At 64.6% G+C, this 53,968-nt stretch carries 61 protein-coding genes and 1 tRNA gene (1 of these 62 cut by a window edge); 33 read left to right on the top strand and 29 right to left on the bottom strand.

Annotated elements, in window-relative coordinates; genetic code table 11:
* Positions 1-500: 500 nt before the first annotated feature.
* Positions 501-576 (bottom strand) — tRNA-Thr (locus B5X69_RS06155).
* 18 nt (positions 577-594) lie between these two features.
* Positions 595-1,467: a hypothetical protein gene (locus tag B5X69_RS06160; RefSeq protein WP_176141524.1), complete on the bottom strand. Its 873-nt coding sequence runs from the start codon at positions 1,465-1,467 to the stop codon at positions 595-597.
* A 63-nt stretch (positions 1,468-1,530) separates the two neighbouring features.
* Between B5X69_RS06160 and B5X69_RS06165 the strand changes: the two genes are divergently transcribed.
* The 9 genes from B5X69_RS06165 to B5X69_RS06205 all read left to right on the top strand — a co-directional run bounded on the left by B5X69_RS06165 (position 1,531) and on the right by B5X69_RS06205 (position 8,057).
* Positions 1,531-2,109 carry a NifU family protein gene (locus B5X69_RS06165; RefSeq protein ID WP_079637830.1) on the top strand — a complete coding sequence of 193 codons (579 nt, stop codon included), beginning with the start codon at positions 1,531-1,533 and terminating at the stop codon, positions 2,107-2,109.
* A 24-nt stretch (positions 2,110-2,133) separates the two neighbouring features.
* Entirely contained in the window at positions 2,134-2,727 is a 594-nt protein-coding gene (locus B5X69_RS06170; RefSeq protein WP_079637831.1) for a malonic semialdehyde reductase, read from the top strand.
* A gap of 18 nt (positions 2,728-2,745) precedes the next feature.
* Entirely contained in the window at positions 2,746-3,363 is a 618-nt protein-coding gene (gene tsaB, locus B5X69_RS06175; RefSeq protein WP_139375686.1) for a tRNA (adenosine(37)-N6)-threonylcarbamoyltransferase complex dimerization subunit type 1 TsaB, read from the top strand.
* Positions 3,360-3,821, top strand: coding sequence for a GNAT family N-acetyltransferase (locus B5X69_RS06180; RefSeq protein ID WP_245798649.1), 462 nt, complete (start codon positions 3,360-3,362; stop codon positions 3,819-3,821). The genes tsaB and B5X69_RS06180 overlap by 4 nt, the downstream gene beginning before the upstream one ends.
* Positions 3,822-3,949: 128 nt before the next feature.
* Positions 3,950-4,381, top strand: coding sequence for a Ros/MucR family transcriptional regulator (locus tag B5X69_RS06185; RefSeq protein WP_079637832.1), 432 nt, complete (start codon positions 3,950-3,952; stop codon positions 4,379-4,381).
* Between the two features lie 135 nt (positions 4,382-4,516).
* On the top strand, positions 4,517-4,942 hold the full coding sequence (locus B5X69_RS06190) for a Fur family transcriptional regulator (RefSeq protein ID WP_079637833.1): 426 nt from the start codon (positions 4,517-4,519) through the stop codon (positions 4,940-4,942).
* Positions 4,911-5,708, top strand: a complete 798-nt coding sequence (locus tag B5X69_RS06195; protein WP_245798650.1) for a lysophospholipid acyltransferase family protein — start codon at positions 4,911-4,913, stop codon at positions 5,706-5,708. The genes B5X69_RS06190 and B5X69_RS06195 overlap by 32 nt, the downstream gene beginning before the upstream one ends.
* A 7-nt stretch (positions 5,709-5,715) precedes the next feature.
* Positions 5,716-7,053 (top strand): tRNA (N6-isopentenyl adenosine(37)-C2)-methylthiotransferase MiaB, encoded by a 1,338-nt coding sequence (gene miaB, locus B5X69_RS06200; protein ID WP_079637834.1) that lies wholly within the window; start codon positions 5,716-5,718, stop codon positions 7,051-7,053.
* Positions 7,053-8,057 (top strand): PhoH family protein, encoded by a 1,005-nt coding sequence (locus tag B5X69_RS06205; protein WP_079637835.1) that lies wholly within the window; start codon positions 7,053-7,055, stop codon positions 8,055-8,057. The genes miaB and B5X69_RS06205 overlap by 1 nt, the downstream gene beginning before the upstream one ends.
* 561 nt (positions 8,058-8,618) lie before the next feature.
* Here B5X69_RS06205 and B5X69_RS06215 read toward each other — a convergent pair.
* On the bottom strand, positions 8,619-8,999 hold the full coding sequence (locus tag B5X69_RS06215; protein ID WP_079637837.1) for a DoxX family protein: 381 nt from the start codon (positions 8,997-8,999) through the stop codon (positions 8,619-8,621).
* 207 nt (positions 9,000-9,206) lie between these two features.
* Here B5X69_RS06215 and B5X69_RS06220 point away from each other — a divergent pair, with 207 nt between their 5' ends.
* Together B5X69_RS06220 and B5X69_RS06225 are read left to right on the top strand one after the other, a co-directional pair.
* Positions 9,207-9,668 (top strand): carboxymuconolactone decarboxylase family protein, encoded by a 462-nt coding sequence (locus tag B5X69_RS06220; protein WP_079637838.1) that lies wholly within the window; start codon positions 9,207-9,209, stop codon positions 9,666-9,668.
* On the top strand, positions 9,668-10,534 hold the full coding sequence (locus B5X69_RS06225) for a sigma-70 family RNA polymerase sigma factor (RefSeq protein ID WP_079637839.1): 867 nt from the start codon (positions 9,668-9,670) through the stop codon (positions 10,532-10,534). Before B5X69_RS06220 ends, B5X69_RS06225 begins: the two co-directional genes overlap by 1 nt.
* A gap of 28 nt (positions 10,535-10,562) precedes the next feature.
* Here the strand turns inward: B5X69_RS06225 and B5X69_RS06230 are convergent, their stop codons facing one another.
* The 8 genes from B5X69_RS06230 to hslV all read right to left on the bottom strand — a co-directional run bounded on the left by B5X69_RS06230 (position 10,563) and on the right by hslV (position 18,486).
* Entirely contained in the window at positions 10,563-11,168 is a 606-nt protein-coding gene (locus tag B5X69_RS06230) for a DUF3800 domain-containing protein (protein WP_079637840.1), read from the bottom strand.
* 18 nt (positions 11,169-11,186) lie between these two features.
* A complete protein-coding gene (locus tag B5X69_RS06235; protein WP_245798651.1) occupies positions 11,187-11,495 on the bottom strand; it encodes a hypothetical protein in 309 nt (102 codons plus the stop codon).
* A gap of 94 nt (positions 11,496-11,589) precedes the next feature.
* Complete coding sequence (gene ftsH, locus B5X69_RS06240) at positions 11,590-13,533, bottom strand: ATP-dependent zinc metalloprotease FtsH (protein ID WP_079637842.1); 1,944 nt, start codon at positions 13,531-13,533, stop codon at positions 11,590-11,592.
* A gap of 89 nt (positions 13,534-13,622) precedes the next feature.
* The gene (tilS, locus tag B5X69_RS06245; protein ID WP_079637843.1) at positions 13,623-14,609 is read right to left on the bottom strand and encodes a tRNA lysidine(34) synthetase TilS; all 987 of its coding nucleotides are present in this window, start codon (positions 14,607-14,609) and stop codon (positions 13,623-13,625) included.
* A complete protein-coding gene (locus tag B5X69_RS06250; RefSeq protein ID WP_176141525.1) occupies positions 14,575-15,498 on the bottom strand; it encodes a tol-pal system YbgF family protein in 924 nt (307 codons plus the stop codon). The genes tilS and B5X69_RS06250 overlap by 35 nt, the downstream gene beginning before the upstream one ends.
* A gap of 113 nt (positions 15,499-15,611) precedes the next feature.
* Positions 15,612-16,466, bottom strand: coding sequence for a helix-turn-helix domain-containing protein (locus tag B5X69_RS06255; protein WP_079637844.1), 855 nt, complete (start codon positions 16,464-16,466; stop codon positions 15,612-15,614).
* A 145-nt stretch (positions 16,467-16,611) separates the two neighbouring features.
* Positions 16,612-17,913 carry an ATP-dependent protease ATPase subunit HslU gene (hslU, locus tag B5X69_RS06260; protein ID WP_079637845.1) on the bottom strand — a complete coding sequence of 434 codons (1,302 nt, stop codon included), beginning with the start codon at positions 17,911-17,913 and terminating at the stop codon, positions 16,612-16,614.
* Positions 17,914-17,919: 6 nt separating this feature from the next.
* The gene (hslV, locus tag B5X69_RS06265; RefSeq protein ID WP_079637846.1) at positions 17,920-18,486 is read right to left on the bottom strand and encodes an ATP-dependent protease subunit HslV; all 567 of its coding nucleotides are present in this window, start codon (positions 18,484-18,486) and stop codon (positions 17,920-17,922) included.
* Between the two features lie 91 nt (positions 18,487-18,577).
* Here hslV and B5X69_RS06270 point away from each other — a divergent pair, with 91 nt between their 5' ends.
* Entirely contained in the window at positions 18,578-19,240 is a 663-nt protein-coding gene (locus tag B5X69_RS06270; RefSeq protein ID WP_079637847.1) for an MBL fold metallo-hydrolase, read from the top strand.
* Between the two features lie 104 nt (positions 19,241-19,344).
* On the opposite strand, the gene B5X69_RS06275 is transcribed toward B5X69_RS06270, so the two are convergent.
* Positions 19,345-19,785, bottom strand: coding sequence for an MAPEG family protein (locus B5X69_RS06275; protein WP_079637848.1), 441 nt, complete (start codon positions 19,783-19,785; stop codon positions 19,345-19,347).
* Positions 19,786-20,073: 288 nt separating this feature from the next.
* On the opposite strand from B5X69_RS06275, the gene rpmF reads away from it, so the two are divergent.
* From rpmF to B5X69_RS06300, 5 genes are all read left to right on the top strand, one after another.
* Positions 20,074-20,250, top strand: a complete 177-nt coding sequence (gene rpmF / locus B5X69_RS06280; protein WP_053553947.1) for a 50S ribosomal protein L32 — start codon at positions 20,074-20,076, stop codon at positions 20,248-20,250.
* Positions 20,251-20,271: 21 nt separating this feature from the next.
* Positions 20,272-21,306, top strand: a complete 1,035-nt coding sequence (gene plsX, locus B5X69_RS06285; RefSeq protein ID WP_079637849.1) for a phosphate acyltransferase PlsX — start codon at positions 20,272-20,274, stop codon at positions 21,304-21,306.
* Entirely contained in the window at positions 21,303-22,268 is a 966-nt protein-coding gene (locus tag B5X69_RS06290; protein WP_079637850.1) for a beta-ketoacyl-ACP synthase III, read from the top strand. Before plsX ends, B5X69_RS06290 begins: the two co-directional genes overlap by 4 nt.
* Before the next feature lie 172 nt (positions 22,269-22,440).
* The gene (locus tag B5X69_RS06295; protein WP_079637851.1) at positions 22,441-22,734 is read left to right on the top strand and encodes an integration host factor subunit alpha; all 294 of its coding nucleotides are present in this window, start codon (positions 22,441-22,443) and stop codon (positions 22,732-22,734) included.
* A gap of 15 nt (positions 22,735-22,749) precedes the next feature.
* Positions 22,750-23,151 carry a MerR family transcriptional regulator gene (locus tag B5X69_RS06300; RefSeq protein WP_079637852.1) on the top strand — a complete coding sequence of 134 codons (402 nt, stop codon included), beginning with the start codon at positions 22,750-22,752 and terminating at the stop codon, positions 23,149-23,151.
* A gap of 3 nt (positions 23,152-23,154) precedes the next feature.
* On the opposite strand, the gene B5X69_RS06305 is transcribed toward B5X69_RS06300, so the two are convergent.
* The 3 genes from B5X69_RS06305 to B5X69_RS06315 form a co-directional block, all read right to left on the bottom strand.
* Entirely contained in the window at positions 23,155-23,700 is a 546-nt protein-coding gene (locus tag B5X69_RS06305) for a SixA phosphatase family protein (RefSeq protein ID WP_079638000.1), read from the bottom strand.
* Positions 23,701-23,754: 54 nt separating this feature from the next.
* Positions 23,755-26,487 (bottom strand): ATP-dependent DNA helicase, encoded by a 2,733-nt coding sequence (locus B5X69_RS06310; RefSeq protein ID WP_079637853.1) that lies wholly within the window; start codon positions 26,485-26,487, stop codon positions 23,755-23,757.
* A gap of 104 nt (positions 26,488-26,591) precedes the next feature.
* A complete protein-coding gene (locus B5X69_RS06315; RefSeq protein WP_079637854.1) occupies positions 26,592-26,960 on the bottom strand; it encodes a PilZ domain-containing protein in 369 nt (122 codons plus the stop codon).
* 186 nt (positions 26,961-27,146) lie between these two features.
* On the opposite strand from B5X69_RS06315, the gene B5X69_RS06320 reads away from it, so the two are divergent.
* On the top strand, positions 27,147-28,763 hold the full coding sequence (locus tag B5X69_RS06320) for a lysine--tRNA ligase (RefSeq protein WP_079638002.1): 1,617 nt from the start codon (positions 27,147-27,149) through the stop codon (positions 28,761-28,763).
* 106 nt (positions 28,764-28,869) lie between these two features.
* Positions 28,870-29,349, top strand: a complete 480-nt coding sequence (locus tag B5X69_RS06325) for an asparaginase domain-containing protein (protein WP_079638003.1) — start codon at positions 28,870-28,872, stop codon at positions 29,347-29,349.
* A gap of 3 nt (positions 29,350-29,352) precedes the next feature.
* Here B5X69_RS06325 and B5X69_RS06330 read toward each other — a convergent pair whose 3' ends face one another.
* Positions 29,353-30,384, bottom strand: a complete 1,032-nt coding sequence (locus tag B5X69_RS06330) for a fatty acid desaturase family protein (protein ID WP_079637855.1) — start codon at positions 30,382-30,384, stop codon at positions 29,353-29,355.
* A 169-nt stretch (positions 30,385-30,553) separates the two neighbouring features.
* Here B5X69_RS06330 and B5X69_RS06335 point away from each other — a divergent pair, with 169 nt between their 5' ends.
* Positions 30,554-33,181, top strand: coding sequence for an EAL domain-containing protein (locus B5X69_RS06335; protein ID WP_245798652.1), 2,628 nt, complete (start codon positions 30,554-30,556; stop codon positions 33,179-33,181).
* Between the two features lie 66 nt (positions 33,182-33,247).
* Here B5X69_RS06335 and B5X69_RS06340 read toward each other — a convergent pair whose 3' ends face one another.
* From B5X69_RS06340 to B5X69_RS06350, 3 genes are all read right to left on the bottom strand, one after another.
* Entirely contained in the window at positions 33,248-34,087 is an 840-nt protein-coding gene (locus B5X69_RS06340; RefSeq protein WP_245798653.1) for an RcnB family protein, read from the bottom strand.
* A gap of 109 nt (positions 34,088-34,196) precedes the next feature.
* Positions 34,197-34,742: a (2Fe-2S)-binding protein gene (locus tag B5X69_RS06345; protein ID WP_079637857.1), complete on the bottom strand. Its 546-nt coding sequence runs from the start codon at positions 34,740-34,742 to the stop codon at positions 34,197-34,199.
* A gap of 27 nt (positions 34,743-34,769) precedes the next feature.
* Positions 34,770-35,534 carry a class II aldolase/adducin family protein gene (locus B5X69_RS06350; protein ID WP_079637858.1) on the bottom strand — a complete coding sequence of 255 codons (765 nt, stop codon included), beginning with the start codon at positions 35,532-35,534 and terminating at the stop codon, positions 34,770-34,772.
* Positions 35,535-35,871: 337 nt separating this feature from the next.
* Between B5X69_RS06350 and rpsU the strand changes: the two genes are divergently transcribed.
* The 3 genes from rpsU to B5X69_RS06360 all read left to right on the top strand — a co-directional run bounded on the left by rpsU (position 35,872) and on the right by B5X69_RS06360 (position 37,148).
* Positions 35,872-36,078, top strand: coding sequence for a 30S ribosomal protein S21 (gene rpsU, locus B5X69_RS06355; protein ID WP_003047635.1), 207 nt, complete (start codon positions 35,872-35,874; stop codon positions 36,076-36,078).
* A gap of 233 nt (positions 36,079-36,311) precedes the next feature.
* On the top strand, positions 36,312-36,488 hold the full coding sequence (locus B5X69_RS21350; RefSeq protein WP_176141526.1) for a hypothetical protein: 177 nt from the start codon (positions 36,312-36,314) through the stop codon (positions 36,486-36,488).
* Between the two features lie 141 nt (positions 36,489-36,629).
* Positions 36,630-37,148, top strand: coding sequence for an FKBP-type peptidyl-prolyl cis-trans isomerase (locus B5X69_RS06360; protein ID WP_079637859.1), 519 nt, complete (start codon positions 36,630-36,632; stop codon positions 37,146-37,148).
* An 83-nt stretch (positions 37,149-37,231) separates the two neighbouring features.
* Here B5X69_RS06360 and B5X69_RS06365 read toward each other — a convergent pair whose 3' ends face one another.
* The 5 genes from B5X69_RS06365 to pyrE form a co-directional block, all read right to left on the bottom strand.
* Positions 37,232-38,323: an AI-2E family transporter gene (locus B5X69_RS06365; RefSeq protein ID WP_079637860.1), complete on the bottom strand. Its 1,092-nt coding sequence runs from the start codon at positions 38,321-38,323 to the stop codon at positions 37,232-37,234.
* Between the two features lie 5 nt (positions 38,324-38,328).
* Positions 38,329-39,177 carry a signal peptidase I gene (gene lepB, locus B5X69_RS06370; protein ID WP_079637861.1) on the bottom strand — a complete coding sequence of 283 codons (849 nt, stop codon included), beginning with the start codon at positions 39,175-39,177 and terminating at the stop codon, positions 38,329-38,331.
* Positions 39,177-39,581, bottom strand: a complete 405-nt coding sequence (gene acpS / locus B5X69_RS06375) for a holo-ACP synthase (protein ID WP_079638005.1) — start codon at positions 39,579-39,581, stop codon at positions 39,177-39,179. Before acpS ends, lepB begins: the two co-directional genes overlap by 1 nt.
* A 157-nt stretch (positions 39,582-39,738) precedes the next feature.
* Positions 39,739-40,488, bottom strand: a complete 750-nt coding sequence (locus B5X69_RS06380; protein WP_079637862.1) for a pyridoxine 5'-phosphate synthase — start codon at positions 40,486-40,488, stop codon at positions 39,739-39,741.
* Positions 40,485-41,069 carry an orotate phosphoribosyltransferase gene (gene pyrE / locus B5X69_RS06385; protein WP_079638006.1) on the bottom strand — a complete coding sequence of 195 codons (585 nt, stop codon included), beginning with the start codon at positions 41,067-41,069 and terminating at the stop codon, positions 40,485-40,487. Before pyrE ends, B5X69_RS06380 begins: the two co-directional genes overlap by 4 nt.
* A 229-nt stretch (positions 41,070-41,298) precedes the next feature.
* On the opposite strand from pyrE, the gene coxB reads away from it, so the two are divergent.
* The 10 genes from coxB (at position 41,299) to B5X69_RS06430 (ending at position 50,023) form a co-directional block, all read left to right on the top strand.
* The gene (gene coxB / locus B5X69_RS06390) at positions 41,299-42,369 is read left to right on the top strand and encodes a cytochrome c oxidase subunit II (RefSeq protein ID WP_079637863.1); all 1,071 of its coding nucleotides are present in this window, start codon (positions 41,299-41,301) and stop codon (positions 42,367-42,369) included.
* Positions 42,370-42,389: 20 nt separating this feature from the next.
* Complete coding sequence (gene ctaD, locus B5X69_RS06395) at positions 42,390-44,057, top strand: cytochrome c oxidase subunit I (RefSeq protein WP_079637864.1); 1,668 nt, start codon at positions 42,390-42,392, stop codon at positions 44,055-44,057.
* 85 nt (positions 44,058-44,142) lie between these two features.
* On the top strand, positions 44,143-45,027 hold the full coding sequence (locus tag B5X69_RS06400; protein WP_079637865.1) for a heme o synthase: 885 nt from the start codon (positions 44,143-44,145) through the stop codon (positions 45,025-45,027).
* Positions 45,024-45,167, top strand: a complete 144-nt coding sequence (locus B5X69_RS21355; protein WP_176141527.1) for a hypothetical protein — start codon at positions 45,024-45,026, stop codon at positions 45,165-45,167. Before B5X69_RS06400 ends, B5X69_RS21355 begins: the two co-directional genes overlap by 4 nt.
* Complete coding sequence (locus B5X69_RS06405) at positions 45,167-45,733, top strand: cytochrome c oxidase assembly protein (RefSeq protein WP_079637866.1); 567 nt, start codon at positions 45,167-45,169, stop codon at positions 45,731-45,733. The genes B5X69_RS21355 and B5X69_RS06405 overlap by 1 nt, the downstream gene beginning before the upstream one ends.
* Positions 45,734-45,811: 78 nt before the next feature.
* Positions 45,812-46,687: a cytochrome c oxidase subunit 3 gene (locus tag B5X69_RS06410; protein WP_079637867.1), complete on the top strand. Its 876-nt coding sequence runs from the start codon at positions 45,812-45,814 to the stop codon at positions 46,685-46,687.
* A 1-nt stretch (position 46,688) separates the two neighbouring features.
* Positions 46,689-47,087 carry a DUF983 domain-containing protein gene (locus B5X69_RS06415; protein WP_079638007.1) on the top strand — a complete coding sequence of 133 codons (399 nt, stop codon included), beginning with the start codon at positions 46,689-46,691 and terminating at the stop codon, positions 47,085-47,087.
* Positions 47,080-47,715, top strand: coding sequence for an SURF1 family protein (locus B5X69_RS06420; protein WP_139375690.1), 636 nt, complete (start codon positions 47,080-47,082; stop codon positions 47,713-47,715). The genes B5X69_RS06415 and B5X69_RS06420 overlap by 8 nt, the downstream gene beginning before the upstream one ends.
* A 27-nt stretch (positions 47,716-47,742) precedes the next feature.
* Positions 47,743-49,140: a threonine synthase gene (gene thrC, locus B5X69_RS06425; protein ID WP_079637868.1), complete on the top strand. Its 1,398-nt coding sequence runs from the start codon at positions 47,743-47,745 to the stop codon at positions 49,138-49,140.
* The gene (locus tag B5X69_RS06430; RefSeq protein ID WP_079637869.1) at positions 49,133-50,023 is read left to right on the top strand and encodes a class I SAM-dependent methyltransferase; all 891 of its coding nucleotides are present in this window, start codon (positions 49,133-49,135) and stop codon (positions 50,021-50,023) included. The genes thrC and B5X69_RS06430 overlap by 8 nt, the downstream gene beginning before the upstream one ends.
* A 7-nt stretch (positions 50,024-50,030) precedes the next feature.
* Here the strand turns inward: B5X69_RS06430 and phoB are convergent, their stop codons facing one another.
* The 5 genes in view from phoB to pstC are tightly spaced (at most 36 nt apart) and all read right to left on the bottom strand, a layout consistent with a single transcriptional unit that may run on beyond the window.
* Positions 50,031-50,729 (bottom strand): phosphate regulon transcriptional regulator PhoB, encoded by a 699-nt coding sequence (phoB, locus tag B5X69_RS06435; protein WP_079637870.1) that lies wholly within the window; start codon positions 50,727-50,729, stop codon positions 50,031-50,033.
* A gap of 5 nt (positions 50,730-50,734) precedes the next feature.
* Positions 50,735-51,439, bottom strand: a complete 705-nt coding sequence (phoU, locus tag B5X69_RS06440) for a phosphate signaling complex protein PhoU (protein ID WP_079638009.1) — start codon at positions 51,437-51,439, stop codon at positions 50,735-50,737.
* A 36-nt stretch (positions 51,440-51,475) separates the two neighbouring features.
* A complete protein-coding gene (gene pstB, locus B5X69_RS06445; RefSeq protein ID WP_079637871.1) occupies positions 51,476-52,258 on the bottom strand; it encodes a phosphate ABC transporter ATP-binding protein PstB in 783 nt (260 codons plus the stop codon).
* Positions 52,259-52,260: 2 nt separating this feature from the next.
* Positions 52,261-53,517, bottom strand: coding sequence for a phosphate ABC transporter permease PstA (gene pstA, locus B5X69_RS06450; protein WP_079637872.1), 1,257 nt, complete (start codon positions 53,515-53,517; stop codon positions 52,261-52,263).
* Positions 53,510-53,968, bottom strand: the final stretch of a protein-coding gene (gene pstC / locus B5X69_RS06455; RefSeq protein WP_079637873.1) for a phosphate ABC transporter permease subunit PstC. Its footprint extends 918 nt past the window's final position; the window shows 459 of its 1,377 coding nt (coding positions 919-1,377); the start codon falls outside the window, past its right edge — the gene reads right to left on this strand; the stop codon is at positions 53,510-53,512. Before pstC ends, pstA begins: the two co-directional genes overlap by 8 nt.

Raw genomic sequence — 53,968 nt, forward strand, 5'->3', positions numbered from 1 at the left:
TCGATCCCACGCGATGAAATAGACGCAGCGGAGGCACTCGGCCTGCTCAAACGCCCGCTGCCGCCAACGATTGATCTTCCCCAAGAACAACATCGCCACGAATAAGAGCGGTTAGGTTATTATGATGTGCAAGATTTAGGTTATTACGCGAGATGATTTTTTAGGTTGTCGCACCCGACCGGGGCAGCCCACCGGCTTGGCTCGGCCACTTGGCGCCCCACCCCTCAATTCCTGAACACTGATTCCTATCGCCATCGCGCGATAGGACGACTTATAGATGGGGTATTCGGGCGTTCCAAACTGCAGCTTCGAGCCAGTTCCTGTCGTTCTCCCGGCGCCCCAGGAACAACCGCTGTGGGCCCTCATTTCAGCTGAGGCCTGCGTCTTTCTAAGCTTCCGATGCGGACATTTTGAGAGACGATATCGGGTAATCCGCCCTCGATTTTGCCAGCTCTTCCACGGGCTTGCGAGTCTTTTCGGCGACCCGAATCGGGATGCAGTGGTGCCGGCTGTCAGACTCGAACTGACGACCTACCGCTTACAAGGCGGTTGCTCTACCAACTGAGCTAAGCCGGCTTCCGATGGCCCTTTGCTTCAAATGATGCCGAAGGTCCAGCCTTCCGTTGCAGCGAGTGCATCGGTGAGGGGCGAGGGCGACCAGGGCGCCTCGGCGCTGGCGATCGTGCGAAGCCAGGCAGCGGTGAGGAGCGCATCGCTTGCATGGTCGCTGATTGGCCCGCAAAGACCCAGAGGCGGCGATCCTATCGCGGTGAGCGCTTTATCGAGCGCTTGGCCCTCGCGAATCTTGCTGCGTCCCGGCGGAAGCCCGGCTGCACGCGCTGCGAGACTGGTGTAAATTTCGACCAGGACCGGGCCCCTCGCCGGAACCGGGTCGAGCGGCCAGAGCGGAATCCGGCCGCCGAGGCGGTGGAGGAGGCGCATTCCCGAGAGGCTCGCCTTGCCGACTTGCGCTGCACCGACGAGATTGAAATTGCTGACGCTCGCCGCCTGCTTCGTTGCGCGCTGATGCATTTCGACAACGCGCAGCCTTCCGCCCCCTTTGCCGAAGAGATCGCCGACTACGCCCCCGCCATGGCGAAAATGACGCTGGGCTTCAGGGTGCGCCAAAAAGGCGGCGGCTTCAAAATGAGGATCGTTCGCCGCGATCCCGTCGACGAGCGCCCATAGCGCGCGAATGTTCGCGGGGCTCTCGCGCCATTCGGGGAAATAGGCGGCGCGGTCGGCAAAGGCGAAGGCCGCAGAGAAGTCAAAGCCGATCAGCATGTCGGTGCCCGATGCCGCGATATCCTCGATCCAATCCCTGATCTCGGCGCGCGACCATATATGTCCTGGCTTCACAAGCGCGGGCGCCGCTGCGCCGCTCGCCACCGCAAGCGCAATGCCGCGCTGGCGCTCGCCGCGCGCGCCCGACCAGTCGAGAGCGGCAAAATGGGTAAAGCGGCGCATCGCCAAGTCCTAGCGCATCTGTGTCACCTTGCACAAAGCGCGATTGAGCCCCACATGCACCCCATGCTGATCGAAACCGAATCGACGCCCAATCCCGCGACGCTCAAATTCCTGCCCGGCGAGGTGGTGATGGAGGCGGGAACCCGCGATTTTGCGACGCCCGAAGAGGCTGAAGCCTCGCCGCTGGCGACGGCGCTCTTTTCGCTTGGCGACGTGACCGGCGTCTTCTTCGGCCGCGACTTCATTTCGGTGACGATCGCGCCGGGTGCCCAATGGGCTGATGTGAAGCCCGACGTTCTTGGCGTCATCATGGACCATTTTGTCGCGCGGATGCCGCTGTTTCATCCTGCCAGCGCTGCAGGGATCGGGGTTCCGGCAGAAGAGGAGGGCGGTTTCGCCGACGATCCCGCCGACGCCGACATCATCGAGCAGATCAAGGAACTCATCGAAACGCGCGTCCGTCCCGCGGTCGCCAATGATGGCGGCGACATCATCTATCGCGGCTTCGACAAGGGCAATGTCTATCTCAAGATGCAAGGGGCCTGCTCGGGCTGCCCATCGTCGACGGCGACGCTGAAGAATGGCATCGAATCGCTGCTCAAACACTATGTTCCCGAAGTAACGGCGGTCCACGCCGTTTGATTTCATCCCGACAGGAGAAAGCCCATGAGCGAGCCGCTTTCCGATAGCGCCCTCGACCAGCTGTTTCGCACAGCGCGCACCTATAACGGCTATTTCGACCGGCCCGTTTCGGAAGAGCAGCTTCACGCGATCTGGGACCTTGTGAAATATGGCCCGACGAGCGCCAACAGCCTGCCGGCGAGGATCGTGTGGTGCGTGTCCGACGAGGCAAAGGCAAAGCTTGCCGCGCTGGCCTTGCCTGCGAACGGCGAGAAGATACTGAAGGCGCCGGTCACCGCCATCATCGCGATGGATACCGAATTCTACGAGCTTCTGCCCGAATTCTTTCCGCATACCGACGCGCGGAGCTGGTTTGCGGGCAATGCGCAGCATGCCGAGGCAACGGCCTTTCGCAACTCGAGCCTGCAGGGCGCTTATTTCATCCTCGCCGCGCGCGCGCTGGGACTCGATACGGGGCCGATGTCGGGCTTCGACAATGCCGGGGTCGACGCAGCCTTTTTCGGCGATGAGCCCAATGTGAAGAGCAATTTCATTTCGACGCTCGGATATGGTGACCCTGCAACTATCTTCGAGCGCAGCCCGCGACCCGATTTCGCCCGCTTCAACCGCATCGCCTGATTGGCGGGAGGCGCGTGGGTGCTGCGACTGGTCATCGATTCGGCGAGCGAGGCCTGCTCAGCGGCGCTGTTCGGCGACGCGGGGCTTCTCGATTTTCGTCACGAAGTGATCGGTCGCGGGCACGCTGAGCGGCTGGTGCCGCTGATTGCAGAACTGAAGGACGGCGGGCGCGCTGATGCGATCGCCGTCGGTTGCGGCCCCGGCAGCTTCGCGGGCGTTCGGATCGGCGTCGCTGCCGCGCGGGCGCTCGCGCTCGGATGGGGCGTGCCTGCAAAAGGCTTTTCGAGCCTTGCGCTTGTTGCGGCAGGAGCGGCAAAGGAACTCGCCGAAGCCGATGGCGGCCTCGTCGTGATGGAAGGGGGGCATGGACAATGGTTCGTCCAACCGTTCGCGGCGAACCTCAAGCCCGCCGCCGACGTTCGCTCACTCCTCCCCGATGAGGCGGCCGCGCTCCCGCAAGCGCTCATTGTCGGAAACCGCGCCGAGGCCTTTGTTGCCCGGCGCGGTCATGGCCGCGCCGTACCAGCGCTTCCCGACGCGCGCGCCTTCGCCTTGCTCCCGCGCGAGGCGCTCTTCGGCGACCCGAGCCCGATCTACGGCCGCGCGCCCGACGCCAAGCCGATGGCCCTATCGTGAGCGGCACGATCGTCCTTGCGACCGCGCGCGTCAGCGATGTCGGCGCGCTGATGGAGATCATGGGGGCCGCCTTTGATCCAGCCTATGGCGAGGCATGGAGCGCGGCGCAGCTGCTCACGCTCTTCGCGCTACCCTCAGCACGTGTCTGTCTCGCGCGCGATGGCGAGCAGCCATGCGGCTTTTCGGCCGCACGCGTCGCTGGCCCTGAAAGCGAGTTGCTGCTGCTTGCCGTCAATCCGCGGTGGCGCGGCCGCGGGATCGGGCGGCGACTGATCGAGGATTGGCAGGCATGGGCGGCAGGCGAAGGCGCGGAGGAATATTTTCTTGAAATGCGCGCCGACAATTCAGCCGTTCGCCTATACCGGGAAGCAGGATTTACCGAATGCGGGCGCCGCACGGCTTATTATCGCGGCGGTGACGGGGTTGTTCGCGACGCGATTACCATGCGGCGTCGATAAATTCCTTCGTAACTGAATCATCTTAGATTGCAGCATTGTCGCCAAAATGGCATAAATAGCTGTGGACGAAGAAAACTCGACCTATTCGCCGTCCATTCTTCTGGGATGAATAGATAGGAACTGCCCCCATGTCGGAACAAGCCGATACCAGTGAAATGCTCGTCACCCTGACGGCCGATATCGTCGCTGCGCATGTCAGCAACAATAGTGTTGCGATTTCTGATCTTGCGATGCTGATCAATAATGTTCACGCCGCGCTGTCGGGATTGGGCAAAGAAACTGCGCCCGAAGAAAAGCCGGTTCCCGCGGTTTCCATTCGCGCGTCGGTCAAACCCGACTACATCGTGTGCCTCGAGGACGGCAAAAAGCTGAAGATGCTGCGCCGCCACCTCATGACGCATTATGAAATGACCCCGGAGGATTATCGCGCGAAGTGGGGCCTTCCCGCTGACTATCCGATGGTCGCACCGAATTACGCTGCCAAGCGCCGCGCGCTTGCGAAGGAAATCGGTCTTGGCACCAAGGGTCGGGGCGGCGGGCGCAAGCGCCGCAAGGCTTAAAGCCTTCGCCGATAACCCGCATGCGGGAAAAGTGGGGGCGGCGCCCGCCGGGGGCCGCCCTTGTTCTATTCCCGGCACCACCCTATACAATGGGTGAAGGAAGAAAGACGACTGCGTCTTGCAGGAAAGGCCCGCATGTCCGGTACCATCGATGTTGAAGCGCTGTGCCACGAAAAGGGGCTGCGCATCACCGAGCAGCGCCGGATCATCGCGCGCGTCATTTCGGATTCAGAGGATCATCCCGACGTCGAGACGCTCTATGAACGCGCGTCCAAGATCGACAGCGGCATTTCGATCGCCACCGTCTATCGCACCGTTCGCCTGTTCGAAGAGGCGGGCATTCTCGACCGTCATGATTTCGGCGATGGCCGCTCGCGTTACGAAGCGGCGCCTGAGGCGCATCATGATCATCTGATCGACGTCGAGACGGGGAAAGTGATCGAATTCGTCGATCCTGAACTGGAAGCGCTGCAGAAGGTGATTGCCGAACGTCTGGGTTTTCGTCTCGTCGACCACCGCATGGAACTTTATGGTGTCTCCCTCGATCGCAAGCGCGACTGATCGCGCTCCGATCACCTGGCGCCTGGTGCTGCGCCTCGCCTTGATGGTGCTGGCGCTCCTCTTCCTCATCGTCCCGCATCTGTGCTACCGCGCCGTCGGCAGACCCTCGCCGATGGTCATGGCCTTCCTCAATGCCGCCGGCTGGATAGGAGGGCTGCGTATCCGCACCACCGGGACGCGGCTGCGGCGCGACGTATTGTTCGTCGCCAATCATGTGAGCTGGCTGGATATTCTCGCGCTCGGCGGCGCCGCGCGCTCGGCCTTCGTCTCGAAGGCCGAGGTCGAAACGACCCCGCTCGTCGGCTGGCTCGCCGACCAGAACCACACTATCTACGTCCAGCGCGAGGCGAAGCGCGAAATCCACAATCAGGCAAGCGAACTTCGCAGCGCGCTCGCGCGCGGCCGCCCGGTGACCTTGTTTCCCGAAGGAACGACGGGGCCCGGCGATGGACTGCTGCCCTTTCGCGCCTCGCTCCTTCAGGCGGTCATTCCAACCCCCCCGCGGCTCCAGGTCCAGCCGGTATTCCTCGATTATGGCGAAGAGGCCCCCGATATTGCGTGGCTCGACCCTGAGTCCGGCCTCGACAATTTCAAGCGGCTCCTCGCGCGCAGGCGGCCGATCTTGCTCACCATCCACTATCTCGATCCGCTGCCCGACGAAGTCGAGGCTGACCGCAAGGCGCTTGCTGACGCGGCCCGCGCTGCAATCGCTGCTCGGATGGAAGAGGCGGCGCGCTCTTCCGCGACCGCGCGCGATCGCCTATAGCGCGCCGATGAAATCCGACTCTCCAAAGACATTTCACGTCAAATCCTTCGGCTGCCAGATGAACGTCTATGACGGCGAACGCATGGCGGAGATGCTGGGCGCTGAGGGTTATGCGCCCGCAGCCGAAGGCGCAGACGCCGATCTTGTCATCCTCAACACCTGTCATATTCGCGAGAAGGCTGCAGAGAAGGTCTATTCGGACATCGGCCGCCTGAAGCGCGAGGACGGCACGAGCCCGACGATCGCGGTCGCGGGCTGCGTCGCGCAGGCCGAGGGCGCCGAGATCGCGCGCCGCGCGCCGAGCGTCGGGGTCGTCGTCGGACCGCAGGCCTATCACCGCCTCCCCGAGCTCATCGCGCGCGCCGAGCGCGGCGAAAAGGCGATCGATCTCGACATGCCGCTTGAAAGCAAGTTTGGCGCACTTCCGCGCCGCAGCGGCCTTCAGCGCCCCACCGCCTTCCTCACCGTGCAGGAAGGCTGCGACAAATTTTGCACCTATTGCGTTGTTCCCTATACGCGCGGCGCTGAGACGAGCCGGCCCTTTGGCGATCTGATCGCCGAGGCGCGCGCCCTCGTGGCAGGCGGGGTGCGCGAGATCACGCTGCTCGGTCAGAATGTGAACGCGTGGGACGGCGAAGATGAGCGGGGAAGGGCGATCGGTCTCGACGGGCTGATCCGTGCACTCGCCGAAGAGGAGGGGCTCGAGCGCATCCGCTACACGACCAGCCACCCCAATGACATGAGCGACGGCTTGATCGCGGCGCATGGCGAGGTCGACAAGCTGATGCCATTTCTCCATCTGCCGGTGCAGGCGGGCAGCGACCGCATTCTTGCCGCGATGAACCGCAGCCACAACGTCGAGAGCTATTTGCGCGTCATCGAGCGCGTTCGGAAAGCACGCCCCGACATCGCAATCTCGGGCGATTTCATCGTCGGCTTCCCCGGCGAAACCGAAGCGGATTTCGAGGCGACGCTCGATATCGTTCGCGCGACGGGCTATGCGATGGCGTATAGCTTCAAATATTCGCGTCGGCCCGGCACGCCCGCAGCCTCGATGGAGGGTCAGGTCGACGAAGCAGTGATGAACGACCGGCTCCAGCGGCTCCAGTCGCTTCTCAACGCACAGCAGCACGCGTTCAACGAAGCAACCGTCGGCCGAACGACGCGTCTTCTGCTTGAGCGCAAGGGCAAGCACGAGGGTCAGCTCATTGGCAAATCGCCCTGGCTTCAGTCGGTCCATGTCACAGCGCCAGGGCTGGCGATCGGCGATATGGTCGACGTCGAAATCATCTCGGCGGGTCCGAACAGTCTGGGCGCAGCTGTGCGCCAATTGCAGGAGGCTTGATGTCCAAACGTCCGCTCGCAGCTTCTCCTGCCGAACCCGGCGACCGCGTTCGGCTGACCGCGGAATTCGAGCGAACGCAATTATTGGGCATTCTCTTTGGCGAGTTCGACCGCAATCTCGTCGCGATCGAAAACCGTCTCGGCGTCTATATCTCGGCGCGCGGCAATCGCGTGCAGATCGAGGGTGAGGCTGAGGCCGCGGCGCGCGCGCGCGACGTGCTAACCGAACTCTACAATCGCATCGAACAGGGGCAGGAGGTCGACGCAGGGCTCGTCGACGGGGTGATCGCGATGTCGGCGCAGCCGACGCTCGCCGGTATTATCCGCCACGACGCGAGCGAAGCGCCGACGGTGATGATCCGGACGCGCAAGAAGACGATCGTTCCCCGGGCGCCTTCGCAGGTCCCCTACATGCAGGCGCTCGCGCGCGATGACGTAATATTTGCGCTCGGCCCTGCGGGGACCGGCAAGACCTATCTTGCGGTCGCGCAGGCGGTCGCGCAGCTCATCACCGGCAGCGTACAGCGCCTCATTCTTTCGCGTCCCGCGGTCGAGGCAGGTGAAAAGCTCGGCTTCCTTCCTGGCGACATGAAGGAAAAGGTCGACCCCTATCTTCGCCCACTCTACGACGCCCTGCACGACTGTCTGCCCGCTGAGCAGGTCGAGCGCCGTATCGCATCGGGCGAGATCGAAATCGCGCCGCTCGCCTTCATGCGCGGCCGCACGCTCGCCGATGCCTTCATCATCCTCGACGAAGCGCAGAACACGACGATCCCGCAGATGAAGATGTTTCTGACCCGCTTTGGCATGAACAGCCGCATGGTCATTTGCGGCGACCCCAAGCAGGTCGACTTGCCCGCACCTGCGACCTCGGGGCTCGCCGACGCCGTCGCGCGGCTCGAGGGGATCGAGGGCATAAACGTCAGCCGCTTTACCGCCGCCGATGTCGTCCGTCACCCGATCGTCGGGCGGATTGTCGAGGCCTATGAGGGGCCAGGAGCTTAGATACCCTCGATCAGCCACAGCCCTCACCGGGCAAGCCGCTCTCACCTGATCCGCTGACTGGTCTTCACGGCCGTGATGCGCCTGCGGCGGGACGTCGGGTGCGAGGGAATATCTCATTTGGCCGGCCGTGGGGACAAAATTGATATTCCGCCGCGTCAAGCTCCCGGAATCGGGACGGCCAGCCTGGCAGGCACTCGAAAGCCGCGGTATCGAGGCCTCTGACGACGGCCAAAGATAATCCGTGGATGCGGGCTTCACCGATGAGGCAATTGAGCCTTGGTCGCGGCGTTGAATCGATCTCGACGAATGCGGATCCCGCATGATCCGGGATTGCCAAATCGAGCGAAAATTTTTCAACGCCGCAAGCCCGGATCAATCTCGCGCTCGTCGGGCCATCCTCAGCTTTGCGATCCGACAGCGAAAGATCATCATAATCGTCGTCAGCGATCCGAAGATACAGTGGCTCCTCTCTGCTCGCGGACCAGGCTTGCGCGCCTAAGGCGCTGGCAAGCGCCAGGGCCGAACCCAGCAGCATTCCCGCGAGGAACGAACGGCGCATGGCTAGCTCGAGCGCGCGCTGTCGACGCTCCAGATCCCGGCGCCGCGCGCCGCGATGAACAGGAAGATGAAGCAATAAAGCGCGATCGTTTCACCGCCGTTGGCGATGGGGTAAAGGCCCTGGCTCCCGTGTACCATCCAGTAACCGACAGCCGCCATGCCGCTTGCAACGAAAGCAGCGGGACGGGTGAAGAGGCCAAGGATGATGAGGCCGCCCGCGATGAGTTCGATAACGCCCGCAGCCTGCAGCAGGGGGCTGAGGGGCATCGGAAAGTCGGTTGGAAAATTGAAGAATTTCTGCACGCCGTGCGCGAGGAACAGCAGGCCCGCAACGATCCGCAGCAGCGCATAGGCCTGTTCGCCAAAACCATCGAGAAACTTCATGATCCTTCCCCTCCTGTCAAACGACGGGGCGATGCTAATCCAGCTTTGGAATCCGGCAAAGCGACTTGTTCAAAAGGATTGATTTTCAAAGATTAAGCCCCGCATTTCGGGCCCGTTGCGGCGGGCATCTCAATTTTTTCGGGCCGTATGTCACATCCGCCGCTGCTGGCTCGTCATGTCTGTACAACCAAACCAAGGAGACACGACATGACCAAGGTTACCGATCCTTTCGCCGCATCGCCTCAGCTGATGAAGCAGTGGATGGCGGTGAGCCTCGCTGCCGAAAAGAGCCTCGAGAAGAGCCTCATCGAGCTGGTGAAGATCCGCGCGTCGATCCTCAACGGCTGCGCCAACTGCATCAACATGCACACCGCTGATGCCCGGGCAGCGGGCGAAACCGAGCAGCGCATCTATCTGCTCGCCGCGTGGCGCGATGCGCCCGTTTTCACCCCCCGCGAACGCGCCGCGCTCGCCTGGACCGATGCCTTGACCCGCTTGTCACAAGGACACACACAAGATGAGGCGCGCGCGGCGCTCGATGCGCATTTTACCGCGGAGGAGCAGATGAACCTCACCGTCATGATCAACGTCATCAATGGCTGGAACCGTATCGCTGTTGGCTTCGGCCTCTGGTACGAAGGCGGCGCGCCGGCGGCGAAGGCGGCCTGATGACGCCGAAAGGCGCCCCTCATCTGGCGGACGCAGCGGCGAGTTTCGATCCGCTGCGTCCCCTCTTGACCCGCGTTGCCTATCGCATGCTCGGCTCGGTTGCGGATGCGGAAGATGTCGTCCAGGACGCCTTTCTCCGCTGGCTGGCGGCCGAGCGCGCCGAGGTGCGCGAACCGGCCGCATTTCTGCGGCGCACGGTGACGCGGCTTTGCCTTGATCAACTGAAATCGGCGCGGCGCACCCGCGAAACTTATATCGGTCCCTGGCTCCCCGACCCGCTCGTCGAGGATGATGATGATGATGATGTCACGTTACCGCTGATGCTTGCGCTCGAGCGGCTCTCTCCCCTCGAGCGCGCGGCCTTTCTGCTGCACGACGTCTTCGGCGTCGCCTTCGACGAGGTGGCGGCGACGATCGGCCGCGATGCTGCCGCTGCGCGGCAGCTGGCCGCACGTGCCCGCATGCACGTCCGCGAGGCGCGGCCGCGCTACAAGCTTGAAAAGGAGCGGGGTCTGGAAATCGCCAGCGCTTTCTTCGCGGCCTCGCGCAGCGGCGACATGAGCAGGCTCGGCGCCCTGCTTGCCGCGGACGTCGGCATGTGGTCCGATGGCGGCGGCAAGCGCCCCGCGGCAACCGAGCCGGTGATTGGCTTCGACATCGTGATGAAGCTTCATCGAAGCCTCGCCGTGCTGTTCGGCAAATATGGCTCGAGCCTCGTCCACACCGGGATGATCAACGGCCTTCCCGGCTTCGTCACCCGCGAAGCGGACGGCGAGCTTCAGACCACCGCGCTCGAGATCGAGGATGGCAAGGTCACCGGCATCTATGTGATGCGCAACCCCGACAAGCTGCGTCACATGCATTGACCTTCCGGCTCATCCGGCTCGCATGCGCTCAGGGCAGGGCGGTGAGTTCAGCAACGCGGATCGCCTTCGAGGCGAGCATGGGTTCCAGAATGATGCCGATGCGGCGCGCCCGCGCCGAGTGCGCCGTGATATTGTAGAGGCTGTTGGCAATAACGTCGGCGATCTGGATCCCGTCGCTCCGGCGGCTATCGGCGAGCGAGGCGCGGCCCCATCCTGAAAGACCTGCCTGGATCGTGTCGCGGACGCGCGCGAGAATCGCAGGGTCGTAGCGCCCATCGTCGATCACGACGTCGCTACACACACCGCCCGTTTCGGGCAGCCAGCGCGCGACCGCGGTGTCGAGGAGCGCGGCATAAAGCTCAAGGTCGGTCGGGGCCTGGCCGTTTGGCTTCGGGGCGAGTTTTGCGCTTTGGGCGACCGCGACCCAGGCGCGCCCGCCCGCGCGATCGAAAAGCTCGAGCAGATAGGCGCGCTCGGTCAGGCTGATGCGGCTCCCCTTGAGTTCGCCGCGAAGGCCGGTGACGGCACGAAAGCGCGCGTGGATCGACGCCGCCGCCTCAGGGGTGAGCATCACCGCGGAAAAGGTCATCGCCCCCGCGCTGAGCCCGCCCGATTCATCGCAATAGATCGTCATGACCCCAGCGTTGGCCGATTATGCGGGACAGGGGTAGCGCTTTTTCATGAGCGCATCGAAGGCCGAATAGATCGAGACCGATGGACGCCGGGGCGCGGGATAGCTGCGCAGATGCGCGAGCCATTGCTGAGGGGTAAGTGTGCCGGTTTCAGGCGGGCAGCTCGTCGTCTTGCGGCCCGCGCGGCGCTCGGCGTCGACCCGCGCCTTGTAGCGTCTGGCGGCGGCGATGACCTCACCCTTTAGCCGGCTCGCCTCCGGCGTCGCCATTGCGAGCGGCCCCAGGCGCAAGATGGCATCCGATCGCGCGAGAAATGCGGCAACGCTCATCTCGCCGGGCGCCATAGCGCAAAACAGACACCCGGCCATGAGGGCAGGGCCAATGCGGGCGATGTCCCCCCGGATCATGCGGACGCGCTGTCGCTCAGGCGCCTTGCGGGTTGGCGTCGCCGAACGGCCGCGGCTTGCGCTTGATCTGCGGCAGACCGCCCACATGCCCCTGGACAGGGCTCGTCTGCTTGCCCTGATCATCCTCGCGGCCGATGTCCTCGCCGCGGATCGCGCGCTTGGCTTCCTCGCCCGACAGCGTCTCATATTCGAGCAGGGCAGCGGCGAGGAGATGCAGCTCGTCGATATGATCGGTGAGCACCTTGCGCGCGGTCTTTTCGCCTTCCTCGACAAGGCGGCGGACCTCGGCGTCGATCAGCCGGGCGGTTTCTTCGGACATGTTCTGCGCGCGCGACACGCTGTGGCCAAGGAAGACCTCGTCCTGATTGTCGCGATAGCGAAGCCAGCCGAGCTTTTCGGACATGCCATATTCCATCACCATCGCGCGCGCCATGTCGGTCGCCTGCTGAATATCGTTCGACGCGCCCGTGTTGAGCTCGTCGTTGCCATAGATCAGCTGCTCGGCGATGCGGCCGCCGAAGCAGAGCGCGAGGCGCGCCTTCATCTGCTTCATATTCTGCGAGTAACGGTCGCGCTCGGGCAGGTTCCACGTCACGCCCAGCGCGCGCCCGCGCGGAATGATCGTCACCTTGTGGAGCGGGTCATTGCCCTCGACATGCAGCGAGACAAGCGCATGCCCGGCCTCGTGATAGGCGGTCGCCTTCTTCTCGTCCTCGGTCATGACCATCGAGCGGCGCTCCGCGCCCATCATGACCTTGTCCTTGGCTTCCTCGAACTCGTTCGAGGCAATCAGGCGCTTGCCCTTGCGCGCGGCGAGGAGCGCCGCCTCATTTGCCAGATTTGCAAGATCGGCGCCCGAAAAGCCGGGGGTGCCGCGCGCGATGCGGCGAAGGTCGACATCGGGTGCGAGCGGCTTCTTGCGCGTGTGGACCTCGAGGATCTTCTGACGGCCCTCGATGTCGGGGCGCGGCACGACGACCTGGCGGTCGAAGCGTCCGGGGCGCAAGAGGGCGGGGTCGAGCACGTCGGGGCGGTTGGTCGCTGCGACGATGATGATGCCTTCATTTGCCTCGAAGCCGTCCATTTCGACGAGCAGCTGATTGAGCGTCTGCTCGCGCTCATCATTGCCATTGCCGAGCCCGGCGCCGCGGTGGCGGCCCACCGCGTCGATCTCGTCGATGAAGACGATGCAGGGCGCGTTGCGCTTCGCCTGCTCGAACATGTCGCGCACGCGCGAGGCGCCGACGCCGACGAACATCTCGACGAAATCGGAACCTGAAATGGTGAAGAAGGGCACGCCCGCTTCCCCGGCGATCGCGCGGGCGAGGAGCGTCTTGCCGGTGCCGGGCGAGCCGACGAGCAGCGCCCCCTTCGGAATCTGGCCGCCGAGCTTTGAGAATTTCGTGGGGTCTTTCAGGAACTCGACGATTTCTTCGAGCTCCTCGCGCGCCTCGTCGATGCCGGCAACATCGTCGAAGGTCACGCGGCCCTGCTTTTCGGTCAGCATCTTGGCGCGCGATTTGCCGAAGCCCATTGCGCCTGAGCCATTGTTCTTCTGCACCTGGCGGAAGACGAAGAAGGCGATGCCGATGATCAGGAGGAAAGGCAGCGACTGGACCAGAAGATACATCCAGAAGTTCGGAACCTCGGTCGGCTTGCCCTCATATTTGACATTTTTCTCGTTGAGCAGCTTCAAAAGCTCTGGATCTCGCACAAGATTGGTCGAGAAGCGCTCGCCGCTGGAAAGTTCGCCTGTGACGCGGTCTTCGGAAAGGACGACCGATTTGACGCTTCCCTCTTCGACCTTCTGCCGGAAATCGGAATAGGCAAGGGCATTGCCCGCAGGCTGGTTGGCACCGCCGAACATCGAGGCGACAAGAAGCATGGCAAGCAAGATGCCGCTCCAGATCATCACACTCTTCATCCAGGGGTTGCCCTGCGGTTCCTTGTCGTCCTGCATGCGGAAATCTTTCCAGATGGTCGCGAAACGCCGCGACTCTTGGGCTCAAGATAGGAAGTTCAGGTTAAATGACAATGAGCCAATATGCCTCAGGCGCGGCCTTTTCGGCGGGGCGCGGCGGAAATGCGCCAGAAACCGGCGCCGGAGCCTTTGCCCGCATCGATCAGCAATTCGCCCACCATCGCCCGCCGCCCGGCACGCATCGCCGCGATAAGGCCGCCAAGCGTCTCGCCGCGCAGGCTGATCCGCGGGTCGTTCGCGCGAAGCCGCCGCTCGACGATGCGGCGGAAAATTTCGTCGGGATAGGCCTCGTCGCGGATCACCGACGGGTCGCTCGCATCGGGCCAGGCCGCGATCGCGGTCTCGACTGCCCAATCGAGCGCGGCATCCGCCTCTCCCAGCCACTGCGCCGACCGCGATGCTGCCTGGGGGTCGAGAAATTCCTGCGATTGGAGCGCATGGCGCAGCCGCGCCCGGTCGAAGCGCCGATCGGCATTCGAGGGATCCTCAACGATCGGAAGATCGGCATCGAGCGCGAGCGCTGCAAGTTCGCTTCGCCGCCAATGGAGGAGCGGCCTCAGCACCGCGCCATTGGCGGCGCGCACGCCCGCCAGCCCGCCGACGCCGCTCGAGCGGTTGAGGCGCATGATCATCGTTTCGAGCTGATCATCGGCATGATGCGCGGTCAGTATATGATCGAGCGCCAGCGCCTCGCGCCATTGTTCGAGCAAGCGGTAGCGTTCACTCCGCGCGGCTGCCTGCAAGGAGCCCGAAATAGGACAAGCGGGATGCAGGATCGCGTGCGGAATATGCTCGCGCGCGCAATAGCCCGCGACCATGCGCGCCTCCTCGGCAGACGCGTCGCGGAGCCTGTGATCGACCGTCGCCGCCGCGATCTGGCCTGGGAGCAGGGAAGCCATGAGCCACAAGAGCGCCATGCTGTCGGGTCCGCCCGACACGGCAACGCCGTATCTTTTGCCGTTCCAGTCCGGCCCCGCGAGCGCGGCAAGGTCGGCGGCAAAGCGCTCGACGCTGCCCGCGTCAGCAGCCGGCTTTTGCTTTTGCGGCAGCGGCATCGTCGCGGACGTCCTTCGGCGCCTTGTCTCCATAGACTTCATCAAGCTCGCGAAAAGCCTTGCAGGCGTCGCTCTTGCGGCCAAGCTTCGTGAGCGCAACTCCCATGTACATGAGACTATGGGGGGCGCGCGGGCCGCTAGGCTGGGCCTTGTAATTATTGTAGAAGGCGACCGCGGCGAGACTCGGCTTGCCCTCGTCGAGATAGGCACGCCCGAGGAGGTTCTGCGCAAAGCTTGCATAGCTGTTCTTCGGCCATTTCTCGGCCACCTGCTTCAGCTGCGCCTGCGCCTCGGGGTAGAGCTTTGCTTCCCAGAGGCGGTATCCATAGGTGTAGGCATCGGCGACCTCATTGCCCGTCGCGGGAATCTCGACCTTCTTCACGAGCGCAAGCCGCGCTGCGTCGCCGCCGCTGGCCGCGGGCTTTTCCTCGGGCTTTTTGGCAGGAGCGGGCGATGCAGAGCTCGCCGTCGGCCGCACCGCGGGAGCAAGGCTCGCGGTTGCGGTTTCCGCGGGCGATGCGATGCGCTTTTCCATTTCGGCCTTGTAGGCGGCGAACTGCTTTTCCAGTTCGCGCAGCTGATAGGCATTCTGCTCGGTCTGGCCGGTCAGCGTCTGGAGCTGCGCTTCCAGCGCATCGACGCGCGCGATAAGGTCGATCACCGGCGCGGTGCTCTTCACCCGCTCCCCGGGCGTCTTGTCGGGCGCGATCTCGCCTTCGAAGAAGGCCGGGCTGCCGCCGGGAAAGACCGTGCGCTGGACCGCGCGCATTTCCTTCTCCAGCCGCTCGACGCGCTTGTCGATGGTCCCGTCCTGCGCTGAGGCAGCCGGCGCCATCATGGTCAGAGCGGCGCTCGCTGCGCCGAAATACAGGATGTTTCGCATCTTCATCTTTCGATCAGCCCCCACAGGTTAACCATTTGCGCACCCATAACGCGGCAAGGGACGGCCGCGCAAACCCATTTCGGACAGCGGCCATGCGCCGGGACGGAAAGCGCGGCGCGTCAGCGCTTGGGAGCGGGGGCGGCGGGGGCGCCGCCGCTGCTTCCTTCGGCGCGCGCGATGAGGTCGGCGGGCTTTAACGAGACGCCCTTGACCAGCGTATCGGCAGGGCCGATGGCCCCGACATCGCGGCCGCCTACGGTCACTTTGAGCGCCTGCGGAATGCTGGTGCGCAGCGTGAACTGCTCGATATAGGCGGGCGGAACCTGATAAACCTCGCCCGGGTCGAGCGTGCGCCAATTTTCGGTCTTGCCGGTCGCATCGTCGAAGCCGATCCAGACTTCGGACAGGCCGGTGAGCACGACGGGGGCATCTTGCGCAACCTGCGCCGTGCCCGCGGCGCCTGCCGTGGCGGATTGAGCCGACGTGGCATCGGCTGCGGGGGCTTCCGAGGCATCGGCGTCGGCATTTTGGGCGGCAATCAGGGCCTCGTCGGGTTCGACCGACAGGAAACGCCACACACCATAGGCCGACGCGAGGAGCGCGGTGATGATCACCAGCGTCCAGGTCAGCCGCGCCGTGGGGAGGCGCGCAGGATCCGTCGGCTCATAGGCCTCGTAAGCCGGTCGGGCTACATATTCGTCTTCCTCGAGCTCGCGGCGCACCGCAGCGCCGATCTCGGCTTCGGGAAGATCGACCGCGCGGGCGTAGGCGCGGGCAAAGCCGGTGACGTAGGTGCGGCCGGGCAGACCGGAAAAATCGGATTTCTCGATCGCATCCAGGTGGCGCTGGGTGATCCGCGTCCGGGTCGCGATATCGGCGAGCGAGAGCCCCGCCGCCTCGCGCGCAAGCCGGAGCCTGTCGCCGGTGCGCGTAATCGCCAGTTCGCCCTGCTCGGCGACCTCTTCGTCTGCCATTACTGTCTCCGTGCCAGCCGTTTGCGACCCCATGTCGGCCGTGTCGGGGCACGTTCTCGCATCGACAATGCCGCAAAGTCAAATGAAGTTCGGCAAATAGCCAACCGAAATGACCTGCGCTTGGCGTGATCGGCCGCGAAGGCCGTCAGAGCACATATTTGCTAAGGTCGGTATCGCCCACGACATCGGCGAGCTGGCGGTCGACATAGGCCGCATCGACGGTCAGCGCTGTGCCTGCCATATCTTCGGCATTGAAGCTTACCTCCTCGACAAGCCGTTCCATGATCGTCTGGAGCCGGCGGGCGCCGATATTCTCGACCTTCTCATTGACCTCGGCGGCGAGTTTCGCAACGCGCGCGATTGCATCGTCGGTAAAGGAGAGCGTCACGCCTTCGGTGCTGATGAGCGCGGCATATTGTTCAGGCAGCCCCGCCTTCGTTTCCGAGAGGATGCGCACGAAGTCAGCTTCGCTGAGCGCGCCGAGTTCGACACGGATCGGCAAGCGGCCCTGAAGTTCGGGCAAGAGGTCGGAGGGCTTGGCGACATGAAAGGCGCCCGAGGCAATGAAGAGGACATGGTCGGTCTTCATCGGGCCATATTTGGTCGCGACCGTCGTGCCCTCGATGAGGGGGAGGAGGTCGCGCTGCACGCCTTCGCGGCTGATCGAACCGCCGCGCACGTCGCTGACGGCGATCTTGTCGATCTCATCGAGGAAAACGATCCCGTTCGCCTCGGCGTCGGCGAGGGCGACCCGCGCGACATCATCCTGGTCGAGGCGCTTGTCCTGCTCTTCCTCGATCAGCCGTGTCGCGGCATCGATAACCTTCAATTTGCGGCGCTTCTTCGGCGGACCGCCCATGGCCTTGCCGAGCATATCGGAGAGGTTGATCATGCTCATCTGTCCCGGCTGGCCGGGAAGCTCGAAGGTCATGCCGGGAGTGTCGGCCACCTCGATCTCGACTTCGCTCTCGTCGAGATGCCCTTCACGAATACGCTGGCGGAAACTCTGGCGCGTCGCCTCGCTCGCGCCCTTGCCGGTGAGTGCATCGAGCAATCGCTCCATCGCGGCTTCTTCGGCGGCGGCGCGCACCGCCTCGCGGCGCCGCTCCTTTTCGAGCCGCACGGCTTCCTCGACGAGATCGCGCGCGATCTGCTCGACATCGCGGCCGACATAGCCAACCTCGGTGAACTTGGTCGCCTCGACCTTGATGAAGGGAGCATCGGCAAGCTTTGCGAGGCGCCGCGAAATCTCAGTCTTGCCGCAGCCTGTGGGCCCGATCATCAGGATATTCTTGGGGCTCACCTCGTCGCGCAGGTCAGGCGCAAGTTGCTGGCGGCGCCAGCGATTGCGCAGCGCGACCGCGACCGCGCGCTTCGCGGCGTCCTGGCCGATGATATGCGTGTCCAATGCGGCGACGATCGCCTTCGGCGTCAAATCCTTGTTCATGTTCGCTTATGCCTGGATTTCGATGATTTCCTGGGTGAACTGGTCGTTGGTATAGACGCAGATGTCAGCTGCGACTTCCATCGCCTTTCGGGCCAGGGTCTCAGGATCTTTTTCATAGTCGGCAAGCGCGCGGGCGGCCGAGAGCGCAAAATTGCCGCCCGATCCGATCGCTGCGATGCCGCCCTTGGGTTCGAGCACATCGCCATTGCCGGTGATCACCAGCGTGATCTCCTTGTCCGCGACGATCATCATCGCCTCGAGGTTGCGCAGAAATTTGTCGGTGCGCCAGTCCTTCGCGAGTTCGACAGCGGCGCGAAGCAATTGCCCGTTATGGCGTTCAAGCTTGGCTTCCAATCGTTCGAACAGCGTGAAGGCATCGGCGGTGGCGCCGGCAAAACCGCCGATGACGCTGCCGTCGTGAAGGCGGCGTACCTTTCTCGCATTGGGCTTCATCACCGTCTGGCCCATCGACACCTGGCCATCGCCGATGATGACGACCTTGTCAGCTGTGCGAGCGGAAAGAATGGTGGTTCCGTGCCAGGGCGCGGCACGGTGCGCGGTCGGTTCGCTCATGGCCCGCGATATGGGAGATGCACAGCTGAGCTGCAAGGGGAGGGGAAAGCCGGCCTTGCCATCGCGGCGACTTTTCCCCACATCACGCGCCATGAACGCTCCCAATCCGCCGCTCCGCGCCGCCGTCGTGCCCGTCACTGCCTTTCAGCAGAATTGCACGCTGCTTTGGTGCACCGAAACGAACAAGGCGGCCTTCGTCGACCCCGGCGGGGATCTCGACAAGCTCAAGGATGCGGTGCGCCAGACAGGCGTCGAGATCGAGAAGATCCTCATCACCCATGGCCATATGGACCATTGCGGGCAGGCGGGCGTACTCGCAAAGGAACTCGGCGTGCCGGTCGAGGGCCCGCATGAGGACGATCGTTTCTGGATCGAGCGATTGGGCGAAGATGGCGCGCGCTTCGGCATGTCGGGCGAGCCGTTCGAGCCCGACCGCTGGCTCGTCGATGGCGATAGCGTGACGGTCGGCAATCTGACGATCGAGGTCATCCACACCCCGGGGCATACGCCGGGGCACGTCGTCTTCTACCATCGCCCCTCGAAGCTCGCGATCGTCGGCGACGTCCTCTTTCAGGGCTCGATCGGCCGCACCGATTTCCCGCGCGGCGACCACCGGCAGTTGATCGATTCGATCACGCAAAAGCTCTGGCCGCTCGGCGACGACACGGTTTTCCTGCCCGGACACGGTCCGCACAGCAATTTTGCGCAGGAACGGCGGACAAATCCCTTCGTGAGCGATGCGGCGCTGACTTAGAGTGCGTTCGGTTTTGATTGAATCAAAACCGGCACTCTTGAGGCTTGATTTACTGTGTTTTCCAGGCCGTCAGGCAAATCCGCCTGACTTGAAAACATTTTCGCTCAGTCTGCCGCGACCGTTTCGGTTTCGGCAACCTCGGTCGCCAGGATCGTGGTCGGGGTCATATAGACCGCTGCGAGCGCCGTGATCGCGAGCCCGAGCTGGGTGAGCATGGTGATGATCGTCCCCGCCATGCGGCCCCACATCATTCCGTCCATCCCGATGGCGTGAAGCACGCGTCCAACGAGGTAAAGCGCGCCTGCGGCCCAGAGCCAGATCGACGAACCGAGCCCGAGTTCGACGAGAATGAGGAGGATCAGGACGAAGGCGGTGTTTTCGACATAATTGCTGTGCGCGCGCATCCGGCGGATCACCGCCTCGTTGCCGCCGTCGCCCACGAAGATCTTCTCCTTCGTGCGCATTCGTCCGACGCGCATCGCGAGCCAGATGTTGAGCAGCGCCGCCCCCGCGGCGATCGTCAGGCTGATCGGCAACATCGTCATCGGCTTTCCCCTCACTTCTGAATCTTGCACGGGATGTGGCATTGTCGCGCTTCGCGGGCAAGTATTCCTCGGGGGCTTGCCTTTGCGGGCAAAAACGCTATAGCCGCGCCCGATCCGGCACCCGACACCATCAGGCGTTGAGGCACCTTCCGGCGGAAGATTTTCCTGTCCTTTTTGGAGTGGGAACAGCCTTCGGCACGGCGGGCGGGCCAGTCGTTTCCGGAAACGGGGCCGACAAATCCGGGTTTGCCGATTCGCACCGAACAGTTTGAGAATACAGGATATATCATGGCCGTCCCCAAGCGAAAAACATCGCCCTCGAAGCGCGGCATGCGTCGCAGCCACGACAGTCTGAAGGTTGAAGCCTTTCAGGAATGCCCGAACTGCGGCGAGCTGAAGCGTCCGCACAACCTCTGCAACGCCTGTGGCCATTACAACGGCCGCGAAGTGGTGGCCGGCGCGTAAGCCAAGCCGGAGACTGTCCCGATGAGCCTCACACCGCGAATCGCGATTGATGCGATGGGCGGTGACGTCGGCGTCCGCGTCATGTGCGCGGGCGCGGCGATGGCGCGTCACCAGCACGAGGGGCTTCGCTTCCTGCTTGTTGGCGACGAGACGCGGATCAAGGCCGCGCTTGAAAATCATCCCAATCTGCGGGCCGCCTCGGAGATCATCCACACCGACAAGCTTGTCTCGGGCGAGGACAAGCCGAGCCAGGCGCTGCGCAACGGCCGCGGAAGCTCCATGGGGCTCGCGATCGACGCGGTAAAGCGCGGCGACGCCGGCGGTGCGGTATCGGCAGGGAACACCGGCGCGCTGATGGCGATGGCGAAGCTTGCGCTGCGCACGATGCCGGGAATCGACCGGCCCGCCCTTGCAGCCTTGCTCCCTTCGCTCGGCGACAATGACGTCGTGATGCTCGATCTTGGCGCCAATACCGAATGCGATGCGACGAACCTTGTCCAGTTCGCCGTGATGGGCGCCGCCTATGCGCGCACGGCGCTGGGGCTCGAGCGTCCGCGCGTCGCGCTCCTCAACATCGGAACCGAGGAGCTTAAGGGAACCGATGAGATTCGCGACGCGGCCGCCATGCTGCGCGGCGCGGAGCATCTGCCTATGGAGTTCGCCGGCTTCATCGAAGGCGATAAATTGTCGCGCGGCCATGTCGATGTCGTCGTCCATGACGGCTTTTCAGGCAATATCGCGCTGAAGACGATCGAGGGGACCGCGCGTTTCGTCACCGATCTCCTGCGCCGCGCTTTCACCTCATCGGTGCGCTCGAAGATCGGCTTTCTCATCTCGCGGCCGGCGACCGAATTGCTGCGCCACCATCTTGACCCCAATAATCACAATGGCGCTGTGTTCCTTGGCCTCAACGGCGTCGTGCTCAAGAGCCACGGCAGCGCCGATGCGAAGGGCGTTGCCAATGCGGTGCATCTGTGCGCCGAACTCATCGAGAAGGACATCACGCGTCAAGTGACCGACGATCTGGCCAATTTCCGCGGGAGCGCTGCGGCATGACTCTTCGCGCTGTCCTCGCCGGCACCGGCTCGGCGCTGCCGCGCACACGCGTCTCGAACGCCGAGCTTGCCGAGCGCGTCGACACCAGCGACGAATGGATCGTCGAGCGTACCGGCATCCGTTTTCGCCATGTCGCCGAACCCGACGAGACGACCGCGACGCTCGGCGCCGCGGCTGCGAGGGAAGCGCTCGCCGCGGCGGGGCTCGAGCCCTCGGACATCGGGCTGATCATCCTCGCGACGGCGACCCCCGACAATACATTCCCGGCGAGCGCGACCAAGGTCCAGGCGCTGCTCGGTGCGCCCGACTGCATCGCCTTTGACGTCGCCGCCGTCTGCTCGGGCTTTCTCTATGCGCTCTCGGTCGCCGATTCGATGCTGCGCACCGGCGCTGCCAAGCATGCGCTCGTTATCGGCTCGGAAACCTTCAGCCGCATCCTCGACTGGGAGGACCGTGCGACCTGCGTCCTCTTCGGCGACGGCGCGGGCGCCGTCGTGCTCTCGGCCGAGGATGTCGCCGACGATCGCGGCATTCTGGCAACGCGGCTCCACGCCGAAGGCCAATATTGCGACATGCTCTATGTCGACGGCGGGCCGTCGACGACGGGCACCGTCGGCCATGTGCGCATGCAGGGGCGCGAGGTCTTCCGCCACGCAGTCACCAACCTTGCTGCCGTTCTCGGCGAGGTTCTCGCCGACGTCGGCCTTTCGGCATCCGATGTCGACTGGGTGGTCCCGCATCAGGCGAACAAGCGCATCATCGACGCAACAGCGAAGAAGCTCGGCCTTCCCGCCGAGCGTGTGGTCCTCACCGTCGACCAGCACGCCAACACATCGGCGGCCTCGGTCCCCCTGGCGCTTGATCTTGCGGTACGCGACGGACGGATTCGGCGCGGCGATCTTGTCGTCCTCGAGGCGATGGGCGGTGGTTTCACCTGGGGCGCTGCGATCCTGCGGATCTGAACCGGCGCCCCGCTCGCGCGCGCAAGCGTTCATCGCATCAACTTCTCCACCCATCCGTTTCAGATTTGCGGATTTATTCGCTTTTGATACACTCGCGCCCGGGACTCGAGATGGGAGGGGGCCTTCTGCGAGAACCGTCTTCGGCTACGCCTCAGGAGGGGAAGGGACTAACATGGCTGCAGGAACGCTTACCCGTGCTGACATCGCGGCGCGGATCAATCAGATGGTGGGACTCTCGCGCAATGAATCTGCCGCGATTGTCGAAAGTATCTTGTCGCACATGTCCGACGCTCTGTCCGACGGCCATAATGTGAAAATTTCAGGGTTCGGCACCTTCGTGCTGCGCGATAAGGCGCAGCGCATCGGCCGCAATCCCAAGACGGGCATTGAAGTGCCCATTCTTCCCCGCCGCGTGATGACCTTTCGTGCCAGCCAGGCGATGCGGGCCCGCGTCGCGGGCAGCTAAGGCCGGGGGTCGGCGATGCCCGATTTCGACGAGCGCGGCGCGAGCAGCAAGGCGGCGGGCGCAATGCTGTCGATCGGCGAACTTGCCGAGCGGATCGGAGTTCCGACCCATGTGCTGCGCTATTGGGAGACGCGCTTTCCCGAGCTTCGGCCGCTGCAACGTTCAGGCCGCCGCCGCTACTACCGCCCGGCCGACGTCGCGCTCGCCGAGCGCATCCATCATTTGCTCCACGTAAAGGGCTTCACCGTCGAGGGCGCGCGCAAGGCCTTGTCGGGCACGGAGGGGGCCCTGAGCGCCGCTGTGCCGGCGCCGCCGCTCGATACGGCCTCGCCGCCCGTACCGAGCGCAGGAGGCGTGTCGCTCGCAGCGCTTATCGCGCTTCGCCAGCGGCTCGCCGCGGCGCTCGACGCCGCCTGAGCGTCAGTCGATCGCCGGCGAGAGCGCCGGGTCGAGGTCGCGCGGACGGATGAAGAGCGTGAAGCGCGCCGCGCCCGCGTCGAGGGCGTGCCAGTCGTCGATATCGAGTTCGAGCCGCGCCATTGCGCAGGTGGGCAGCTTTTCCTCGACTTCGGCGCGCAGCGCATCGCCACCCGATTCTGAAACGAGCATCAGAATGAGATCCTCCAGCCCCGGATTATGCCCGACGATCAGAACATGATCGGCATCGCCGCCGGTGTCGCGGATCACGTCCATCAGCGTTGCCGCCGAGGCGAGATAGATGCGCCGGTCCCAGTGGGGTTCAAGGTCAGCGATCCCCGCGGCGGGCTGAAAAATGTCGAGCGTTTCGGTCACACGCACCGCGGGCGAGGCGACGATGCGCTCGACGGGCAGGCTTTGCCGCTTCAGATACTGGCCGATCAGTTCGGCGCCGCGGCGGCCCCGCGCATTGATCGGACGGTCGAAATCGCGCTCGACGGGGGCGTCCCAGCCCGATTTGGCGTGGCGCAGGATCGTCAACGTCTTCAAAATCACTCCCCACCTGTCGGCGCTGTCCCCGAATCGCTGCCTTGTGCCGCAAACTCAGGACGGTGGGAAGGCATATGCGCTCTCCCGCTGCGCGACATTGGCCGCAGCAACGCGGTTCACCGCCTCGTCGAGCGGCAGGCGGCGGACCGGTGTCCCCTCGGGAAAGGCACGCAGGAGCCGCGAGGGAAAGGAAGGGGAGAGCATCACGAACTGTCCAAAATCGTCGGCCCGGCGGATGAGGCGGCCGAAGGCCTGCGCGATCCGGCCGCGGATCACCATATCGTCATAGGCGGCGCCTCCCTGCGCGGCGCGCCGCGCTGCGTGAAGGATCGTCGGGCGCGGCCAGGGCACCCCCTCCATGACGACGAGGCGCAGCGAGTCTCCTGGAACGTCGACGCCGTCGCGCAGCGCATCGGTACCGAGGAGCGAGGCATGCGGGTCGGCGCGGAAAATGTCGACGAGGGTTCCGGTGTCGAGCGGGTCGACATGCTGGGCATAGAGCGGCAGTCCCGCGCGGGCGAGGCGGTCAGCGATGCGCGCATGGACGATGCGCAGGCGCCGGATCGCGCTAAACAGCCCGAGCGCCCCGCCGCCCGACGCCTCGATGAGCCGGCTATAGGCGCCTGCGAGCGCGGGCAGGTCGCCGCGCGCGATGTCGGTCACGATCAGCACCTCGGACTGGCGCGCATAGTCGAAGGGGCTTGCGACGGCAAAATGGCCGACATAGCTCTCCATGTGCCGCGCGCCTGTGCGAATGTCGGCGTCACGCCAGCCTGCATCCCCGTCGTGCCCGCCGCGCAGCGTTGCCGAGGTCACGAGCACGCCTTGCGCGGGGCGATAGACGATCTCGGCAACCGGGCGCGCCGGGTCGAGCCAGTGACGGTGGAGCCCGCAATCATATTCGCGCCCATCGAAGCGATCGACGGCAAGCCAATCGACAAAATCGGGGTTTGCGGGCCCGCCGACGCGCCCGAGCAGCGACAGCCACGCGCCGAGCGTGTCGATCCGCGTGCCGAGGCTCGCACGCGCGCCGTCGACGCGCGCCCGCGCCTGACCGTCGAGCCAGTCGGGCGGATCCTCGATCAGCGCGTCGAGCCGCTTGCCGAGCGCGAGAAGAGGCCGCAGCAGCGCCTCGATCGCGTCGCTCGCGCCCGCAGCGGCGCTCACCAGCGCAGCGTCAGGGTCGGCAAGTTCGGTCTCGAGGCCGTAGCCGCTGTCGGCGCCCTTCGCCTCGATGCTGCGCGCATAGACCTGCGCGCGAACCGCGGCGAGCAGCCGCTCGGTCGCGCCCCAGGGATCATTCTCGGCAAGCCGCGCAAGCCAGCCGTCACCTGGCAGTTCGGCGGCGGCCGTGATCGCCATCTGGATCGCCTCTTCGCCTGCCTCGTCATAGCTTGCGACATCGGCGAGCCGCGCGGCAAGCCCGCGCCGCCGCCCGCGCGACTTGCCCTCGGGGCCGAGGATCCAGCGACGGATCTCGACCGCCTCCTGGCCGGTGAGCGCGGCGGCAAACATCGAATCGGCCGCGTCCCAGAGATGATGACCCTCGTCGAAGATCAGCCGGCTGGCAGGAGCGCCGCCGTCACGCGGCCGCGCTGCCTGCACCATCGTGAGCGCGTGGTTGGCGATGATGATATCGGCCTGCGTTGCGGCGCGCGCCGAGCGTTCGATGAAGCATTTCCTGAAATGCGGGCACCCTGCATAAATGCACTCGCCGCGCCGGTCGGTGAGCGCGGTGGTGCCGTTGCGGCGGAACAGCGCGGGAAGCCAGCCGGGCAGGTCGCCCCCGATCATGTCGCCGTCGCGCGTATAGGCGGCCCAGCGCGCGACAAGCTGCGCAAGGATTGCAGCGCGCCCTGAAAAACCGCCCTGCAGCGCGTCCTCAAGGTTCAGAAGACACAGATAATTTTCGCGTCCCTTGCGCACCACGACCTTTTCGCGGTGCGTCTCGGGGTCGGGATAGAGTTTCTCGGTTTCGCGCGCCAATTGGCGCTGGAGCGCCTTCGTAAAGGTCGAAATGCAGATCGCGCCCGCCGAGGCGTCGATCCACTGTTTCGCCGGCGCGAGATAGCCCAGCGTCTTGCCGATTCCGGTGCCCGCCTCGGCCACGAGCATATGCGGCGCGTCCTTGCGCTCGCGCGGCGCAAAGATCGCAGCGACCGCGCGCGCATAATCCTGTTGGCCCGAGCGGCGCTCGGCGCCATCCCCGGTCAGCCGGTCGAGCCCCGCCGCGACGCCGGCAGAATCGAGGCGGACCTGCCGCGGAGCCGCGCGCGGCGGCGTTTCTTCCCATTCGGGAAGGCGCGCGAAGAGCCAGCGATCGCTCTGCTCGGGCGCGCTGAAGCGCGGCTTGAGCAGCGGCGCCAACGGCCAGCGCTGCCTTTCAAGCGCCGCAAGACTATGCCACGCGCCCTCGCGCTCGGGCCAGTCCGGATCATCGATGCTCTCCAGCATCGCGGCGGCAGCGCGCGGCAGGAAGGCCGCAATGTCGGCTTCGGCCCTGGGGGGCGCAAGCCCAAGCGCGGCGGCGAGGCCAGCAGGCGTCGGGACCGCGAAGCGCGCGGGATAGAGAAAGGCGAAGAGTTCAAGCAGATCGAGGCCCGAAAGCTCGGGATAACCCAATCGGTCGCCGGTGAGCGGCGCACCGAGAAGAAGATGCGGGGTCGTTGCGACCGCCGCGATCGCTTCGCCGCGCCCGACCCGCTGTACGCGTCCGTGAGCGTCGGCGATCCAGATGCCAACATGGCTTGCGTGGATCGCGGGGAGGGGAAGGGGAGCCGGCGCCATCGCCCCACGCTAGGGACAAAAGGCGAACGCGGCAAGTCGCCCGGCCGCCCGTCTCGGCCCGGCATGTCAATCTTGGGTCGCTGCCGGGTGGACCGGGCAGAACGTCAGCTCAGACCGCGGCGCCCGAATCCAGCTGAGCGCTGGCTGTGAAATATCCGCACAGGCTCGATCATCGCGGCGCTACGCGCACGCTGGAGCGCGCGGTAGAGCGGGCCGTGGGAGAGCTCATAGGGAAAGCGCACCCCCATGCGGTCGATTTCACTCCACATAACAACGGCATAGACGGTCTGTCCGCCATAATGGATTTCGCAGCGCGAGCGCGCCGGCAGGCTCGCCCCGTCGATCCGCGCTCCCCCTTCGGAAAGGTCGCTGATCCGGGCCTCGACGCGGTTGAGAACCCCGTCGATGATGACGTCGAGGTCGAGAGACGTGCGCTTGTGATGGCGCGGTGCGCGCAGAAAGGAGCTGGTCATGGAGGCCTCTTACCCCGACATGGTAAATTTGGGGTAACCATGCACCGCCGTGCCGATCCGCCGCGCCGCTGAGGCGGGGCCCTCCCGCCGCGCGCGCAAAGCTCGCGCTCCCTTCCGTTTGCGCGCGATCCTGCTTCCTTTTCCCGCTTCTTTCCATAGCGCAAACTAGCCGCTATGGGCGCTGCCATGACTGATCTGCACCTTCATCCTTCGCTGCGCGAGGCTGCGCAAACGTCCAAGGCCTGGCCGTTCGAGGAAGCGCGCAAATTGGTCAAGCGCTATCCTGACGGCAAGCCAGGCGGCAAAGCCATGCTCTTCGAAACCGGCTATGGTCCCTCGGGATTACCGCATATCGGGACGTTCAACGAAGTGCTGCGCACGACGATGGTGCGCCGTGCCTATGAGACGCTGACCGTCAATGACGAAGGCGTCCCGGCGCCCACGCGGCTCGTCGCCTTCAGCGACGATATGGACGGCCTGCGCAAGGTGCCCGACAATGTGCCGAACGGCGATATGCTGCGCGGACATCTCGGCAAGCCGCTCACCGCGATACCCGATCCTTTCGGCAAATATGAAAGCTTCGCGCACCATAACAATGCGATGCTGCGCGAATTTCTCGACCGGTTCGGCTTCGACTATGAATTTGTGAGCTCGACCGAACGCTACACGTCAGGCGCCTTCGACGAGGCGCTCAAGAACGTCCTGCGGCACAATCAGGACATTCTCGACATCATGTTGCCAACGCTGCGCGCTGAACGCGCCGCGACCTATTCGCCGATCCTTCCGGTGAGCCCGAAGTCGGGCATCGTGCTCCAGGTGCCGGTGACCGTCGTCGACGCCGAGGCGGGGCTCGTCTCGTTCGAGGACGAAGGCGAGACGATCATCCACAATATCCTCTCGGGCGGCGCGAAGCTCCAGTGGAAGGTCGACTGGGCGATGCGCTGGGTGGCGCTGGGCGTCGACTATGAGATGTACGGCAAGGACCTGACGGACAGCGGCATCCAGTCGGGCAAGATCGCGCGCGCGCTCGGCGGCCGTAAGCCTGAGGGGCTGATCTATGAGATGTTCCTCGACGACAAGGGCGAGAAAATCTCGAAGTCGAAAGGCAATGGCCTCAGCCTTGAGCAATGGCTCGACTATGGCAGCGAGGAAAGTCTTGCCTTTTATGCCTACCGGGAGCCCAAGGCCGCAAAGCAGCTCCATATCGGGGTCATTCCGAAGGCGGTCGACGAATATCTGCAAATGCGCGGAAACTATACGTCGCAAGAGCCTGATAAGCGGCTCGGAAACCCAGCGCATCACGTTCATGTGGCGCGCGGCGAAGAGGTCCCGGTAGCCCAATTGCCGGTGACCTTCGGCCTGCTCCTCAATCTCGTGGGCGTCATGGGCGCGGAGGCGTCCAAAGAGCAGATCTGGCGCTATCTTGGCCAATATGTCGAGGGCGCCGATGCTGCACGCTTTCCCGAGCTCGACCGATTGATCGACAATGCGATGGCGTACAACCGCGACTTCGTTGCCCCGACCCTCAAGCGCCGCAAGCCTGAGGGCGGCGAAAGCGCGGCGCTGCGCGATCTCGATGGCAAGCTCGCGGCGCTGCCGGCCGACGCCTCTGCCGACGATATCCAGAATATCGTCTATGAGATTGGCAAGAACGATGCCTATGGCTTTGAAAACCTGCGCGATTGGTTCAAGGCGCTCTACGAGACGCTGCTCGGATCGAGCGCAGGGCCGCGCATGGGCAGCTTCATCGCGCTCTTCGGCATCGCCAACACGCGGCGGCTTATCGCCGAGGCGCTGGCATGACATTGCGGCGGCTTGCACCGCGCAAGCTCGTAATGCAGGGATGCCCGGCACCAGCCCGCCCGCTATCCCGTTTCGCTCGGCACGAACGACAGGTTAGGGCAGGATGATGATCGACATTTTCACCACCGGCGGGACGATCGACAAAGTCTATTTCGACGCGCTCAGCGAGTTCCAGATTGGTCCTGCGGCGATCCCCGACATGCTGCGCGAGAATAATGTCCATGTTCCGCACCGCGTCACGCAGCTGATGCGCAAGGACAGCCTCGACCTCACCGATGCCGATCGCGAGATAATCCGCGCCGCGGTGGCGGGCAGCGATGCCGCGCGCATCCTCGTCACCCACGGCACCGACACGATGGTCGTCACCGGGCGCCTGCTCGCAGGGGTGCAGGATAAGACGATCGTGATGACCGGCGCGATGCAGCCGGCGTCGGTGCGCGCGAGCGATGCCGAGTTCAATGTCGGCTTCGCGCTCGCGGCGGTGCAGACCCTGCCGCCGGGCGTTTATATCGCGATGAACGGGATGATCTTCGATCCTGCGACGACGGTGAAGGACCGGGCGGGCGGGCGGTTCGTCGCCGAATAGGCCTCAGCCAAGCGCGGTGACCTCGCGCAGAACCGCCCGATAATCCGGCGCAATCGTCATGTCCTCATGTTTCCCCGCGCGGCCGAGCGCGGCGTGGACCTCGGGCAGCCGGTAGCAGGGAACGCCCATGAACAGGTGATGCTCGGCGTGATAATTGACCCAATAGGGCGCGACCGTCGCGCGCGCGATCCAGCCCGCATGCGTGGTGCGCGCATGGGTAAAGGGGTCATCGCTCCCCGTCGCCGTGCAGGCATGTTCGGCGATGTTGCGGATCCGCAGATAAAGCTGGAAGGTCGTCGCGAGCGCAGCGACCCACAGCAGGTAAGGCGTCCAGCCATAAAGGACGAGCGAGGTGCCCAGGAGCACGGCTTGTACAAGGAGGAAACGGCCGACCGCGCGGGCTACCGCCATCGCGCCTGCCACATCCGCGGTCGGTGACGTCATGCCGTCATCGGACTGCTTGTTGAAGGGAGTGCCCGCCTTGGTTCCGGCCTGCGCCTTTGCTGGCTTCTCGCCGCGCAGCATCGCCTTGAGGCCGATTATCGCATAGCCGAATTGCGCCATGCGCTGCTTGAAAAAGGTCTGGCCGGAAAGATCGCGCACGACCTTGCGAGCGAGGCTTGCGCGGGTGGTGGGAAAAGGCTTGGAGAGCGAGAGGTCGGGGTCTTCTGCCTGCTGCGTATATTTGTGATGCTGCAGATGATAGGTGCGATAGGCGATGAGGTCCGACCCGACCGCGGCGCCCGTGAGCCACTGCCCCAGGAAATTATTGACCTTGCGGTTGGGGTGGAGCGCGCCATGCGCCGCGTCGTGCATCAGGATCGCAAGGCCGAGCTGGCGCCCCCCGACGATAAGGACCGCGAGAAGCCATAGGACGGGATTGCCCGACCAGGCCGCAAGACCGACCGATGCGATAGAGACGAGCCAGGCGTGCGCGACGAGCCAGATGCCCCGCCAGCGCGAGGCACGCGTAACGGCGGCCCATTCGGCACGGTCGAAGAAGCGGTCGGGCGGCAAGAGGCGGACGGCAGCCATGCGCCAAGCTATACCAAGGCCGCGATGCGAAACCAAACCTCTCCCAAATTGGATCAATAAGGCGGTGATTTTCCCTTTCGGAATAAGGATTTGGAAACCCCTTTCTGACAGTTGTGCGACCGTCTCGAACCAGCAGGATAAAGAGGATTTGGCGTCGAAGCGCTCCATAGTGCGACCCATTGCCCTTACGGCATCGCTGGACGAATCGCTGCTCGACTCGCCGGGCTTCGTGGCCCGGCTGAGCCGCACCGCGCAGCTTTGGCACTATGTGTTCATCGCGCGCGCGCTCGCGCTCTTCGCCTTTGCCTTCTTTCCTGGGGTCGAGGGCTTCCTTGATCACGCTGCGCTGTGGCTAGCGATGGCCGCGGGGCTCGGCTGCGATCTCCTCCTCACCATCCTCGGGCAGATGTCACGCAAGCGGCGCAGCCTGTCGCCGCGCCGGTTGCGCGCGGCGAGTGCGCTGGCAATGGCGCTCGTCGGGCTCGGGACACTCCTGACGTCGTCCGCGATGTTCGCGGTGACCGCGGTTCCCGACGGCAGCTTCTATTTCGACGCCTTCACCGCGATCCTCTTCGGCGCGATCCTCATTGCAGCCTCCGCGTCCGCCATCGCCCGGCCGGCCTTTTTCACCTTCGCCGGCGGCGCCGCTTTCGGGGGCGCGATCGGGGTCGCATCCTGGCCTTTCGCGGTCGCGGGGATGGTTTTTCTGGGGCTCCTGATCGTGATGGTGCGCGAGGACATGCGCCATCAGCGCCGCGCCAAGCGGGCCGAACGGCTCGCGGTCAGCGAGCAGCAACGCGCCATGAACCTCGTGCGCGATTTTGAGCGGGCAGGGCGCGGCTGGTTCTGGGAGACCGACCGCTATGGCCAGCTTGTCTATATTTCGCCGACGATCGCGGCAAAGCTCGGCCGGCCGCTCGGCGAGCTTTTAGGCCGGCCCTTCACCGAGATCATCCGCAAGCGGATCAGCAATGACGAAAGCGAGGAGCGGACGCTTGGCTTCAGCCTCTCGTCGCGCACCCCCTTTAATGATCTCACCGTCCAGGCGGCGGTGCCGGGGGAGGAGCGCTGGTGGTCTATCTCGGGGCATCCGATCTCGAACGAATTTGGTCATTTCTTCGGCTTTCGCGGGAGCGGCACCGACCTCACCGAAAAGAAAAGGTCGGAGCGCGAGATCAACCAGCTCGCGCGATACGATACGCTGACGGGGCTTGCCAACCGGCTGCACATTACCGAACTGCTCGAACGCGCGCTCAAGAATCATATGGGCCAGCCGCAGCCCTGCGCGCTGCTGCTCCTCGACCTCGACCGCTTCAAGGCGGTCAACGATACGCTCGGTCATCCGGTGGGCGACCAATTGCTTCAGCAGGCAGCGGGGCGGCTGACCCAGATCATCGGTGACAAGGGGCAGGTCGGCCGGCTCGGCGGCGACGAGTTCCAGATTGTCCTGCCGCACATCAATCAGCCGGAGAAGCTTGCCAGCATTGCAAACGCAATCATCCTCAGCCTCGCCAAGCCTTTTGCCATTGAAGGCGAACAGGTGCGGATCGGTTCTTCGGTGGGCATTGCGGTCGCCGACGGCGAGGCGGTAAGCGCGGCGGCATTGGTGCGCAACGCAGACCTCGCCCTTTACGCAGCAAAGGACGCGGGGCGCGGCGTATATCGCTTTTATGCCGACGCGATGCACAACCAGGCGAGCGAGCGCAAAGCGATCGAGGATGCGCTGCGGGACGCGCTCGCCAAGGAAGAGCTGAAGCTTCTCTATCAGCCGATCGTCGATATCGCGCGCGAGCGGATCACCGGTTTCGAAGCGCTCATTCGCTGGCAGCGCGGCGACGGCGAAGCGGTCAGTCCTTCAAAATTCATTCCCATAGCCGAGGAATCGAACCTGATCGTGCCGATCGGCGAATGGATCATCCGTACCGCCTGCGACACAATCGCGCAGCTCGGCCCCGGCTACCGCGTCGCGGTCAATGTCTCGCCGCGCCAGTTCGCCAACGACCGGCTGCCCGCCACGCTCATGAGCGCTCTGTCCGCATCGGGCATCGCTCCGGCGCAGCTGGAGCTGGAGATCACCGAAGGGGTGTTTCTCGACGAGAGCCCTGAAAATCTGGAGATGTTCCAGCGGCTGAAGCGCACCGGGGTCCGGCTTGCCCTCGATGATTTCGGGACCGGCTATTCGGCGCTTGGGTATCTGAAGAAGGCGCCCTTCGACAAGATCAAGATCGACCAGAGTTTCGTTCTCGGCGCCGCAGACAAGAACAGCATGAACGCAGCGATCATCTCCTCGATCGTCGGGCTCGCGTCCGCGCTGCGCATGGAAACGACGGCCGAAGGGGTCGAGACGCACGATGATCTTGCCCTCGTCCGCCGGCTGGGCTGCAGCCATGTCCAAGGCTATATTTACGGCAAGCCGATGGACAGGGACGAGATGCTGGCTCTGCTGCGCGGGAGCGACGGGCAGGTCGTCGCGCAGGGCTATCAGAGCGCGCGCGCGCCGCGTCGCCACATCCTGCGCGCGATCAACGTGCTGAGCGGGGGCTATCGTTACGAGGCAATCGTTCGCAATATCTCCTCGGGCGGGGCCTTGATCGAAGGATTGTGGAATGTACCGCCAGGCACGGCGCTGACGCTCGAATTTGCGCCCGGTATGCGGCTGGGCGCCGAAGCGCGGTGGTCACACGACAATCGCGTCGGCGTACGCTTTGCCGACACGGTCGAGATCGAGGCCTTGATCGGACTTGCAGGGCAGGCAAAATCGTCCGCCCCGCGTCCGCGCACCTACCGCGCCGCCTGACATCATGAAAAAAAGGGCCGGCAGAGCCGACCCTTCAGTTGGTCTTTCCGGTAACCGAAAGGAATATTACCAGAAGAAATCGTAAATCACGTCGACCACGCGGCCCGAGTAGATGTCGACGAGCAGCGCATCGTCATAATAGCGGACCCAGCGATAATCGCCGTAGGCCGGCGGCAGACGATAATACCAGGGATCGTTGATCCAGTAGCGCTGGCTGTAGAAGAGCGAGCCCAGCGTGAAGCCGACGCTAAAGCGCGTGTAGCGGTGGTCGCGATAGGGCGAATAATAGCGCGGAAGGCGGTAATAATTGCGATTCGCGTTGCGATAGCTGCGCCAGTCGTAGCGGCGATCATGGCGCCAGTCGCGGCTCCAGCTGCGCCGATTGTCGTTGTAGCGGCGGTCGTTGCGAACGTTGCGGCGCGTCTCGCGATCATAGCGGCGGTTATCGTAGCGGCTCGCGCGCCGCTCTACCTGTCGGTTGCGGTCGCGGTCCCACTGACGATCGGCACGGCCGTCCCGATTGCGGTCATAATTGCCAGCGCGCCGCTGGGTCTGGGCGCGCTGCTGCTCGCGCCAGCGATTATCGCGCTCGGCGCGCTGCACCGGCTGACGCTGCCGTTCGGCTTGTCGCCGCGCGCGTTCGCGCTGCGCCTGCGGGCGCTGCCGTTCGGCCTGTCGCTGGGCGCGCTCGCGCTGCACCCGCGGGCGTTGCCGCTCGGCCTGTCGCGGCGCACGCTCGCGCTGGACGCGCGCTTCGCCGCCGCGGCGGCCCTGCGAGCCGCGCTCGCCGCGCTCGCCGCCGCGCTGGGCGATCTGGACGCCAGCATTGTCGGGCCGTGCAAAAGCGGGGCCCAGCGGGGTCAGGATCGTTGCTGCCATCAGCAACCCTCCGAACATTTTCTTCATGTCGTGTCTCCAATCCTTGTCCCGCATACTGGAGTCGCCAGTCGGGATGATGGAGCAATTCCTACGCGCCGCAAGATGAGTCGGCGCTGACCGGGGCGTTGTGTGGGGTTCAGCTTCCGCGCGGCGGGCGCATTGCCGGAACGACGCGCGCTGCATCCTCGGGACGAATGCCGGGGGGCGGCGCGGCGGCGAGGCGCTCTTCGCCGCGCATCACCCGCCCGGCGAGGCGGATCGCGGAGCGGATCCGCGGATAGGTCCCGCAGCGGCAGATATTGGTTATGGCCGCGTCGATCTCGGCGTCGCTAGGATTGCTGTTGGAGCGCAGCAGCGCGGCGGCCGCCATGATCATCCCCGATTGGCAGAAGCCGCACTGCGGCACCTGTTCGGCGACCCACGCCTGCTGCGCGGGATGTGAGCGGTCGCGCGAGAGACCCTCGATTGTCGTCACGAATCGCCCCTCGCATTCGGCGATGGTGACGAGGCAGCTGCGGATGGCCTCGCCGTCGATGTTGACGGTGCACGCGCCGCAATCGCCCGTGCCGCAGCCATATTTGGTCCCGGTGAGGTTCGATGCGTCGCGCAGCGCCCAGAGGAGCGGCGTTTCAGGGTCCATCCGATATTCGACCGGCCGATCGTTGACCGAAAATTTTGTCATGCGCGGCTGATGGACCGGTTTTGCCGATTAGTCACGCCAGCTCGTGTCGATCTTGTCGACCTTGCGCACCATGGCGTCGAACTCGGCCTTGCCGGCGCCGCCCGGGATCTGCGCCATGTAAAGATCGCGCTGATGGACCTTGATCACATCCTCGCTGACCAGGATCGGCTTGCCCATGCTCATCGTCGCCAGCTGGATCTCGCACGCCCGCTGGAGCGCCCAATATTTGATGAAGGCTTCAGGGAGCGTCCGGCCCATGACGACTGGGCCATGATTGCGGAGCATCAGGATGCGCTTGTCGCCGAGATTGCGGATCAGCCGCTCGCCTTCCTCCTCGCGCACCGTGATGCCCTCAAAGTCATGATAGGCGAGCTGGCCCATATAATTGCAGGCGTAGAAGTTGGTCGGCTGGAGCCCGCCTTCGAGCCCGCAGACTGCCATCGTTGCCGTCGTGTGGGTGTGGATGATGGCATGCGCGTCGGGCAGTTCGCGGTGAAACAGGCTGTGCTGGACAAATCCTGCCTTGTTGACGTGCCAGGGATTGTCGGCATCGACCTTGTTGCCGTCGATGTCGATCTTGATCAGGCTCGAGGCGGTTACCTCGCTGAAATGCATGCCATAAGGATTGATGAGATAGCTGCCTTCCTCGTCGGGCACCTTCACGGTGATATGGTTGAAGATCATCTCGTCCCAGCCCATCATCGCGAAAATGCGGTAGCAGGCGGCGAGTTCCAGGCGTGCGCTCCATTCGGCTTCGCTATATTTGCTGTTGCGCTTGAGCTGGGTCGCCATCGGCTTATCCTCTTCCTATCGGTTTCGTCCTGCTACCTATGCCACAGGGGGCAGGGGAGAAACAATCCCGTGCGGGGGGTGTTCGAAAGGCCGGCCGCTCGGCTCGGGCAGGCGCTTTGGGGCCGGTGGATATTCGCCATGAAATCGCGACAGTAGTTCTTGGCAGTCCCAGTCGCACGGGGGCTTGCATTTCAGCGCGAATCTCTTTAGTTGGCGCTCTATCGGAACGTCGCGCTTTCGCGGCGCTCTTTTTATTGCCCGAATATCGGCGACCTATGGCGAACCGGAAAATGACCGGGGACAAAGGCCGTTTGACGAACAGGAGACGACACGGCGTATGCAGATCATCGTTCGCGACAATAATGTCGACCAGGCCCTTCGCGCGCTCAAGAAGAAGCTGCAGCGTGAGGGGGTGTATCGCGAAATGAAGCTGCGCCGTCACTATGAAAAGCCGAGCGAAAAGCGTGCGCGCGAGCGTGCCGCAGCTGTCCGCCGCGCCCGCAAGATGGAGCGCAAGCGGATGGAGCGCGACGGTATCAAATAACCGTCCTTCCCGTTCGGGATCCTGATCGTAAAAGGGCGCTGCGGCAACGCGGCGCCCTTTTTCACGCTCGCAGACGAAAAGGGGCGAGATGGGATTGGGAGAAGCCGCGCCCGCACGCCCCTGAACAGGGCGCTCGGGTTTGCGCTCGGCAGACTCAAAAAAGATGTCAGCGCTGCGCCTCCTCTTGCGCCTGGATAAGGAAGAAGCGGCACGCCGAGCCAGCGCGCCCGCGAATGCCCGCGATCCTCGTCGCGCGCACGCTCGCGCGCTTCCTGCTGCAATTCAGCCGCCGCCGCGCCGGGCCGATCGTGGACAGCAACCGCGTGCGCAAAATAGGTCTCGCCGTGCGCATGCTCGAAGATCTTCAAGGCTGCACGCTCGGGGAACCCGAAGCCGGGCCTCCTCGATAATGCGCAGTCATGCATCTCGCCATTCGGGCGGGGTCCGAGGCGCTGCCCCCTTGCCGATTCCCGCTGGACCGCCTGCCTCGCCTCCGCCTATAGGCGAGCGCGACATTTGCGCCCGCGGGCGCCAGCGAAGGATCAGCGACGATGAGTGTAACGACGGTTCCATTGCGCCCGGTGAGCAAGGGCGGGCTGTGGCTGCTGTGGATCGGCCTGGCAGCGCTAGCCGCGGTGGCGATTGCCTTCGCGGTCCGCGGCACCCCGCGCATCGGCTTTGAGGTCGTGAAGGAAGGTACGGGCGAAAGCCCGACCCAGTCCGACATCGTGCTCGTCAAATATCAGGGCAAGCTCGACGACGGCACGGTCTTCGATGCCAATGAACAGGCGCCGATGCAGGTCGCGCAGGTCGTGCCCGGTTTCTCCGAGGCGCTGACCCGGATGAAGAAGGGCGGCGAGTACAAGATTACGATCCCGCCGCAGCTGGGCTATGGTGACCGCGCCGTGGGGCCGATCCCGGCGGGCAGCACGCTGCATTTCGATGTAACGCTCATCGACTTCCGCTCCGAGGCCGAGGTGCGCGCGATGCAGCAGATGATGCAGCAGCAGCAAATGCAGGGCGCTCAGAGCGGTCCTGGCGGCGCGCCCCCTGCCGCTCCGCAGCCCTGACCCATGAGCGCCTTCCCGGCGAAAGCCGGGACGGCCCGTGGGCATCGCAGAAGTTAAGCGCCGCCCCAGCCGCTGGGGCGGCGTTATGTTTTCCTCGCCATCCCCGTTCCGGCGTTGCGTTCAGCCTCGCGCTCTAGCGCGACCTTGATCATCGCGACAATCGGGTCGGCAAGGAATAGCCCCATGATTCCAAGGAGCGCGCCGAACAGGATTTGCGCGGCGAGAACCAGCGCGGGGGCAAGATCGACGGTCTGCTTTGCGACCATGGGAACGATCAGATAACCGTCGACCGTCTGGACGATGAAATAGATGATGATGGCATAAAGGCCGGTGTCGGTCCCGGCCGAGAAGCCGACAAGAACGAGGAGCACGCCCGAGACGATCGCGCCGATATTGGGAATGAAGGCGAGGAGCCCGGTGAGAAGTCCCATCAGCGCCGCCATCGGAATGCCGACCGCGAGACAGGCAAGCCAGGTTCCGATGCCCTCGACGACCATGCCGAGGAGACGCCCCGCCATCAGCCGCCTCAGCGTGAAACCCATGCGCGCGGTGGTGATATAGAAATTCTCGCGCGATTTCATCGGCAGCATCCAGGCGACGCCGCGCTCGTAAAGGCGCGGTTCGATCGCGAGGAAAATGCCAAGTACAACGACCATGACGAGGCTGGTGAGCGCCCCGAGCACCGTGCCGACAGCCGCGGTCACGCGCCCGACCGTTCCAGCCAGATTCTCGGTGATCGTCTTGGTATCGAACTGGAAATTGCCCATGCCGTGATCGGCCGCCCATGCCGCGATGCGCTCGATCTGCGCCATCACGACTGTCTGCAACGTCGCCGCCTGGTCGGCGATCTGCGAGCCTGCGAACAATATCGTCCAGGCGAGGAAGGCGACAAGCAAAAGGCAGATGATCAGGAGCCGCCAGGCGCGCGCGATGGGCAGAACCCGCCCAAGGAGCCTTGTTCCCCCGTCGAGCATCGATGCGACGACAATGGCAGCAAAGATGAGCAGGATCGGCTGAATGAGAATGATCGACACGCCGATCAGCAGCGCAAGGCCCAGCCAGACGCTGGCCTTCAGCAATTCGGCGCGGACGAGCTGGCTATGGAATTCAGTGGGGCCGGGCGCTTCGCTGCTCGCCTTGGCCTGTGCTGCGGCGCGCTCCATTTTCTCGGCCATTCGCCTCACTCCCTGCTGGCGCTGCTGTCACGCGCAGGCCTGAGATCGGTTCCGGCGCGCCCCGATCTGAGCCCGCGCAGCCAGCTTAGCGGATTATACCACTCAGTCGTGCCGTTGGTTGAAAAGCTGATAATCTCGGCGCGCCCCGCGATCGCATCGAAGGGGACGGGGCCGCCAAGCCCCTTGCGCTCGGCCGAAACGCGGCTGTCGGCGCTGCCGTCGCGATTGTCGCCCATGAGGAAGAGATGGTCCGCTGGCACCTTCACCGGGCCGTAATCGTCGGTGGCATAGCCTCGTCCCATGTCGATCGTGTCGAAGGTTGCGCCGCCGGGCAGCGTTTCGCGCACGATGGGCAGTTCGAGCACTTCGCGCCCGCTCGCGTCGCGGGTGACGAAGCGGAACAGGCTGCTGTCGGGGCCAGGCAGATTGGGGTCGGCGGGAATCGTGAGCGCCGGCTGGACCGTGCGCTTGACGGGCTTGCCGTTGATAAAGAGCGCGCCGTTCCTGAGCGCGATCGTGTCGCCGGGCAGGCCGATGACGCGCTTGATATAATCGATGCGGGTGTCGGGATGCTCGAGCACGACAATGTCGCCGCGCTCGGGTAGCCTGCCAAAGAGCCGGCCGTCGATCTTGGGCGCAAGGTGGAAGCTTACCGAAGCATAGGACCAGCCATAAGGATATTTGCTGACGATCAGCCGGTCGCCGTTGCGCAGCGTCGGCATCATCGAATCCGACGGGATGTAGAAGGGCTTGGCGACGCAGCTATGGATGCCGAGAACGAGGAGCAGAATGACCAGGATATCGCGGATCAGCTTTCCCCAGCTTTCCTCGCCATCGCTTTTCTTTTTCGCCATTACGCGTCCTTGATCGCTTCGAGGATGACGAAGGCCTGCGCCCAGGGGTGATCGTCGGTCAATGTGAGGTGGATATGCACTCTATGCCCCGCCGGGACCATCTGCGCGAGCCGTTCGGCTGCGCCCCCGGTAAGCGCGAGCGTGGGCGCGCCCGAGGGCGCATTGACGACGCCGATGTCCTTCATGAACACCCCGCGCTTGAAGCCGGTGCCGACCGCTTTGGAGAAAGCCTCCTTGGCAGCAAAGCGCTTGGCGTAGGTGCCGGCACGGGTGAAGGGCCCCCGCGCCGCCTTTGCGCGCTCGACCTCGGTGAACACCCGCTTTTCAAATCGCTCGCCGAAGCGGTCGAGCGAATTTTGAATGCGCTCGATATTGCAAAGGTCTGAGCCGAGGCCGATGATCAAGGTCTGTCCTCCGGCGCGCGCAGCGAGGCGGGGGAGGAGGCCTCGAGGGTCCGAGGGAAGGGGCGTGCCGCCGCGCCGCAGGCCCATTCGTCGCTGCGCCGCGTGGCAGTCCTGGGCCTTCGCCCGAAGGGCGCGCCGGCACCGGGCCACCTCGCGCTCACCCGCGCGCCTCGTCCATCAACGCGCGCATCCGCCGCACCGCGTCTTCAAGACCGGTGAAAATTGCCTCGCCGATCAGATAATGGCCTATGTTGAGCTCGGCGAGCTGCGGGATCGCGGCGACGGGCACGACATTATCATAGGTGAGGCCGTGCCCCGCATGCGGTTCGATGCCATTCTTCGAGGCGAGCGCCGCGGCGTCGGCAAGCCGGCGGAGTTCGGCGGCGCGCGCCTCGCCTTCGCGGTGCGCGTAGCGACCCGTGTGAAACTCGACGACGGGAGCCTTCAAGCGCATCGCCGCCTCGATCTGGCGCACGTCGGGCTCGATGAAGAGGCTGACGCGGATGCCGGCATCCGAAAGGCGCGCCACGATGGGCGCGAGATGATTATGTTGCCCTGCGGCATCGAGCCCGCCCTCGGTCGTGCGTTCCTCGCGCTTTTCGGGAACGATGCAGGCAGCGTGCGGCGCGTGGCGCAGCGCAATGGCGAGCATCTCGTCGGTCGCTGCCATTTCGAGATTGAGCGGCAGGTCGGTCGCCGCCTGGATGCGCGCGAGGTCATCGTCGCGGATGTGGCGTCGGTCCTCGCGCAGATGCGCGGTAATCCCGTCGCCGCCGACCGCTGCGACGATCTCGGCCGCGCGCACCGGATCGGGGTGGTCGCCCCCGCGCGCGTTGCGGATCGTTGCCACATGGTCGATGTTGACGCCAAGGCGCAGCCGCTGACCCGAGGCGAGGGGGGCGCTCATGCCGCCGCCCTGCTTCCCGGCTTGACGGCAGGCAATGCTGCAAGATGGTCGGGAAGGTCGCCCGGCGCATAGGTTGGAAAATTGATCGCGACGAGCGGATAGAAAGGAACGCCGAGGTCGACGCTTCCTGCCGCGCGGTCGACGAGCGCCGCTTCGGCCACGACCTCGCCTCCTTCGGCGCGCACGGCCTCCATCGCCTCGCGCGATGAAAGTCCCGTGGTCACGACGTCCTCGACCATCAGCACCTTCGCCCCCTTCTCGATCGCAAAACCCCGGCGCAGCTCGAAAGTGCCGGTCGGGCGCTCGACGAAGATCGCAGGCTTGCCGAGCGCACGGCCCATTTCATGGCCGATGATGACGCCGCCCATCGCCGGCGAGACCACAAGGTCGATCGCTTGCCTCAATTCGCGCGGCAGCTTTGCTGCGAGCGCGGAGGCGAGCCGCCCGGCGCGCTCGGTATCCATGAGGACGCGCGCGCACTGCAGATAATATTCGCTGTGCCGGCCCGAGGAGAGAAGGAAATGTCCGTGGAGGAGGGCGTTGGCGGCACGGAACTCGGCCAGGATTTCGTCGTCGGTCATTGGGAGGCTTGTCTTTTTCCTTGTCATCGCCCGCGCGGGCGACCGGGTTTTGGCGGCGCGAATTTGCCAGCCGCAAAATAGTGTTAGAGATGCTTGAGGCAAGCGGCAAGCGGGTCTATAGCGCCCGCGAGATTCAGCCTGCCCTGAGCCGTCGCGACCCGTGTCCGGCGGCTTGTTCGGGTAGGCTGGGGCATCGAGAACACAACAGGCAACGGGCGGCACTATTCTTATGAAGAGCTTGAAAACCCTTGTAATTGCAGCAGCCTTGTCGCTCGGAGCGATGGGCGCTGGTCATGCGCAGGCACCGGCGGCGGCGCCCGCCGCAGCTCCGGCTGCGACGACGACGGCGACTCCGGCAGCGGCTGATGCGGCAGCATCGACCGACGCGGCCGCGCCCGCAGGCGACGCGGCCTATACGCCGTTGAAGCCGGTGGCAGGGGTCGGCCAGCCCATCGACGCCGGCATCGATTTCCAGCCGCAGGTGAGTCCGGTCGGCGAGCAGGCCTATTGGTTCAACCACGCGCTCCTGCTGCCGGTGATCACCTTCATCTCGCTTCTCGTTCTCGGCCTCCTGCTCTGGGTGATCTTCCGCTACCGCGCCGCGGCGAACCCGGTTCCGTCGAAGACGACGCACAACACCTTCATCGAGGTTATCTGGACCGCGATCCCGGTGCTGATCCTCGCGGTGATCGCGGTCCCCTCGATCCGGCTCCTTGCGCAGCAATATGAACCGCCGAGCAAGGACGCGCTCACGATCAAGGTCACCGGCTATCAATGGTATTGGGGCTATGCCTATCCCGATCAGGGGATCGGCGAATATGTGTCGAAGATGCTCAACGAAGAGCAGGCGAAGGCTGCGGGCGAGCCCTATCTTCTCGCCGTCGACAACCGCTTGGTCGTCCCCGTGGGCCAGCAGGTGAAGCTGATCATCACCGGCGCCGATGTGATCCACAGCTTTGCGGTTCCCGCGCTCTGGACCAAGATGGACGCGGTTCCTGGCCGCGCCAACGAGACCACTTTCACCGTCAACAAGCCGGGCGTCTATTACGGCCAGTGTTCGGAGCTTTGCGGCGTCGACCACGCCTATATGCCGATCGCGGTCGAGGCTGTGCCGATGGAGCAGTGGAAAGCCTGGGTCCGCTCGAAGGGCGGCAATCCCGATCCCGAGGCGGCTGAGCCGGCTGCTGCGGCCGCAGTGCCCGCCGGTCCGGTTCCGGCTGTCTCCACCACCGCGCCCGCGCAGACGCCCGCAACGGCGCCAGGCGCCACCCCCGCCGCCTCGCCGGCGACGACGAACTGATTGATCGAGGGCCCAAGAAAATGACCGATATTGCAGCGACTGCACCCGTCCACGGCCACGATCATGCGCATGATGACCATGATCATAAGCCCGGCTTTTTCGTCCGTTGGTTCATGTCGACCAACCACAAGGACATCGGCACGCTTTACCTGATCTTTGCGATCGTCGCCGGTATCATCGGCGGCGTGCTGTCGGGCATGATGCGCCTGGAGCTTGCCGAGCCCGGCATCCAGTATCTGCATGGCTGGGCGCAGTTCTTTGACGCGTCTGCCGGCGATACGCAGGCGAAGCATTTCTGGAACGTGATGATCAGCGCGCACGGCCTGATCATGATCTTCTTCATGGTCATGCCCGCGATGATCGGCGGCTTCGGCAACTGGTTCGTGCCGCTGATGATCGGTGCACCCGACATGGCCTTCCCGCGCATGAACAACATCAGCTACTGGCTGACGACCGTCGCGTTCGTCATGCTCGTCGCGTCGATGTTCTACCCCGGCGGCAGCGGTCTTGGCGCGGGAACGGGCTGGACACTCTACGCGCCGCTCTCGACGACCGGTTCGGTTGGCCCCGCGGTCGACATGGCGATCTTCTCGGTCCACCTTGCAGGTGCGGCCTCGATCCTTGGCGCGATCAACTTCATCACCACCATCTTCAACATGCGCGCGCCGGGCATGACCCTGCACAAGATGCCGCTGTTCGTATGGTCGATTCTCGTGACCGCCTTCCTGCTGCTCTTGTCGCTGCCGGTTCTGGCCGCTGCGATCACCATGCTTCTCACCGACCGCAACTTCGGCACCACTTTTTATGATGCGACGGGCGGCGGTGATCCGGTGCTCTACCAGCATCTCTTCTGGTTCTTCGGCCACCCCGAAGTTTACATCATGATCCTGCCGGGCTTCGGCATCGTCAGCCAGGTCATCTCGACCTTCAGCCGCAAGCCGGTATTCGGCTATCTCGGCATGGCCTATGCGATGGTCGCGATCGGCGTTGTCGGGTTCATCGTGTGGGCGCACCACATGTTCACCGTCGGCATGAGCGTGAACCTCAAGATGTACTTCACCGCGGCGACGATGGTGATCGCGGTTCCGACCGGCATCAAGATCTTCAGCTGGATCGCCACCATGTGGGGCGGTTCGCTGAGCTTCAAGACCCCGATGGTCTGGTCGCTCGGCTTCATCTTCATGTTCACGGTGGGCGGCGTCACCGGCGTCGTGCTCGCCAACGGCGGCGTCGACACCAACCTGCACGACACCTATTATGTCGTCGCACACTTCCACTATGTGCTCTCGCTCGGCGCGGTCTTCTCGCTGTTCGCGGGCTTCTATTACTGGTACCCGAAGATGTCGGGCCGGATGTACAGCGAAACCCTCGGCCAGCTGCACTTCTGGATCTTCTTCGTCGGCGTGAACCTCATGTTCTTTCCCCAGCATTTCCTGGGTCAGCAGGGCATGCCGCGTCGTTACCCCGACTATCCGGAAGCCTTCGCTTACTGGCACCATATCTCGTCGATCGGCTATGCGGTCATGGCCGTCGGCATGCTCTTCTTCTTCGTGAACCTCGTCTACTCGATGGTTGCGGGCAAGAAGGCAGCGGACAATCCGTGGGGCGAGGGTGCGACGACGCTCGAATGGACGCTGTCGAGCCCGCCGCCGTTCCACCAGTTCAACGAACTGCCGCGTATCGCCTGATGCGATCGCCCCCTGCCCGTGCCGGCAGGGGGCGATCGTCATCGAGCCGGAGGATGAATTGGCGCAGAGCCTCACTCATGGTGAAATGACCTTGCCCGCCGATTGGCGCGACCTTTTCGCGCTGACCAAGCCGCGGGTGATGTCGCTCGTCGTCTTTACGGCGCTCTGCGGGCTGCTGGCAGCGCCCGGGCATGTGCACCCCGTCCTTGGCTTTTCCTCGATCCTTGCCATCACGCTCGGCGCCGGCGCGTCGGGGGCGCTCAACCAATGGTATGAGGCCGCGCTCGATGCGAAGATGAAGCGGACCGCGAGCCGGCCGCTTCCCGCGGGCCGCCTCGCCCCGCAGGCCGCGCTCCACTTCGGCGTCGGTCTTGCTGCCTTTTCGGTCTTCCTGATGCTTTTTGCCGCCAATTGGCAGGCGGCTGCGCTGCTCACCATTTCGATCCTCTTCTATGTCTTCGTCTACACGATGTGGCTCAAGCCCAGGACGCCGCAGAATATCGTGATCGGGGGCGCGGCGGGTGCCTTCCCGCCGCTGATCGGCTGGGTCGCCGCGACGGGTTCGATCGCGCCGCTTCCGATAATGCTCTTTCTCCTCATCTTCCTGTGGACGCCGCCCCACTTCTGGGCGCTCGCGCTGTTCGTGCGCTCCGATTACGCCGCGGCGGGCATCCCGATGATGCCGGTGGTCGCAGGCGAGCAGTCGACGCGGCGCCAGATCCTCTTCTACGCGCTGATCATGGCCGCCGCGGCGATTGCGCCCTGGCCGCTTGGATATACCGGCGCGCTCTATGGCTGGGCGGCGACGCTGCTGTCGGCCCTCTTCCTTCTGCTTTCGGTCCGCGTCGGACTGCGGCAGACCGACGCGGGCGACACGATGCAGCCCGAAAAGCGGCTCTTCGGCTATTCGGTCGCCTACCTCTTCCTCATTTTCACTGCGGTCGTGATCGACCATATGTGGGCGCTATGACCGACGATCCGACGCCTGAGCCCTTTGACGAGGCGGAATACCGACGCCGCCAGCGGAGCCGCGCCAATTTGATGGCGTGGATTCTCGGCGGTCTGGCGCTGCTCTTCTTTCTCATCACCATGGCGCGTATGGTGCGCTGATGAACAGTGACGCGATCCGCTCGAAGAATCTGCGTACCGCGGGCCTTGCAGCCCTGCTTGCGGCGGCAATGGTCGGACTGGGTTTTGCCGCGGTGCCGCTTTATAATCTTTTCTGCCGCGTCACCGGCTTCGGCGGGACGACGCAGCGCTACGATCCCGTCGCTGCCGCGGAGCAGCCCAAAGTGCTCAGCGACACGATTTCGGTCCGCTTCGATGCCAATGTCTCGCCGAAGCTGCCGTGGAAATTCCATCCCGAGCGGCCGACCGACACGGTGAGCATCGGTGCGCGCGACATGGCGATCTTCATCGCCGAGAATAATTCGCCGCACCCGGTCACGGGAACCGCGACCTTCAACGTCACGCCCGACCAGGCGGGCAAATATTTCACCAAGATCCAGTGCTTCTGCTTCACCCAGCAAACCCTGCAGCCGGGCGAACAGATTCGCATGCCCGTGCTCTTCTTCGTCGACCCCAAGATAAAGGACGACGTCGATGCGCGCGACATTCAGGAAATCACGCTGAGCTACACCTTCTACCCTGTGGACGAGGGCAAAAAGGCGAGCTAAGGCCGCGATCGAGAGTCTTCAAGGACCGGCGGGCGATGGGGAATCGCGATGCTGGGGCAGCTAAACGGGAATAATGACATGGCCGGTGCCAAACATCATGACTATCACCTCGTAAACCCCAGCGTCTGGCCGATGGTCGGCTCGATTGCGGCGCTCGTGATGTTCTTTGGCGGTGTGATGTGGATGCACACCGACCATTTCGGCGACGCCGGCAAATGGGTGTTTGGTCTCGGCGTTGCAGGCGTCATCCTGACCTTCTTCCAATGGTGGGCCGACGTGATCAACGAGGCCCATGCTGGCGATCATACGCCGGTGGTGCAGCTCCACCTGCGTTACGGCATGATCCTGTTCATCGCCTCGGAAGTGATGTTCTTTGTCGGCTGGTTCTGGGCGTGGTTCGATTTCGCGCTCTTCCCGGTACCGGTCGAGATCGTCGACGGCGCGGTTTCGTCGCTGTTCGGCCAGGACGGCGCGGCCGCGATCACCCAGTGGCCGCCTAAGGGCATCCACGTCATCGACGCTTTTTCGCTGCCGCTCCTCAACACGCTGATCCTGCTCTGCTCGGGCACGACCATCACCTGGGCGCACCACTCGCTGATTCACGGCGATCGGGAAGGGCTCAAGAAGGGCCTGTGGTTGACGATCATCCTTGGCGTCACCTTCAGCGCGATTCAGGCCTATGAATATGCCGAAGCGCCGTTCCCCTTCGGAACGATCAACTATACCTCGGCCTTCTACATGGCGACCGGCTTCCACGGTTTCCACGTGCTCGTCGGCACGATCTTCCTGATCGTCTGCCTGGTTCGCACCTACAAGGGCCATTTCACCCCGCAGCAGCACTTCGGTTTCGAAGCCGCTGCCTGGTACTGGCACTTCGTCGACGTGGTGTGGCTGTTTCTTTTCATCATCGTCTATGTCTGGGGCGGCTGGGGCGCGCCGGTCGCTGCGCACTAAGTTGCCGGAGAGCAATTCCAATCCGGAAGGGCAGCCGCCGATCGGGCGCGCTGCCCTTTTTGGCCTCTGCCCCCGTTGCGGCGCGCCGACGCTGTTCGAAGGGCCCGTCCGCTTCGCGCCGCGCTGCCGCGCCTGCGGGCTCGACTTTGGCGCCTATAATGTCGGCGACGGCCCTGCCGCCTTCCTGACGCTGATTATCGGTGCGCTTCTGATCGTGGCAGCGCTCCTCGTCGATTTCGCCTTGGAGCCGCCGCTATGGGTCCATGTCATCCTGTGGGTTCCCCTGACCGTCGCCGCGGTCGTTCTGGGGTTGAGGCTCGCCAAGGCGGCGCTGCTCGCAAGCGAGCATCAGCGACGGGCCGCCGAGGGCCGCCTCGCCGGGAAGGATGAGCATGACTGAGGCCGCCGCGCGCCGCTGGCCCCTCGTCCCGACGCTGCTCGTGATCGCAGCTGCCGCGGTCATGGTCGCGCTCGGCGTGTGGCAGCTGGAGCGCAAGAGCGAAAAGGAAGCGCTTCTCGCGCTTTACGAGCGCAACCGCGCGATGTCGGCGACGGTTGCCTATCCCGAACTCCCGCCGGTCGACGACGCCATGCTCTTCCGCAAGAGCAGCATCGTCTGCCTCGAGCCCGTACGCTGGGATCCGCGAAGCGGCACCGACCGCGAGGGCAGGCCGGGGATCCGCATGGTCGCCGATTGCCGGACCGGCGCCGAAGGGCCAGGCGTACTCGTTGATGTGGGGACTGCCGACAGTTTCACGCCGCCCCGGTGGAGCGGCGGGCCGGTTGCCGGAACGATCGTACCCGGGCCTGAACAGCCCGGGCTGATAGCCCGGCTCACAGGAAGGGCGACGCCCGCGCGCGCGATGCTCGTCGCCGACACGCCCCTTGAAGGCCTGCGCGCGAGCGCGGTCCCGAACGGCGCAGACGTGCCCAACAACCATCTCGCCTACGCGGTGCAATGGTTTCTTTTCGCCGCCGCGGCCCTCGTCATCTATGTCCTGGCGGTTCGCCGCCGCTTGCAGCGCTGACGTTCGCCCGCTAGGCGCTGGGCCGCCATGGACTATATCAGCACTCGCGGCTCTGCGCCGACCCTCGACTTTCGCGCCGCCACGCTTGCTGGCCTTGCCAGCGACGGCGGCCTTTATGTGCCGGTCGCTTGGCCGCGCCTTAGCGCCGAAGAGATCCGCGCACTCGCCGAGCTCGACTACACCGAGACGGCGGTGCGGATCATGACGCCTTTCGTGGCGGGGGTGCTCGGTGAGGACGACCTGCGCCGGCTGTGCGCGGCTGCCTACGGGCGCTTCGGCCATGACGCGGTCACCCCGCTCGTCCAGCTCAGCCATCGTCACTGGTTGCTCGAGCTCTTCCACGGCCCGACGCTTGCCTTCAAGGACGTCGCGCTCCAACTTCTCGGCCAGCTTTTCGAAGCCTTTCTTGCCGGCGGCGACACCGACATCACGATCGTCGGCGCGACCTCGGGCGATACGGGCTCGGCGGCGATCGAGGCGGTCGCGGGCCGCGAGCATATCCGCATCTTCATGCTCCACCCCGAAGGCCGCGTCAGCGACGTGCAGCGCCGCCAGATGACGACGGTGCTCGCGCCCAACGTTCACAATATCGCGATCGACGGCAGCTTCGACGACGCGCAGGCGATGGTGAAGCGATTGTTCGGCGATGAGGAGGCGCGCGGCGCGCTGACGCTCTCTGCAGTGAACAGCATCAACTGGGCGCGGCTCATGGCGCAGATCGTCTATTATTTCTACGCCGCCGTCCGCCTCGGCGCCCCCGACCGCGCGGTGGCGTTCAGCGTTCCCACCGGCAATTTCGGCGATGTTTTCGCAGGCTATGTCGCAGCCCAGATGGGGCTGCCCGTGGCCAAGCTGGTGGTTGCGACCAACGTCAACGACATTCTCCACCGCGCATTTGCGAGCGGCGATTACAGCGCGGGAGCGGTGACGCCGACCGCAACGCCGAGCATGGACATTCAGGTCAGCAGCAACTTCGAGCGGCTGCTCTTCGACCTGTCAGGGCGCGACGGAGCAGCGATCGCGGGCATGATGGATGCATTCGACAAGAGCCGCGCGATGACGATCCCCGCCGACATGCTGCGCGGGGCGAGCAGGCTATTTTCGAGCGCGCGGGTCGATGGAGATGCGATGGCGCTTGCGCTGCGCTGGGCGCAGGAGCGCGGCGGGCAGATCATCGATCCGCACAGCGCGGTCGGGCTGGCGGCCGCGCGCGATCTCGACATTGACCCTGCGGTACCGGTGGTCACGCTCGCGACCGCGCATCCGGCAAAATTTCCCGATGCGGTCGAACGCGCCACCGGGGTGCGCCCGCCGCTTCCGGCGCGGCTTGGCAATCTTTTCGACCGCGAAGAGCGTTACGAAAAGCTTGCTGGCGACTATGACGCGGTGAAGGCCCATATCCTCGCCGAAGCCGCCCGTGGCTGACCTTCTTCCCCTGCGCACGCTCGTTGGCGAGGCGTGGGACGATTATGGACTGGTCGACAGCGGCGGTGGACGCAAGCTTGAGCGCTACGGCCGCTTTCGGTTCATTCGCCCCGAACCGCAGGCGATGTGGGCACCTGCGCTCCCTCAAAGCGCCTGGGAAGAGGCCGACGGCGAGTTTGTGCCGGCTTCGGACGAGGACGGCGGCGGCCGCTGGTATTTTCACCGGCCTGTGCCGGCAGAGGGCTGGCCGCTTTCCTGGCGCGAGACGCGCTTTACCGCCTCCTGCACGCCCTTTCGCCACCTCGGCTTCTTTCCCGACATGGCGCCGGTCTGGGACTGGCTGCGCGAGCGCACTGCGGACAAGGCCGATCCCGCCTTTCTCAATCTTTTCGGCTACACAGGTGTTGGCAGCCAGGCGCTCGCTGCGTCAGGGGCGGCGGTGACCCATGTCGATGCGTCGAAGAAATCGGTCGCGCAGGCGCGCGAGAATGCGGCGGCCGCGGGAATGGCGGACCGGCCCATACGCTGGATCGTCGACGATGCGGGAAAGTTCACCGCGCGCGAGGTCAGGCGGCGCCGCCGCTACGACGCGGTCCTGCTCGACCCCCCGAAATTCGGACGCGGTCCCAATAATGAACGCTGGCAGCTCGAGGAAGGGCTCGCGCCGCTGCTCGCCGATTGCCGCCAGCTCATGGATGCGGACAGCCGCGCGCTCTTCCTCACGGTTTACGCCGTGCGCCTGTCGGCGCTCGCCATTGGCGAGCTCCTCGCGCAGACCTTCAAGGACCTTCCGGGCACCGTCGAGTGCGGTGAGCTTGCGGTGCGCGAGGAGACGAGGGGGCTCCTTCTGCCCACCGCCATATTTGCGCGCTGGAGCCGCTAGCGCTCCTTCAAATGCTGTTTGAGGCGTCGAGCGCATAGCCCGCCGAGCGCACGGTGCGGATGATGTCGGCGGTGCCGGGGAGGTTGATGGCCTTGCGCAGACGCCGGATATGGACGTCGACCGTCCTCAATTCGATATCGCTGTCCTGCCCCCACACGCTGTCGAGCAATTGCGCGCGCGAGAAAACGCGCCCCGGATGCTCCATGAAATGGCGCAGCAGGCGGAATTCGGTTGGGCCTATATTCACGATGCGCTCACCGCGCACGACCTTGTGCGCAACCGGGTCGAGCTTGAGGTCGGCGTAGCTCAGCAATTCCCCCGCGAGCGCGGGGCGAAGCCGGCGCAGAACCGCCTGGACGCGCGCGACGAGCTCGCGCGGGCTGAACGGCTTGGTCACATAATCGTCGGCACCGGTCTCAAGGCCCCGGATACGATCCTCCTCCTCGCCGCGCGCGGTGAGCATGATGATCGGGATATTGGCGGTTGCAGGCTTGCGCCGGAGACGCCGGCATACCTCGATGCCGGGCAGACTCTCGATCATCCAGTCGAGCAGGACGATATCGGGAACGCGCTCCTCGGCCAGGATGAGCCCCTGTTCGCCATCGGGGGTCTGGCGGACCGAATAGCCTTCGCGCGCAAAATGCCAGACGATAAGCTCGGCGATCGCCTCATCATCCTCGATCAGCAACAAATCGGGCTGCGGCATGGGCCTTACTCCTGCTCCGCGGCGCCATCTTCGGGCTGCTCACCGCGCTCGCGCTCCTCCATCCGCTCGCCGGTGACGGCATAATAGACCATCTCGGCGATATTGGTCGCATGGTCGCCCATGCGTTCCAGATTCTTGGCGACGAACAAAAGATGCGCGCTCTCGGTAATGTGACGCGGATTTTCCATCATGAAGGTCACAAGCGTGCGAAAGATGCTGTTGTAGAAATCATCGACCGTCTTGTCGCGCACCGTCACTCGCAGCGCGAGCTCGGTGTCGCGCGCGGCAAAGCTGTCGAGCGCGTCGTGGATGAGCTCGGCGACGAGCGAGGACATCGAGGTCAGCAACGGGATCGCCTCGATCGAGCGCGCCGGATCCATCAGCGCGACACGTTTTGCAATATTCTTGGCATAATCCCCGATGCGCTCGACGACCGAGACGATCTTCAGCGCCGCGATCATTTCGCGCAGGTCGTCCGCCATCGGCGCCCTTAGCGCGATGGTCTGGACAGCGAGCCGTTCGACCTCGGTTTCGAGCGCGTCGATCGCCTTGTCGCCTTCGACCACCTCGGCCGCGAGAGGACGGTCGCCGTTTGCAAGCGCGGACATCGCCTGGATGAGCGCCTGCTCGGCGCGCCCGCCCATCTCGCTGATCAGCCCGCGCAGGCGGTTGAGATCGGCGTCGAAGGCCTTGACGGTATGTTCGTTGATGATTGCCATGCTGTGCGTCCTTTCGCCCGCGGCCGATCAGCCGTAGCGGCCCGTGATATAATCCTTGGTGCGGTCCTGCTTCGGGTTGGTGAAGATGTCGGCGGTCTTCCCATATTCGACCAGCGTCCCGAGGTGGAAAAAGGCCGTGCGCTGCGACACGCGCGCTGCCTGCTGCATATTGTGGGTGACGATCACGATCGCATATTTGCCGCGCAGTTCGTGGATCAGGTCCTCGATCTTCGCGGTCGCGATCGGGTCGAGCGCCGAGCAGGGTTCGTCCATCAGGATCACCTCGGGATTGACCGCAATCGCGCGCGCGATGCAGAGGCGCTGCTGCTGCCCGCCCGAAAGCGCGGTGCCGCTTTCGCCGAGCCGGTCCTTGACCTCGTCCCAGAGTCCTGCGCGCACCAGCGCGCGCTCGACGATGAGGTCGAGGTCGGCCTTGCCCGCGGCGAGGCCGTGGATGCGGGGGCCATAGGCGACATTGTCATAGACCGACTTTGGAAAAGGGTTCGGTTTCTGGAAAACCATGCCGACGCGCGCGCGCAGCTGCACCACGTCCATCGAGGGCGCGTAAATATCTTCGCCTTCGAGCGTGATCTTGCCTGTGACGCGGGCGCTTGCGAGGGTGTCGTTCATCCGGTTCAGCGAGCGCAGAAAGGTGGATTTCCCGCAGCCCGAGGGGCCGATGAAGGCGGTGACGAGATCGGTGCCGACATCGATCGAGACATTGTTGATCGCCTGCTTGGCCCCGTAGAAGACATCGACGCCCTCGGCCTTCATCTTGGGGTTGGCGATAGTGAGTTCGTCGTGGGTCATGGTCACCAGCGTTTTTCAAACTTGTTGCGAAGATAGATGGCAAGTGCGTTCATCGACAGCAGCACGATCAAGAGCACGATGATCGCCGCCGAGGTTTTCTCGACAAAGCCGCGGTCGACCTCGTCCGACCAGAGGAAGATCTGCATCGGCAGCACCGTCGAAGGCGAACAAATGCCTCCCGGCACGTCACCGATGAAGGCGCGCATCCCAATGAGGAGCAGCGGCGCTGTCTCGCCGAGCGCGCGGGCCATGCCGATGATCGTCCCGGTCAGGATGCCGGGGAGCGCGAGGGGGAGGACATGATGGAACACGACCTGCACCGGACTCGCGCCGACGCCGAGCGCTGCATCGCGGATCGACGGCGGGACCGCCTTGATCGCATTGCGGCTTGCGATGACGATCACGGGCATCGTCATCAGCGCGAGCGTGAGCCCGCCGACCAGCGGGCTGGCCTGGCAAAGTCCGAACCAGTTGATGAACACCGCGAGCGCGAGCAGGCCGAAGATGATCGAGGGCACGGCGGCCAGATTGTTGATCGAGACCTCGATGAGGTCACTCCAGCGGTTCTTCGGCGCATATTCTTCAAGATAGAGCGCTGCGAGGACACCCGTCGGGAAGGCGATCAGAAAGGCGATGATGATCGTCAGCACCGATCCCTTGAGCGCCCCCCAGATGCCGGCGAGCGCGGGATCGGTCGCATCGGCGTTGCGGAAGAAGGACCAATGGATGTGCCTGGCAAGCTTGCCTTCCCTCGTCAGTGCGTCGACCCGCGCGCCGAGCGCGCCTGCCGCGCCTTCCTTGGCGGCGATATCGACCAGGGAGGAGGCGGGAAGCTCGAAGACGCTCTTGGCGCGAAGCAGGGCTGGGTCGTCCTTGATCGCGCGGCGCACGTCCTTCCATGCATTATCGCTGATCAGCGCGGATCCGTTCTCGCCGAGCGCCTCGTCGGCGGCGAGGGCGACGATCTCGGCAAGCCCGGCGTTCGCGATCAGCTGATCGGCGTCAGGGTCGCCGAGCCGCGAGGGCTCGACGGGCAGCGGCGTGGCCGTGAAATCGATCGGCACGGCGACATGGGTGTAGGTGAAGCCGCGCGCACCATTTCCGACCATGACGGTGAGCAGGAAGGCGAGAAAGAGAGCGGAGAGGAGCACGGCGCCAAGCCCCATCGCCTTGAACCGGCGTTCGGCAGCGTAGCGCGCCGCGATCCGCCTTTGCATCGCGGGGGCCTTCCAGTCGGTCGGGGCGGTCTGTCTATTCATAGGCTTCGCGATATTTCTTGACGATGCGCAGCGCGGCAATGTTGAGCAGCAGCGTGACGAGAAAGAGCACGAGGCCGAGCGCGAACGCTGCCAGCGTTTTCGCGCTGTTGAACTCCTGGTCCCCGGTGAGGAGTTTTACGATCTGCGCGGTCACGGTGGTGACGCTTGCAAAAGGGTTGGCGGTGAGGTTGGCCGAGAGGCCTGCGGCCATGACAACGATCATCGTCTCGCCGATGGCGCGGCTTACTGCGAGCAGAATGCCGCCCATCACGCCGGGGAGCGCCGCGGGTATGAGCACCTCGCGGATCGTTTCGTTCGGCGTTGCCCCGAGCGCCAGCGACCCGTCGCGCATCGCCTGCGGCACGGCGTTGATGCTGTCGTCGGCCATCGACGAGATGAAGGGGATGATCATCACGCCCATGACAATGCCCGCGGCGAGCGCGCTTTCGCT

Origin of the sequence: Sphingopyxis flava, from assembly GCF_900168005.1 — a bacterium.
Taxonomy (GTDB): domain Bacteria; phylum Pseudomonadota; class Alphaproteobacteria; order Sphingomonadales; family Sphingomonadaceae; genus Sphingopyxis; species Sphingopyxis flava.

What these genes read in the sequence shown, in the direction of transcription:
- B5X69_RS06160 (WP_176141524.1), bottom strand. Translation starts at nt 1,467, where the DNA reads ATGCGCCGCTTTACCCATTTTGCCGCTCTCGACTGGTCGGGCGCGCGC.
- B5X69_RS06165 (WP_079637830.1), top strand. Translation starts at nt 1,531, where the DNA reads ATGCTGATCGAAACCGAATCGACGCCCAATCCCGCGACGCTCAAATTC.
- B5X69_RS06170 (WP_079637831.1), top strand. Translation starts at nt 2,134, where the DNA reads ATGAGCGAGCCGCTTTCCGATAGCGCCCTCGACCAGCTGTTTCGCACA.
- B5X69_RS06185 (WP_079637832.1), top strand. Translation starts at nt 3,950, where the DNA reads ATGTCGGAACAAGCCGATACCAGTGAAATGCTCGTCACCCTGACGGCC.
- B5X69_RS06190 (WP_079637833.1), top strand. Translation starts at nt 4,517, where the DNA reads ATGTCCGGTACCATCGATGTTGAAGCGCTGTGCCACGAAAAGGGGCTG.
- B5X69_RS06195 (WP_245798650.1), top strand. Translation starts at nt 4,911, where the DNA reads ATGGTGTCTCCCTCGATCGCAAGCGCGACTGATCGCGCTCCGATCACC.
- miaB (WP_079637834.1), top strand. Translation starts at nt 5,716, where the DNA reads ATGAAATCCGACTCTCCAAAGACATTTCACGTCAAATCCTTCGGCTGC.
- B5X69_RS06205 (WP_079637835.1), top strand. Translation starts at nt 7,053, where the DNA reads ATGTCCAAACGTCCGCTCGCAGCTTCTCCTGCCGAACCCGGCGACCGC.
- B5X69_RS06215 (WP_079637837.1), bottom strand. Translation starts at nt 8,999, where the DNA reads ATGAAGTTTCTCGATGGTTTTGGCGAACAGGCCTATGCGCTGCTGCGG.
- B5X69_RS06220 (WP_079637838.1), top strand. Translation starts at nt 9,207, where the DNA reads ATGACCAAGGTTACCGATCCTTTCGCCGCATCGCCTCAGCTGATGAAG.
- B5X69_RS06225 (WP_079637839.1), top strand. Translation starts at nt 9,668, where the DNA reads ATGACGCCGAAAGGCGCCCCTCATCTGGCGGACGCAGCGGCGAGTTTC.
- B5X69_RS06230 (WP_079637840.1), bottom strand. Translation starts at nt 11,168, where the DNA reads ATGACGATCTATTGCGATGAATCGGGCGGGCTCAGCGCGGGGGCGATG.
- B5X69_RS06235 (WP_245798651.1), bottom strand. Translation starts at nt 11,495, where the DNA reads ATGAGCGTTGCCGCATTTCTCGCGCGATCGGATGCCATCTTGCGCCTG.
- ftsH (WP_079637842.1), bottom strand. Translation starts at nt 13,533, where the DNA reads ATGCAGGACGACAAGGAACCGCAGGGCAACCCCTGGATGAAGAGTGTG.
- tilS (WP_079637843.1), bottom strand. Translation starts at nt 14,609, where the DNA reads ATGCCGCTGCCGCAAAAGCAAAAGCCGGCTGCTGACGCGGGCAGCGTC.
- B5X69_RS06250 (WP_176141525.1), bottom strand. Translation starts at nt 15,498, where the DNA reads ATGAAGATGCGAAACATCCTGTATTTCGGCGCAGCGAGCGCCGCTCTG.
- B5X69_RS06255 (WP_079637844.1), bottom strand. Translation starts at nt 16,466, where the DNA reads ATGGCAGACGAAGAGGTCGCCGAGCAGGGCGAACTGGCGATTACGCGC.
- hslU (WP_079637845.1), bottom strand. Translation starts at nt 17,913, where the DNA reads ATGAACAAGGATTTGACGCCGAAGGCGATCGTCGCCGCATTGGACACG.
- hslV (WP_079637846.1), bottom strand. Translation starts at nt 18,486, where the DNA reads ATGAGCGAACCGACCGCGCACCGTGCCGCGCCCTGGCACGGAACCACC.
- B5X69_RS06270 (WP_079637847.1), top strand. Translation starts at nt 18,578, where the DNA reads ATGAACGCTCCCAATCCGCCGCTCCGCGCCGCCGTCGTGCCCGTCACT.
- B5X69_RS06275 (WP_079637848.1), bottom strand. Translation starts at nt 19,785, where the DNA reads ATGACGATGTTGCCGATCAGCCTGACGATCGCCGCGGGGGCGGCGCTG.
- rpmF (WP_053553947.1), top strand. Translation starts at nt 20,074, where the DNA reads ATGGCCGTCCCCAAGCGAAAAACATCGCCCTCGAAGCGCGGCATGCGT.
- plsX (WP_079637849.1), top strand. Translation starts at nt 20,272, where the DNA reads ATGAGCCTCACACCGCGAATCGCGATTGATGCGATGGGCGGTGACGTC.
- B5X69_RS06290 (WP_079637850.1), top strand. Translation starts at nt 21,303, where the DNA reads ATGACTCTTCGCGCTGTCCTCGCCGGCACCGGCTCGGCGCTGCCGCGC.
- B5X69_RS06295 (WP_079637851.1), top strand. Translation starts at nt 22,441, where the DNA reads ATGGCTGCAGGAACGCTTACCCGTGCTGACATCGCGGCGCGGATCAAT.
- B5X69_RS06300 (WP_079637852.1), top strand. Translation starts at nt 22,750, where the DNA reads ATGCCCGATTTCGACGAGCGCGGCGCGAGCAGCAAGGCGGCGGGCGCA.
- B5X69_RS06310 (WP_079637853.1), bottom strand. Translation starts at nt 26,487, where the DNA reads ATGGCGCCGGCTCCCCTTCCCCTCCCCGCGATCCACGCAAGCCATGTT.
- B5X69_RS06315 (WP_079637854.1), bottom strand. Translation starts at nt 26,960, where the DNA reads ATGACCAGCTCCTTTCTGCGCGCACCGCGCCATCACAAGCGCACGTCT.
- B5X69_RS06320 (WP_079638002.1), top strand. Translation starts at nt 27,147, where the DNA reads ATGACTGATCTGCACCTTCATCCTTCGCTGCGCGAGGCTGCGCAAACG.
- B5X69_RS06325 (WP_079638003.1), top strand. Translation starts at nt 28,870, where the DNA reads ATGATCGACATTTTCACCACCGGCGGGACGATCGACAAAGTCTATTTC.
- B5X69_RS06330 (WP_079637855.1), bottom strand. Translation starts at nt 30,384, where the DNA reads ATGGCTGCCGTCCGCCTCTTGCCGCCCGACCGCTTCTTCGACCGTGCC.
- B5X69_RS06340 (WP_245798653.1), bottom strand. Translation starts at nt 34,087, where the DNA reads ATGAAGAAAATGTTCGGAGGGTTGCTGATGGCAGCAACGATCCTGACC.
- B5X69_RS06345 (WP_079637857.1), bottom strand. Translation starts at nt 34,742, where the DNA reads ATGACAAAATTTTCGGTCAACGATCGGCCGGTCGAATATCGGATGGAC.
- B5X69_RS06350 (WP_079637858.1), bottom strand. Translation starts at nt 35,534, where the DNA reads ATGGCGACCCAGCTCAAGCGCAACAGCAAATATAGCGAAGCCGAATGG.
- rpsU (WP_003047635.1), top strand. Translation starts at nt 35,872, where the DNA reads ATGCAGATCATCGTTCGCGACAATAATGTCGACCAGGCCCTTCGCGCG.
- B5X69_RS21350 (WP_176141526.1), top strand. Translation starts at nt 36,312, where the DNA reads ATGCCCGCGATCCTCGTCGCGCGCACGCTCGCGCGCTTCCTGCTGCAA.
- B5X69_RS06360 (WP_079637859.1), top strand. Translation starts at nt 36,630, where the DNA reads ATGAGTGTAACGACGGTTCCATTGCGCCCGGTGAGCAAGGGCGGGCTG.
- B5X69_RS06365 (WP_079637860.1), bottom strand. Translation starts at nt 38,323, where the DNA reads ATGGCCGAGAAAATGGAGCGCGCCGCAGCACAGGCCAAGGCGAGCAGC.
- lepB (WP_079637861.1), bottom strand. Translation starts at nt 39,177, where the DNA reads ATGGCGAAAAAGAAAAGCGATGGCGAGGAAAGCTGGGGAAAGCTGATC.
- B5X69_RS06380 (WP_079637862.1), bottom strand. Translation starts at nt 40,488, where the DNA reads ATGAGCGCCCCCCTCGCCTCGGGTCAGCGGCTGCGCCTTGGCGTCAAC.
- pyrE (WP_079638006.1), bottom strand. Translation starts at nt 41,069, where the DNA reads ATGACCGACGACGAAATCCTGGCCGAGTTCCGTGCCGCCAACGCCCTC.
- coxB (WP_079637863.1), top strand. Translation starts at nt 41,299, where the DNA reads ATGAAGAGCTTGAAAACCCTTGTAATTGCAGCAGCCTTGTCGCTCGGA.
- ctaD (WP_079637864.1), top strand. Translation starts at nt 42,390, where the DNA reads ATGACCGATATTGCAGCGACTGCACCCGTCCACGGCCACGATCATGCG.
- B5X69_RS06400 (WP_079637865.1), top strand. Translation starts at nt 44,143, where the DNA reads ATGACCTTGCCCGCCGATTGGCGCGACCTTTTCGCGCTGACCAAGCCG.
- B5X69_RS21355 (WP_176141527.1), top strand. Translation starts at nt 45,024, where the DNA reads ATGACCGACGATCCGACGCCTGAGCCCTTTGACGAGGCGGAATACCGA.
- B5X69_RS06405 (WP_079637866.1), top strand. Translation starts at nt 45,167, where the DNA reads ATGAACAGTGACGCGATCCGCTCGAAGAATCTGCGTACCGCGGGCCTT.
- B5X69_RS06410 (WP_079637867.1), top strand. Translation starts at nt 45,812, where the DNA reads ATGGCCGGTGCCAAACATCATGACTATCACCTCGTAAACCCCAGCGTC.
- B5X69_RS06420 (WP_139375690.1), top strand. Translation starts at nt 47,080, where the DNA reads ATGACTGAGGCCGCCGCGCGCCGCTGGCCCCTCGTCCCGACGCTGCTC.
- thrC (WP_079637868.1), top strand. Translation starts at nt 47,743, where the DNA reads ATGGACTATATCAGCACTCGCGGCTCTGCGCCGACCCTCGACTTTCGC.
- phoB (WP_079637870.1), bottom strand. Translation starts at nt 50,729, where the DNA reads ATGCCGCAGCCCGATTTGTTGCTGATCGAGGATGATGAGGCGATCGCC.
- pstB (WP_079637871.1), bottom strand. Translation starts at nt 52,258, where the DNA reads ATGACCCACGACGAACTCACTATCGCCAACCCCAAGATGAAGGCCGAG.
- pstA (WP_079637872.1), bottom strand. Translation starts at nt 53,517, where the DNA reads ATGAATAGACAGACCGCCCCGACCGACTGGAAGGCCCCCGCGATGCAA.